This window comes from Pseudomonas sp. GW821-FHT09A09 (assembly GCF_059418405.1).
Genome location: NZ_JBWKPU010000004.1, coordinates 180,129 through 237,694, shown reverse-complemented (window position 1 = coordinate 237,694; position 57,566 = coordinate 180,129). Strand labels below are relative to the sequence as shown.

Genomic DNA, 57,566 nt, shown 5'->3' with positions numbered 1-57,566 from the left:
GGCACCCCCCCCCCCCCCCCCCCCCCCCCCCCCCCCCCGGGCTCCTACAGGGGAGGTGCTGGCTATGAATGATCAGCACACAGCAAAACGCCCGGTGCACTCCCATACACCGGGCGTTTTGCTATAGCCGTCTTGATCGTTACTGGAACAACGACTCACTCGACAAGCCATTCTTCTCGAGGATCTCACGCAAGCGCTTGAGGCCCTCTACCTGGATCTGACGCACCCGCTCGCGGGTCAGGCCAATCTCCAGGCCTACATCCTCCAGGGTGCTGCTCTCATGGCCGCGCAGACCGAAGCGGCGAATCACCACCTCACGCTGTTTGTCCGTAAGCTCCGACAGCCACTGGTCAATGCTTTGGGAAAGATCATCGTCCTGCAACAGCTCGCAAGGATCTGTAGGGCGATCATCCGTCAGGGTGTCCAGCAGGGTTTTATCCGAATCCGGACCCAGCGAGACATCGACCGAAGACACACGCTCGTTCAGGCCGAGCATGCGCTTGACCTCACCTACCGGTTTCTCCAGCAGGTTGGCGATTTCTTCGGGCGAAGGTTCATGATCGAGTTTTTGGGTAAGCTCACGCGCTGCCCGCAGGTAGACGTTGAGCTCCTTGACCACATGGATCGGCAACCGGATCGTACGGGTCTGATTCATGATCGCCCGTTCGATGGTCTGGCGAATCCACCAGGTGGCATAGGTTGAAAAGCGGAAGCCCCGCTCAGGGTCAAACTTCTCCACCGCCCGGATCAGGCCCAGGTTGCCTTCCTCGATCAGGTCCAACAGGGAGAGCCCACGATTGACATAACGTCGGGCGATTTTCACCACCAGGCGCAGGTTGCTTTCAATCATGCGCTTGCGCCCAGCCGGATCGCCCTTTTGCGACAAGCGCGCAAAATGGACTTCTTCTTCGGGAGTCAGCAGAGGGGAAAAGCCGATTTCATTGAGGTACAGCTGGGTCGCGTCGAGCGCCCGTGTGTAATCAATGTACTTGTGTTGCTTTAACGCGGTGGAGTTCTTGGATTTGGTGCGAACTGAAGGTGCAGCAGCCCCCTCATTATTCGACATCGATTCCGTATCGATGGGTTCTCCCATAAGGAGAAGCTCATCGTCGATGTCAAACTCCGGCGCTTCTTTACTGAGAGCCATTGTTATAGTCCTTTGGTGAGTTCGACCTCAAGCTCAAGCGACGCCTTTATCCTTGGCAACGCTGGAGCCTGTTCCTTCTACGTGAGGGAACAGGCTGTGCAACACATCAACGACGGGGCAGGAATTGCAGCGGATCTACAGGTTTTCCTTGGCGGCGAATCTCAAAGTGCAGTTTCACCCGGTCTGTACCAGTTGACCCCATTTCGGCAATTGTCTGTCCGACTTTGACCTGCTGCCCCTCCCGAACCAACAGCCTACGGTTGTGGCCGTAAGCACTGACGTAGGTATCGCTGTGCTTGATGATGACCAGCTCGCCGTAGCCCCGTAAACCACTCCCGGCGTACACCACTGTCCCATCAGACGCAGCTAAAACAGGCTGTCCCAAATCTCCGGCGATATCAATGCCTTTATTCAAACTACCGTTTGAAGAGAATTTTCCAATCAATACACCGTTCGAAGGCCATCCCCAACCGGTCGGCGCAGGGCCTGGAGGCGGCAACGGCGCGGGTGCCGGCTTGGTCGCAACCGCAGGCGCGGCGGTGCCTGCAGGCCGGGTAATGACGGTGGTTCGGCTCGAAGACGACGGCGAAGATCCGGTGTTTGTCACAACTCGCGTAGGCGTTGAACCCGTGCGCCCGTCAAAGCGAATGACCTGACCTATTTGTATCGTATAGGGCACAGGAATATTGTTACGAGCTGCGAGCGCCTTGTAATCCCAACCGTATCGGAAGGCGATCGAGAACAGCGTGTCCCCCTTTCGTACCACATATTGCCCGGTGGTGACCGTCGGCTTTTGAGGTACGGCACTGGCGTTGTTGCGGTCGACAACCCGCGCGCCGCTGGAGGGAGAGCTGGAGCAGCCCGCCAACAAGGAACTCAAGACAAGGCCAAGCACCAGTCGCTGAAAGCTTGTTTTACTCATACGCTGCGCAAGACCTGTGAGACTCACCCGCCGCTCCCTTTATGGTGGCTGAACATGAATGCCTGTATCAGGCTTGAAATATGACGCAAGTATAACTGGGCATTGGTTTTTTACCGGCACACGACCGAAACGAAAAATTCATCGTGTTTAAAGCCAACAACAGATCATGTTGACTTCATGAACCCCGCTGTAAGACACATCCCCACCAGCAGAATTCACTGCCCGCGCACAAATGATCAGGCCAGCGGGCCATTGAGCAACGGCACAAAGCGCACAGCACCCAGCACATGCCGTGAAAAACCTTCTTCCTCACGGATAATGAGCATCAATTGTTGCACTTCGCCGGAGCCCACGGGGATCACCAGCCGCCCGCCTGGGGCCAGTTGATCGAGCAGTGCCTGGGGAACATCGGTCGCCACGGCGGTGACAATGATGCCGTTGTACGGCGCGAGTGCCGGCCAGCCTTCCCAGCCATCTCCCCAGCGGAACACCACGTTGCGCAGATTCAGCTCCACCAGGCGTTCCTTGGCGCGGTCCTGCAGGACCTTGATGCGCTCCACCGAGAACACCCGCTCCACCAACTGCGAAAGCACGGCGGTCTGGTAACCCGAACCGGTGCCGATCTCCAGCACCTTGTCCAACGGCCCCGCCGCCAGCAGCAACTCGCTCATGCGCGCCACCATATAAGGCTGGGAGATGGTCTGGTTGTGGCCGATCGGCAACGCGGTGTCTTCGTAGGCGCGGTGCGCCAGGGCTTCATCGACAAACAAGTGCCGTGGCGTGCGCCGGATCACTTCCAGCACCTGCGCATTGGACAGGCCTTCTTCATACAGGCGCTGGATCAAACGCTCGCGGGTGCGCTGGGAGGTCATCCCGATGCCACGGCGCAGCAGGTCATCCTGTTCACGAGCCATCAGCGCAGCCTCTCCAGCCAGCCATCGAGACGACTGAAGGCATCACTGAAGGTGCGATCAAGTTGCAGCGGGGTAATCGAAACATAACCTTGCATCACCGCATGAAAGTCCGTGCCGGGGCCACCGTCTTCGGCATCGCCCGCTGCGGCAATCCAATAGCCTTCCTTGCCACGCGGGTCGACCACCTTCAACGGTGCCGCCGCACGGGCACGATGGCCCAGGCGCGTGAGCTGGATACCGCGGATGTGGTCGAGCGGCAGGTTGGGAATATTGACGTTGAGCACAGTACGCGGCGGCAGGTCCAGCGAACCGTGGGCCTCTACCAGCTTGCGCGCGAAATAGGCGGCAGTGGGCAGGTTATCCAGTTGCCGCGAGGCAAAGGAAAAGGCAAACGAGGTCCGGCCAAGAAAGCGCCCTTCAAGGGCCGCCGCCACCGTGCCGGAATACAGCACGTCATCGCCCAGGTTGGCGCCGAGGTTGATCCCCGACACCACCAGGTCCGGCTCACGGTCCAGCAGGCTGTTGATTGCCAGGTGCACACAGTCGGTGGGCGTGCCGTTCACACTGATAAAGCCATTGGCCAGGACTTGCGGGTGCAGCGGACGGTCGAGCGTCAGCGAACTGCTGGCGCCGCTCTTGTCCTGGTCCGGGGCGACCACCACGCACTCGGCGTAATCCTGCAGCGCAGCATAGAGCGCAGCAAGGCCGGGTGCGGTGGCACCGTCATCGTTTGATATCAGAATACGCATGGGTTGTCCGTCTGCCCCACCGGCACCAGATCAACAAGCTCGCGCACCAAGACAGTGGCGAAGCATCCGGCCGGCAGGACGAATTCCAATTGCAGAATGTCCAGCGACGGATAATGCCACGTCAACCCGCCAATGGGCAGTCGCAGAATGCGACGTTCCTGGCTCATGCCCGCCTTCACCAGCCAATCGCGCAAGTCCGCTTCACCGGCGGCGACCGACTGCTCCAGTTCAAAGGTTGCGCCCGTGGCCGGTGAATCACCTTCGCCCCACTGCGGCCCGGTGGGGTGCAGGTCGAGAATCGCCAGGCGCGGGTCGCTGCATTCAGCCTCCCCGGCCGGGAAGAAACTGCGGCTGTCGGTGAACGCCAGCAGATCGCCGACTTGCGCACGCTGCCAGGAGCCATCGGCCACCCGCGCCGCCAACACTTTGTTGAACAAGTAACTGCGCGCCGTGGACAGCAGGCGCGAACGCACATTGCGCTGCTCTGGCAAGGCTTTGCGCGCCGCCCACTCGCGGGCATCCACCACATTGCCACCGTTGTGGCCGAAGCGCTGGGCGCCGAAATAATTGGGAATGCCGTGTTGCGCAATCAGTTGCAACCGCGCATCGATGGCGGCGGTGTCACCGGCCAGCTGGGTCAGGCGCAGGGTGAAACCATTGGCCGAATGCGCGCCGCGTTGCAGCTTGCGTTTGTGACGCACGATTTTCAGGATCTTGAGCGTGTCGTTTTCTGCACCGCTCATGTCCGGGTCGGCCTTGCCGGGCAGCTGCACGCTGAACCACTGGCGGGTCAGCGCCTGGCGATCCTTGAGCCCGGCATAGCTGACCGTGCGCAACGGCACGCCCGCCGCCTTGGCGATACGCCGCGCAGCCTCTTCGGTATTGAGCCCGCGCTTCTCCACCCACAGCCAGAGGTGCTCGCCGTCGCCGGTCAGCGGGATGTCCAGCACTTCGTCGACCTGAAAATCTTCAGCCGTGGCTTTGAGTACCGCGCTGCCCAAGGCCTCGCCATAGGCCCGCGGGCCCAGCAGTTGCAGGTCATTCATGCGCGCAGCAACAAGGCAACGGAGTGCACCGCGATGCCCTCTTCACGACCGGTAAACCCGAGCTTTTCGGTGGTGGTGGCTTTCACGTTCACTTGATCCAGTTCAATTTGCAGGTCTGCGGCGATCAGCGTACGCATCGACTCGATATGCGGCGCCATTTTCGGTGCCTGGGCCACGATGGTGTTGTCGACGTTGCCGACCTTCCAGCCCTTGGCGTGGATCAGGCCGACCACGTGACGCAACAGCACACGGCTGTCCGCGCCCTTGAAGGTCGGGTCGGTGTCCGGAAAATGCTTGCCGATGTCACCCAACGCCGCAGCGCCGAGCAAGGCATCGCTCAAGGCATGCAACACGACATCGCCGTCGGAATGAGCCAGCAACCCATGGTGATGTGCAATGCGCACGCCACCCAAGGTGATGAAATCGCCGTCGGCGAAACGGTGCACATCATAGCCGTGACCAATACGCATAAAAAAACGCCCCGATTTAATTCAGGGCGTGATTCTACCTACTTTTGCCTGACATTAACCGAGCAAAGCACGTCCGTGATGACGCAAATGATCGTCAATGAAGCTGGCGATAAAGAAGTAACTGTGGTCATAGCCGGGTTGCAGGCGCAGTTCCAGCGGATGGTTGGCCGCCTTGGCCGCTTGCTGCAGGGCTTCGGGCTTGAGCTGGACTGCGAGGAAATCGTCACGGTCGCCCTGGTCCACCAGCAGTGGCAGTTTTTCCGAGGCTTCGCTGATCAGCACGCAGGCGTCCCATTCGCGCCACTTGGAGCGCTCTTCGCCCAAATAACGCGAGAAGGCCTTCTGGCCCCACGGGCAATCCATCGGGTTGTTGATCGGCGAGAACGCTGACACCGATTGGTAACGCCCGGGGTTGCGCAGCGCGCACACCAGCGCGCCATGCCCCCCCATGGAATGACCACTGATGCCACGCTTGTCCGAAGCCGGGAAATGCGCTTCAACCAGTGCCGGCAATTCCTGCACCACGTAGTCATGCATCCGATAGTGCTTGGCCCAAGGCGCCTGCGTGGCATTCAGATAGAAGCCCGCACCAAGGCCGAAATCCCAGGCGTTGTCCGGGTCGCCCGGCACACCGGGGCCACGGGGGCTGGTGTCCGGTGCCACGATGATCAACCCCAGTTCGGCCGCCATGCGCTGGGCGCCGGCCTTCTGCATGAAGTTCTCGTCGGTGCAGGTGAGACCGGACAGCCAGTACAACACCGGCAGCTTGCCGCCCTGCTCCGCTTGCGGCGGCAGGTAGACGGCGAAGGTCATGTCACAACCCAACACATCGGAATGATGCTTGTAGCGTTTATGCCAGCCGCCGAAGCTCTTCTGGCACGACAGGTTTTCCAGACTCATGGCCGACCTCAGAAGTGGATGACGGTACGAATGCTCTTGCCTTCATGCATCAGGTCAAACGCTTTGTTGATGTCTTCCAGGCCCATGGTGTGGGTGATGAAGGTGTCCAGCGGGATCTCGCCGGTCTGGGCCATTTCCACGTAGCTTGGCAATTCGCTGCGGCCGCGCACACCGCCGAACGCCGAACCACGCCAGACGCGCCCGGTGACCAATTGGAATGGGCGGGTAGCGATTTCCTGGCCTGCACCGGCCACGCCGATGATCACCGACTCGCCCCAGCCTTTGTGGCAGCACTCTAGGGCGGCGCGCATGAGTTGCACGTTGCCGATGCATTCGAAGGAGAAGTCCACGCCGCCGTCAGTCAGGTCGACGATCACATCCTGAATCGGGCGATCGTAGTCTTTCGGGTTGATGCAATCGGTAGCGCCCAGTTGCTTGGCGATTTCGAACTTGGCTGGGTTGATATCGATGGCAATGATGCGACCAGCCTTGGCCTTCACCGCGCCGATGACCGCCGACAAACCGATACCGCCCAGGCCGAAGATGGCCACGGTGTCACCCGGCTTGACCTTGGCGGTGTTGATCACCGCACCGATGCCGGTGGTGACGCCGCAACCCAGCAGGCAGACCTTTTCCAGCGGCGCTTCTTTAGGAATCTTGGCCACGGAAATTTCCGGTAGCACGGTGTACTCGGAGAAGGTCGAGGTGCCCATGTAGTGGAAAATCGGCTGGCCCTTGTAGGAGAAACGCGTGGTGCCGTCCGGCATCAGGCCCTTGCCCTGGGTGGAGCGAATGGCCTGGCACAGGTTGGTCTTGCCCGACAAGCAGAATTTGCACTTGCCGCATTCCGGGGTGTACAGCGGGATCACGTGGTCGCCCACGGCCACCGAGGTCACGCCCTCGCCGATCGCTTCAACCACCGCCCCGCCTTCGTGACCGAGGATCGACGGGAAGATGCCTTCCGGGTCTGCACCCGACAGGGTGTAGGCGTCGGTATGGCAGACACCGGACGCGACCACGCGCAACAGCACCTCGCCGGCCTTGGGCATGGCCACATCCACTTCAACAATCTCGAGGGGCTTCTTGGCTTCAAAGGCTACGGCGGCGCGGGACTTGATCATCCGGGTTTCTCCAGGGGGTTAAAAACTGAGACGGTGAGTGTAAAACATGGCCTGTTGATTAATAATCCAGCCAAAAGCAAAACTTTATTGCTGTACAGGGATAATCACCATGCTGGAAAACCGCTGGGAAGGCATTGATGAGTTTGTCGCTGTAGCCGAATGCAGCCAATTCACCGCCGCGGCCGAGCGACTTGGGGTGTCTTCGTCACACATCAGCCGGCAAGTGGCACGCCTGGAAGAGCGCCTGCAAACCCGCCTGCTCTATCGCAGTACGCGCAAGGTGACGCTGACCGAAGCGGGACAGACCTTTCTGCAGCATTGCCAGCGCCTGCAGGATGGACGTGAAGAAGCCCTGCGCGCAGTCGGCGACCTCACCAGCGAGCCCAAGGGCATGTTGCGCATGACCTGCGCGGTGGCGTACGGCGAACGCTTTATCGTGCCGCTGGTCACGCGGTTCATGGCCCTCTATCCGCAATTGCGCGTGGACATCGAACTGACCAACCGCCAACTGGACCTGGTGCACGAAGGCCTCGACCTGGCGATCCGCCTGGGCCGCCTGCAGGATTCACGCATGGTTGCCAGCCGCCTGGCGCCCCGGCGCATGTACTTGTGCGCTTCGCCGTCCTACCTGGAGCGGTATGGTCGGCCACATAGTTTGTCGGAATTGAGTCGGCACAATTGCCTGATCGGCAGCTCGGATATCTGGCAACTGGCACAGGACGGGCGGGAATTTTCCCAGCGTGTGCAGGGAAACTGGCGCTGCAACAGTGGGCAGGCGGTGCTGGACGCCGCGCTACAAGGGGTGGGGTTGTGCCAATTGCCGGATTATTACGTGCTGGAGCATTTGCACAGTGGTGCACTGGTGTCGCTGTTGGAAGCGCATCAGCCGCCGAATACGGCGGTGTGGGCGTTGTATCCGCAGCAGCGGCATTTGTCGCCGAAGGTCAGGAAGCTGGTGGACTTTTTGAAGGCTGGTTTAGCCGAACGCCCCGAGTATGAACACCCTCTGTAGGAGCCGGCTTGCCGGCGATGAGGCCAGTTGCATCATCATAAGCCTTGAGGACGCCATCGCCTGCAAGCCGGACTCCTACAAGGGATCCCGGTTAGCCCATCGCAATCTGAGCCACTCCAGATCTTCCGGCCGGGTTACTTTGATATTGTCCGAACGCCCTTCAATCAGGCGCGGTGCCTGGCCGGACCATTCCATGGCCGAGGCTTCATCGGTGATCACCGCATCGGCCACCAGGCTGTCAGCCAGCGCACGATGCAAAGCACCTAGGCGGAACATCTGCGGCGTGTAGGCCTGCCAGATCAAACTGCGGTCGACGGTTTCCACCACCCGACCGTGCTTGTCGACCCGCTTGAGCGTGTCGCGGGCTGGCACCGCCAACAGGCCGCCGACGGGGTCGTCCGCCAGTTCAGCCAACAGTTTGTCGAGATCGTCGCGACTCAGGTTCGGCCGCGCCGCATCATGCACCAACACCCAGTCGTCATCGCTGGCGCCCAGGGCATTGAGGTGCAGCAAGGCATTGAGTACCGAGCCCGATCGTTCCGAGCCGCCGTCCGCACGCTGAATACGCGGGTCGGCCGCACACGCAAGGCCAGGCCAATAAGGGTCATCAGAAGCAAGACTGACCACCAGGCCCTTGAGGCAAGGATGGTCGAGGAAACAGCCGAGGCTGTGTTCAAGAATAGTGCGCCCGCCCAGTTGCAAGTACTGCTTGGGACGGTCCGCAGCCATACGGGCACCCACGCCCGCGGCAGGAATCACGGCCCAGAAGGCCGGTAAGGAGTTGCTCATTGGGCCAACTGGTAGAGGGTTTCACCCTCCTTGACCATGCCCAACTCATGACGAGCCCGTTCTTCAACGGTCTCCGTGCCTTTTTTCAACTCAAGCACTTCGGCATCGAGGACGCGGTTGCGCTCCAGCAGACGTTCGTTTTCGGCATGCTGGTCGGCAATTTGCTGGGTCAGTTCTTTCACCTGCGCAAAGCTGCCATTACCCACCCAAAGGCGGTATTGCAGGCCAGCCAGCAACAAGAGCAAGACGAGGAACAACCAATTGGGACTGCGCATCGAAATCCGGGTATCCAGTAAAAAAAGACAGCCATGCAAAACTTTTGAAGCAACTGATAGCACGAAGCCTGGAAAAACCAGGCTTGTGCTTGATAGCCATCAGATTAGCGCCGAAATCCACTCCATCGAGTTTTTTCCGACGCAACCCGTCGACTTTTTACCATGCTTTACATCAAGTAGCGATCAGCCGCGGAACTCGCCACGACCGTTGTACTTGGCCTTGCCAGCCAGTTGCTCTTCGATGCGCAGCAATTGGTTGTACTTGGAAACGCGGTCGGAACGGCACAGGGAACCGGTCTTGATCTGACCCGCCGAAGTACCCACGGCCAGGTCGGCAATGGTGGAATCTTCGGTTTCGCCGGAGCGGTGGGAGATCACGGCGGTGTAGCCCGCAGCCTTGGCCATCTGGATGGCTTCCAGGGTTTCGGTCAGGGTGCCGATCTGGTTGAACTTGATCAGGATCGAGTTGGCGATCGACTTGTCGATGCCTTCTTTCAGGATCTTGGTGTTGGTCACAAACAGGTCGTCGCCCACCAATTGGATCTTCTCGCCGATTTTGTCGGTGAGGACTTTCCAGCCAGCCCAGTCAGACTCATCCAGGCCGTCTTCGATCGAGATGATCGGGTAGCGCTCGGTCAGGCCTTTGAGGTAGTCAGCGAAACCTTCGGAGGTGAACACGTGGCCTTCGCCGGACAGGTTGTATTTACCGTCCTCGTAGAACTCGCTGGCCGCGCAGTCCAGGGCCAGGGTCACGTCGGTGCCCAGCTTGTAGCCAGCGTTGGCCACGGCTTCGGAGATCACTTTCAGCGCATCTTCGTTGGACGCCAGGTTTGGTGCGAAACCACCTTCGTCACCCACCGCAGTGCTCAGGCCACGGGCCTTCAGCACAGCCTTGAGGTGGTGGAAAATCTCGGTGCCCATGCGCAGGCCTTCGGAGAAGGTCTTGGCGCCAACCGGCTGCACCATGAATTCCTGGATGTCGACGTTGTTATCGGCGTGCTCGCCACCGTTGATGATGTTCATCATCGGAACGGGCATCGAGTACACACCCGGGGTGCCGTTCAGGTTGGCGATGTGAGCGTACAGCGGCAGGTCCTGGTCCTGGGCAGCAGCCTTGGCAGCGGCCAGGGACACAGCGAGGATGGCATTGGCGCCCAGGCTGCCTTTGTTCTCGGTGCCGTCGAGCTTGATCATCGCCAGATCGAGGGCTTTCTGGTCAACAGGGTCTTTGCCCAGCAGCAGGTCGCGGATCGGGCCGTTGATGTTGGCGACGGCCTTGAGCACGCCCTTGCCCAGGTAACGGCTCTTGTCGCCATCACGCAGTTCCAGCGCTTCGCGCGAACCGGTAGACGCACCGGACGGCGCGCAAGCGCTGCCGATGATGCCGTTATCGAGAAGCACGTCGGCTTCGACGGTGGGGTTGCCACGGGAGTCGAGAACTTCACGACCTTTGATGTCGACGATTTTTGCCATTGTTGTAAACACTCCAAAGTTGACGAAAACGCTCTATACCGCTCGATTTAACTTGTGGTGCAAATTGCTTCTTTGTAGGAGCCGGCTTGCCGGCGACGGGGCCCGTTAGATCGCCACAAGGCTTGAAGGCGCCATCGCCGGCAAGCCGGATCCTACACAGGGATCGTGATGTTACGCGGTTTCGACGGCAGGGAAACGCTTGACCAGTTCGTCCAACTGCTTGAGCTGGGTCAGGAACGGCTCCAGCTTGTCCAGGCGCAGGGCGCAAGGGCCATCGCACTTGGCGTTGTCCGGGTCCGGGTGGGCTTCCAGGAACAGGCCCGCCAGCGACTGGCTGATGCCCGCCTTGGCCAGGTCCAGCACCTGGGCACGGCGCCCGCCCGCGGAGTCGGCGCGACCACCGGGCATTTGCAGCGCGTGGGTCACGTCGAAGAACACCGGGTATTCGAACTGTTTCATGATGCCGAAACCGAGCATGTCCACCACGAGGTTGTTGTAGCCGAAGCTCGAACCCCGCTCGCAGAGGATCAACTGGTCGTTACCCGCTTCCACGCACTTGTTCAGGATGTGTTTCATCTCCTGGGGCGCAAGGAACTGGGCTTTCTTGATATTGATCACAGCGCCGGTCTTGGCCATCGCGACGACCAGGTCGGTCTGGCGCGACAGGAAGGCCGGCAACTGGATGATGTCGCACACCTCGGCGACCACGGCAGCCTGCTCAGGCTCGTGGACGTCGGTGATGATCGGCACGCCGAAGGCTTGCTTGATGTCCTGGAAGATCCGCATGCCTTCTTCAAGGCCCGGGCCGCGATAGGAGGTCACGGACGAACGGTTGGCCTTGTCGAAGCTGGCCTTGAATACGTAAGGAATACCGAGTTTCTCGGCAACCTTGACGTACTCTTCGCAGACCTGCATCGCCATGTCGCGGCTTTCCAGCACGTTCATGCCGCCAAACAGCACCATGGGCTTGTCGTTGGCAATCTCGATGTCGCCGACGCGAATGATCTTCTGGGCCATCAGGGTTACGCCTTCTTCTGGTGTTGCGTCAGTGCAGCCTTGACGAAACCGCTGAACAGCGGGTGACCGTCACGCGGCGTCGAAGTGAACTCAGGGTGGAACTGGCACGCCACGAACCATGGATGATCCGGTGCTTCAACCACTTCAACCAGCGCGCCATCACCGGAGCGACCGGAGATTTTCAGGCCGGCTTCTTTGATCTGCGGCAGCAGGTTGTTGTTCACTTCGTAGCGGTGACGGTGACGCTCGACGATCACATCCTTGCCGTAGCAGTCGTGAACCAGCGAGCCCGGCTCCAGCAGGCAGTCTTGCGCGCCTAGGCGCATGGTGCCGCCCAGGTCGGACGCTTCGGTACGGACTTCAACGGCACCGGTGGCATCTTCCCACTCGGTGATCAGGCCCACGACCGGGTGGCCGCTCTTGCTGTCGAACTCGGTGGAGTTGGCGTCTTTCCAGCCCAGCACGTTACGAGCGAACTCGATGACGGCCACTTGCATGCCCAGGCAGATACCCAGGTACGGCACCTTGTTCTCACGAGCGTACTGCACCGCAGTGATCTTGCCTTCCACGCCACGCAGGCCGAAACCGCCCGGGACGAGGATCGCGTCGACACCTTCGAGCAGCGCAGTGCCCTGGTTCTCGATGTCTTCAGAGTCGATGTAGCGCAGGTTGACCTTGGTACGGTTGCTGATACCGGCGTGGCTCATCGCTTCGATCAGCGATTTGTACGCGTCCAGCAGCTCCATGTACTTGCCGACCATGGCGATGGTGACTTCGTGCTCAGGGTTGAGCTTGGCGTCAACCACGGCGTCCCACTCGGACAGGTCCGCACCACCGCATTGCAGGCCGAAACGCTCGACCACAAAATCGTCCAGGCCTTGCGAGTGCAGGATGCCCGGGATCTTGTAGATGGTATCGGCGTCTTCCAGCGCGATCACCGCGCGTTCTTCAACGTTGGTGAACTGCGCGATCTTGCGACGCGAGGAAATGTCGATCGGGTGATCGGAGCGGCACACCAGCACGTCCGGCTGCAGGCCGATGGAACGCAGTTCCTTGACCGAGTGCTGGGTGGGCTTGGTTTTGGTCTCGCCGGCGGTGGCGATGTACGGCACCAGGGTGAGGTGCATCAGCATCGCGCGCTTGGCACCGACTTCGAAACGCAACTGGCGGATGGCTTCGAGGAACGGTTGGGATTCGATGTCACCCACGGTGCCACCGATCTCGACCATCGCCACGTCGGCGTCGCCTGCACCCTTGATGATGCGGCGCTTGATTTCGTCGGTGATGTGCGGGATCACCTGGATGGTTGCACCCAGGTAGTCACCACGGCGCTCTTTGCGCAGCACGTGCTCGTAAACACGGCCAGTGGTGAAGTTGTTGTTCTGGGTCATGGTCGTGCGGATGAACCGCTCGTAGTGGCCCAGGTCCAGATCGGTCTCGGCGCCGTCATGAGTGACGAACACTTCACCGTGCTGGAACGGGCTCATGGTGCCCGGGTCAACGTTGATGTACGGGTCCAGCTTGAGCATGGTGACCTTAAGTCCCCGCGCCTCCAGGATGGCCGCCAATGAAGCGGAGGCAATGCCTTTCCCCAATGAAGAAACAACACCGCCCGTGACGAATATGTAGCGCGTCATGAAAAACCCTAGAAGTCTGCGTTAAAGCGGTCCGAGCCGCCGGGGAAAGCGAAGGAAGGCCGAAGCCCCCGATCACCTGCATTAATCACAGTGCACCTTTCAAAAAAACCGCCGCGTTGTGACAGACCAGCAGTGAAACACCGGTACGTTGATCGCTACACATTTTTTGGAATCGCCCAGCAAAGACTGCTTGGTAATCGGCAACTGCTGCGATTCAGGAGAATCCACAGAAGTTGTATCAAGAAGGGAGCGTAGTCTACCGGAAAGGCTCTATCAGCTCAAACCTCTATCGCAGCTCTGTGGCGTCCAATGCAATTGCCAGTCGGTTGCCGGGCCGCGCCACAGCCCGGCAAGGGTTGGGGCAGCCAGCAATTGCTCACCCTCATACAGCAGCGGCAATCTGCCACGGATGAAGCCCGGCACCCCGCATTCATTAAGCAGGCGCTTCAAGTCACGCCGCCCGCGACCTGGCACTTCCACGATTTCACCGCCCTGGCGATAGCGAACTTCAAAGGCCCCCTCAGGCACCCTGCCGGCAAATTCCAGCTGGCCATTGCCCGGTAACGCCAGTGGGTTTTGTGAATGACTCCAACGCACTGCGTCGCCCGAAAAATCCGACCAAGTGACAGGCAACCACCAGATGCGCTCGCCACAACGGTGCAATTCACCGTCCGCCAGGCGCCATAGGGGTTGTGCATCACCCTTGGCGTCGCGCAAGGCGTTCCAGCCTGCCCAGTGGTCGCTGTCGGGCAAACGGGTCAGAGGGTTCAACCAATGACGCAAGGCATTTCTTTGACGGGCGTCAGAAAGCTCGCGCAATGGCGCAAGAGCCAGAGATGGTAAAGGCAGCCAGGGAAAGGGTGAGGGTTGATCGGCAGCGTGCAGATCCATCCGAGCCAGCTCATCCAACAGGCCCTGGGCTTCACTCAGATGCTCAGCAGTACGCGCCAGGCTCGAGACGGCCTGGGGCCAGCGCTCAGTGAGCACGGGAAACACACGATGACGCAGGTAGTTGCGGGAAAAACGCGGGTCGGCATTGGACGGGTCTTCGATCCATTTGAGCTGATGCGCGTGGGCGTAAGCTTCCAGTGCTTCACGCGAGACATCCAGCAGAGGCCGCACCAGGTAACCATCCGCCAATGGGCGCTGCACCGGCATGGCCGCCAACCCGCGCACGCCTGCCCCGCGTAGCAAGCGGAAGAGCAGGGTTTCAACCTGGTCATCGCGATGCTGGCCCGTCAGCAGCACGTGCCCTGCCCCGGTCACCTCGGCAAAGGCCTGGTAGCGTGCGTCACGGGCAGCACGCTCAAGGCTGGCACCGGGCTGGACCTGCACACGCATGATCCGCAGCGGCACGCCCAACTTGTCGCATACCGACTGACAATGCTCCGGCCACAGGTCAGCAGCCGCTTGCAGGCCATGGTGCACATGCACAGCACTGAGGTGTGGCAGGGTTTCGGTGTTTGCCAGGGAGGCCAGGAGGTGCAGCAGGACGGTGGAATCAAGGCCACCCGAGAATGCGATGTGCCAGGCTGGGGCGTTGCGCCAGGGGGCCAGGGTTTGCAGGAGTTTGGCGATTAAGGTGGGCTTCATAGCAAGGTACCGCCATCAATCCGGAATGCAATAGCCCAGCATACACAAAGCAAATGTGGGAGCGGGCTTGTGTAAGAGCGTGGCTTGCCCGCGATGCAGACGCCTCGGTTTTGCAGTTGCACCGAGGTGATGCTATCGCAGGCAAGCCAGCTCCCACACAAGCCGGCTCCCACATTGGGTATTGCGTGGGTCTTAGAGACCGTAGCTCATCAGGCGCTCGTAGCGACGGGCCAGCAGCGCTTCGTTATCCAGCTTCTTGAGCATCGCCAATTGCGAAGCCAGCTCAGCACGGATGGTGGCAGACGCGGCAGCCGGGTCGCGGTGGGCGCCGCCCAATGGCTCGGCGATCACTTTGTCCACGATACCCAGGCCTTTGAGGCGATCAGCGGTGATGCCCATGGCTTCCGCAGCGTCCGGTGCCTTTTCTGCGGTTTTCCACAGGATCGAGGCGCAACCTTCCGGCGAGATCACCGCGTAGGTCGAGTATTGCAGCATGTTCAGCTGGTCGCACACGCCAATGGCCAGTGCACCACCGGAACCACCTTCACCAATCACGGTGGCGATGATCGGGGTTTTCAGGCGGGCCATGACGCGCAGGTTCCAGGCGATGGCTTCGCTCTGGTTGCGTTCTTCGGCGTCGATACCTGGGTAAGCACCCGGGGTGTCGATGAAGGTCAGGATCGGCATCTTGAAACGTTCAGCCATTTCCATCAGGCGGCAGGCTTTACGGTAACCTTCCGGACGCGGCATACCGAAGTTGCGGCGCACTTTCTCACGCACTTCACGGCCTTTCTGGTGACCGATCACCATCACCGGCTGGTCGTCCAGGCGAGCGATACCGCCCACGATGGCCGCGTCGTCAGAGAAGTGACGGTCGCCGTGCAGTTCATCGAACTCGGTGAAAATGTGCTGGATGTAGTCCAGGGTGTACGGACGGCGCGGGTGGCGGGCCAAGCGCGCGATCTGCCAGCTGGTCAGCTTGCCGAAGATGTCTTCGGTGAGCGTCTTGCTCTTGTCTTGCAGGCGGGAGATTTCATCGCCGATATTCAGCGAATTGTCATTGCCGACCAGGCGCAGCTCTTCGATCTTGGCTTGCAGGTCAGCGATCGGCTGTTCGAAATCAAGAAAATTCGGGTTCATAAGCGTCCGTCTTGGGTCGACGGCCAGGGAGTGCCTGGCCAGCCGGTTGTCTATTCGCGCCCTACCTTAAGGGAGAGGCGCGTTTAGGTCGAGATTAAATGTTCAGTCGAGATCAGGTGCCCTGACCGTCAACGGTATTGGAGGAAGACGTTGTCTCGCCCGAACTGGTCACGCAAAGCTTGAATCAAGCCATCGGCGGGATCAATTCGCCAGGTCTCGCCAAACTGCAACATGGCCTTGGCGTCGTTGCCGGTGTACTCCATGGTCACCGGGCACGCGCCACGGTGGCGTTTGAGCAGGTCACCCAACCAGCGTAGCTGATCGCCCTTGAGCGCTTCGGTTTTCACCTTCAAGCGCAGGCTTTCAGCCAGGTTGGTGCGGGCATCTTCCATGCTCATCACCCGCTTGATCCGCAGGCGCAGGCCGCCGGAGAAGTCATCGTTGCTGACCTCCCCTTCCACCACCACCATGGCGTCGGTCTGCAGCAGCGACTGGGCGGAGTGGAACGCGTCGGCAAACAGCGAGGCTTCGATACGGCCCGAGCGGTCGTCAAGGGTGATGAAGCCCATCTTGTCGCCCTTTTTGTTCTTCATTACCCGCAGGGCGATGATCATGCCGGCAACGGTCTGGGTATCCCGTGCAGGCTTGAGGTCGATGATGCGTTGACGGGCGAAGCGGCGGATCTCGCCTTCGTACTCGTCAATCGGGTGACCGGTGAGGTACAGGCCCAAGGTGTCTTTTTCACCCTTGAGGCGCTCCTTGAGGGTCAGCTCCTTGGCCTTGCGGTGGTTACCGTACACATCGGCATCTTCCTCGACGAACAGCCCGCCAAACAGGTCGGCGTGACCACTGTCGTGGGTGCGCGCGGTTTGCTCGGCGGCCTTGATCGCTTCTTCCATGGCGGTCAACAGCACCGCGCGGTTACGGTCGATGTTCGCCTGGTAGGCCTTGGGCTCATCATGGAAATACGGGCCAAGACGGTCGAGTGCACCGCTGCGGATCAGGCCATCGAGGGTTCGCTTGTTGATGCGCTTGAGGTCAACCCGCGCACAGAAGTCGAACAGGTCCTTGAACGGCCCGTCCTGACGCGCCTCGGTGATCGCTTCCACCGGACCTTCACCCACACCCTTGATCGCGCCCAGGCCATAGATGATGCGGCCTTCGTCGTTCACCGTGAACTTGAACTCCGAGGCGTTCACGTCCGGCGCGTCGAGGCGCAGCTTCATGGTGCGCACTTCCTCGATCAAGGTCACGACCTTGTCGGTGTTGTGCATATCCGCCGAGAGTACCGCGGCCATGAACGGCGCCGGGTAGTGAGCTTTCAGCCAGGCGGTCTGGTACGACACCAGGCCGTAGGCGGCGGAGTGGGATTTGTTGAAGCCGTAGCCGGCGAATTTCTCTACCAGATCGAAGATGTTACCGGCCAGGTCCGCGTCAATATTGTTGGTGGCGCAACCCTCAATGAAACCGCCACGCTGCTTGGCCATTTCCTCGGGTTTTTTCTTACCCATGGCTCGACGCAACATGTCCGCGCCGCCGAGTGTGTAACCGGCCATCACCTGGGCGATCTGCATCACCTGTTCCTGGTACAGGATGATGCCGTAGGTCGGTGCCAATACAGGCTTGAGGCCTTCGTACTGGTAGTCGGAGTGCGGGTACGCCAGCTCGGCGCGGCCGTGCTTACGGTTGATGAAGTCATCCACCATGCCCGATTGCAGCGGGCCCGGACGGAACAGGGCCACCAGTGCGATCAAGTCTTCCAGGCAGTCGGGCTTGAGCTTCTTGATCAGCTCCTTCATGCCGCGGGATTCAAGCTGGAACACCGCCGTGGTTTCAGCTTTTTGCAGCAGGGTGTAGGTCGGCTTGTCGTCCAGCGGGATGAACGCGATGTCCAGCGGCTCCTCGCCCACCTTGGCGCGGTCGCGGTTGATGGTCTTGAGCGCCCAGTCGATGATCGTCAGGGTTCGCAGGCCGAGGAAGTCGAACTTCACCAGGCCGGCCGCCTCCACGTCATCCTTGTCGAACTGGGTTACAAGGCCGTCGCCTTCTTCGTCGCAATAGATCGGCGAAAAGTCTGTGAGCTTGGTCGGGGCGATAACCACACCACCGGCGTGCTTGCCAACGTTACGCACCACGCCTTCGAGCTTGCGGGCCATATCCCAGATTTCGGCGGCTTCTTCATCGACCTTGATGAAGTCACGCAGGATCTCTTCCTGCTCAAAGGCCTTTTCCAGGGTCATGCCGACTTCGAACGGGATCATCTTCGACAGGCGATCCGCCAGGCCGTAGGACTTGCCCTGCACCCGCGCCACGTCACGGATTACCGCCTTGGCCGCCATGGAGCCGAAGGTGATGATCTGGCTGACCGCGTTGCGACCGTATTTCTCGGCCACGTATTCGATGACGCGGTCACGACCGTCCATGCAGAAGTCGACGTCGAAGTCGGGCATGGAAACCCGCTCCGGGTTCAGGAACCGTTCGAACAGCAGGTCATATTCCAGCGGGTCAAGGTCGGTGATCTTCTGCACATAGGCCACCAGCGAGCCAGCACCTGACCCCCGGCCAGGCCCCACAGGCACGCCGTTATTCTTGGCCCACTGGATAAAGTCCATCACGATCAGGAAGTAACCGGGGAACCCCATCTGGATAATGATATCCAGCTCGAAATTCAGCCGGTCGACATACACCTGGCGCTTGGCGTCGTAATCTTCGGTGGTGTCCTTGGGCAGGAGGACCGCGAGCCGCTCTTCCAGACCGTCAAACGACACTTTGCGGAAATACTCATCGATGGTCATGCCATCGGGAATCGGGAAGTTGGGCAGGAAGTGCTTGCCCAGCTTCACTTCGATATTGCAGCGTTTGGCGATTTCGACGGAGTTTTCCAGCGCCTCGGGCAGGTCGCTGAACAGCTCGGCCATTTCATCGGCGCTTTTGAGGTACTGCTCTTCGCTGTAGTTCTTCGAACGACGCGGGTCATCCAGGGCCCGGCCTTCGCCGATACACACGCGAGTTTCGTGGGCCTCGAAGTCTTCCTTCTTGATAAAGCGCACGTCGTTGGTGGCCACCAGTGGCGCGCCCAGCTTGTCGGCCAGGGCCACGGCTGCGTGCAGGTGCTCTTCATCGTTGGGGCGGTTGGTGCGCTGGACTTCCAGGTAGAAACGGTCGGGGAAGACCTGCATCCACTCGCTGGCCAGCACTTCGGCTTCCTGGGGATTGCCGCCCAGCAGCGCGATACCGATCTCACCCTCTTTAGCGGCCGATAGCATGATCAGGCCTTCGCTGGCCTCGGCGACCCACTCGCGCTCGATGATGATCGAGCCGTTGCGCTGGCCGTCGATAAAACCACGGGAAATCAGTTCGGTGAGGTTGCGATAACCGACGCCATTCATCGCCAGCAGGCTGATGCGGCTCAGGGGGTTATCCGGGTCTTTGTTGGAGAGCCACAAGTCGGCGCCGCAGATCGGCTTGATGCCAGCGCCCATGGCGTTCTTGTAGAACTTGACCAGGGAACACATGTTGTTCTGATCGGTCACCGCGACCGCAGGCATGTTCATGCCCACCAGGGTTTTGACCAGCGGTTTGATCCGTACCAGGCCGTCGACCAGGGAGTATTCAGTGTGCAGGCGTAGGTGAACGAATGAAGCCGGCATAGTGATCTCTTATACGTGGAAAACAACAAGGCCCGGATTGTACCGGGCCTTGGCAAAAACATCAGCCTCGCGACTAAACCTCGCTGAGGCTCTCCCGCGCCTCGTAAGCCTGGCGCACCGGGGCGAACGAGCGGCGGTGGATCGGCGTGGGGCCCAGGCGAGCCAGGGCTTCCAGATGAACGGGCGTCGGGTAGCCTTTATGACCACCGATACCGTAGCCGGGGTAGATCAACTCAAAAGCCGCCATTTCACGGTCACGGCTGACCTTGGCCAGGATCGAGGCGGCGGCAATGGCTGGCACCTTACTGTCCCCCTTCACCACCGCTTCAGCTGGCATGGCCAGCTTGGGGCAACGGTTGCCGTCGATCATCGCCAGTTTTGGCGTGACGTGCAGGCCTTCCACCGCGCGCTGCATCGCGAGCATGGTGGCATGGAGGATGTTCAACTCGTCGATTTCCTCGACTTCGGCTCGGGCGATATGCCAGCTCAGGGCTTTCTCGCAGATCTCGTCGAAAAGCTTTTCGCGGCGGGCCTCAGTGAGCTTTTTCGAGTCGTTGAGACCGAGGATCGGGCGGTTCGGATCAAGAATCACCGCGGCCGTGACGACAGCACCGCACAACGGGCCGCGCCCTACTTCGTCAACGCCGGCCACCAATTCATGGGCTTCGGCAACCAGACTGAAATCCAGACCCATTTGCGTCGTCATAGGGCTTCCTGTTTGTGGCCGATCAAGGTCAGCACGGCATCCGCCGCCTGGTTCGACGCATCACGGCGAAGGGTGCGGTGAATCTCGTCAAAGCCACGGGTTTGCTCTTCGCCACCCTCGATCAGCGGGAAGAGCGTTTGTGCCAGGGCTTGCGGCGTCGCATCGTCCTGCAACAACTCCGGCACCAGCAGGCGCTGGGCCAGCAGGTTGGGCAAGGAGATGTAAGGGCTTTTGACCATGCGCTTGAGAATCCAGAAGGTCAGCGGCGCCAGACGATAGGCCACGACCATCGGGCGCTTGTACAGCAAGGCTTCCAGGGTGGCGGTACCGGAGGCGATCAACACCGCATCGCAGGCCGCCAACGCCAGGTGCGACTGACCGTCGAGCAAGGTCAACGGCAGGTTGCGGCCTTCCAGCAGTGTTTCGATCTGTGCCCGGCGTTGCGGGCTGGCGCACGGCAGCACAAAACGTACCCCGGGCTTCAAGGCCATCAAACGCTCGGCAGCATCAAAAAACAGCGCCCCCAGCCGACCGACTTCACCGCCGCGACTGCCCGGCATCAATGCGACCAACGGGCCGTCAGGCAAACCCAACTCGGCACGGGCAGCCGCGCGGTCGGCTTGCAGCGGAATGGCGTCGGCCAGGGTGTGGCCAACAAACCGCACCGGTACGCCCTTTTCTTCGTAGAACCTGGCCTCAAACGGCAGCAGGGTCAGCATCAGGTCGCAGCCTTCACGGATCTTCAGCACGCGCTTCTGCCGCCACGCCCACACTGACGGACTGACGTAATGCACGGTCTTGATCCCGGCCTGACGCAACTTGAGTTCGATATTAAGGGTGAAGTCCGGCGCGTCGATTCCGATAAAGACGTCGGGCTTTTCTTCGATGAGCGTCTGGATCAGCAGCTTGCGGCGGGCGAGCAGCTCACGCAGCCGGCCCAGCACTTCCACCAACCCCATGACCGACAAACGCTCCATGGGAAAGTAGGAAGTGAGGCCTTCGGCCTCCATCAGCGGGCCACCCACGCCAATGAACTCCACCGCAGGATGCTGGGCCTTGAGGGCCCGCATCAAACCTGCACCCAGAATATCGCCGGAAGCTTCTCCGGCCACCAACGCGATACGCAGATTGGCCATGATCAGCGGGTGATGCCGCGAGTCGACGCCTGGATCGAGTCGCGGAACACGGCGACTTCCGGGAACTGTGCTGCCGGCTCGGCCAGTTCGGCCAACGCCTGGTCAACGGTCAGCCCCTGGCGGTAGACCACCTTGTAGGCACGACGCAGGGCGTGAATCGCATCTTCGCTGAAACCACGACGGCGCATGCCTTCGAAGTTCATGCTGCGCGCTTCAGCCGGGTTGCCGAATACCGTGACAAACGCCGGTACATCCTTGCCGATGGCGGTGCCCATGCCGGAAAAGCTGTGGGCGCCGATATGGCAGTACTGATGCACCAGGGTGAAACCGGACAGGATCGCCCAATCATCAACGTGCACATGGCCCGCCAGGGCGGTGTTGTTGACCAGGATGCAGTGGTTGCCGATCACGCTGTCGTGGCCGATGTGCGCATAGGCCATGACCAGGTTGTGGTCGCCCAGCGTGGTCTCGGCACGATCCTGCACGGTGCCACGGTGAATGGTCACGCCTTCACGGATGATGTTGTGATCACCGATTACCAGGCGCGTTTCTTCACCCTTGTACTTCATGTCCGGGGTGTCTTCGCCTACCGAGGAGAACTGGTAGATGCGATTGTGTTTGCCAATGCGGGTCGGACCTTTGAGGATCACGTGCGGCCCGATGACTGTCCCCTCGCCGATTTCCACACCTGCGCCGATGATCGACCAAGGGCCGACCTCAACGTCGGCGGCCAGTACGGCCGACGGATCGATGATTGCGCGAGGGTCAATCAAACTCATAGTTTGCGTTCCGCGCAGATGATCTCAGCGGAGCACACTGGCTTGCCGTCTACCGAGGCCTGGCACTCGAACTTCCAGATCTGGCGCTTGCAGCTGATGAACTTGGCTTCCAGGATCAACTGGTCACCTGGCGTGACCGGGTTGCGGAAGCGCAGCTTGTCGGAGCCCACGAAATAGTAAAGCGTGCCGTCGGCAGGCTTGAGGTCGAGCATTTTGAAACCAAGGATACCGGCAGCCTGGGCCATCGCTTCGATGATCAGCACGCCTGGCATGATTGGATGCGCAGGAAAGTGACCATTGAAGAACGGTTCGTTGATGCTGACATTCTTGTAGGCACGAATGCGCTTTTCCTCGACATTGAGGTCCACTACGCGGTCCACCAGCAGGAACGGGTAACGGTGAGGCAGGTATTCGCGAATCTCGTTGATGTCCATCATTTCGGGGGGAAGCCTGTAATAAAGATTGGGGGCGGGCGAACTAAAGCACGCCCCGCTAGCAAATCAAGGAGGCAGTCTAGCGGCTGTGCACACTTGATATGGAAATGGTATCAGCCTTCTGATGAAGCATTACCGCCAGGGGTCACGTCTCCAACACGCTTTTCCAGCTGCTTGAGACGTCGAGCCATGTCGTCGAGCTGCCTCAAGCGCGCTGCACTCTTGCGCCATTCAGCGGCGGGCTGCATGGCGGTTCCGGATGAGTAGGCCCCGGGCTCGGTAATCGAGTGGGTGACCATGGTCATGCCGGTAATGAAAACGTTGTCGCACACTTCGATATGCCCCACCAGCCCAACGCCACCGGCGAGCATGCAATGCTTGCCGATCTTGGTGCTGCCGGAAATACCTACGCACGCAGCCATGGCGGTGTGATCGCCGACCTGTACGTTGTGGGCGATCTGAATCTGGTTGTCGAGCTTCACGCCATTGCCCAGCACGGTATCGGCCAGGGCCCCGCGATCGACAGCGGTGTTGACGCCGATTTCCACATCATCGCCGATCAATACACCGCCCACCTGGGCGATCTTGTTCCAGATGCCTTTCGAATTGGCGAAGCCGAAGCCCTCGCCACCGATCACGGCACCCGACTGGATGACCACGCGCTCACCGATACGTACATCGTGATACAGGGTCACACGGGGCGCCAACCAGCCATCGGCACCAATGGTGCAGCGGGCGCCGATAAAGCAGTGCGCACCCACCGTTACCCCGGCCGCAATGCGCGCGCCACTTTCGATCACCGCAAAGGCGCCAATGCTTGCCGCAGGATCAACCTGGGCATCATCGGCGATCACCGCAGACGGATGAATCCCGGCTGCGGCCTTGGGTTTTGGATCGAACAGGTGCGACGCCCGTGCATAAGCCAGGTACGGGTCAGCTACCACCAATGCATCCCCCGTAAACCCTTCGGCGTCGGCGGCCTTCAGCAACACGGCTGCGGCTTGGCTATCAACCAGGTATTTACGGTATTGAGGATTTGCGAGGAAGCTCAACTGAGCTGGGCCAGCCTCCTGCAAGGTGGCTAGCCCAGTGATTTCTTTCTCCTTGGAGCCACGCAAGGTGGCCCCCAGGAACTCGGCCAACTCGCCGAGCTTGATAGTCGCGGTCATGGCTTACTTCAGCTGGTTCATGCGCTCGATCACCTGACGGGTGATGTCGTATTGAGGCTTGACGTCGATCACAGCGCCACGCTCGAACACCAGGTCAAAGGCACCTTTCTTGATGACTTCTTCCACAGCGCTGTCGAGTTTCGGCTTCAGCTGTTTCAGCATTTCACGGTCGGCAACAGCCTTGGCTTCGTTCAGTTCTTTGGACTGGAACTGGTAGTCACGGGCCTTTTGCTTGAATTCAAGCTCCAGGCGCTCGCGCTCGCCTTGCTGCATTTTGTCACCACCGGCAACCAGACGATCCTGGATACCCTTGGCGCTGCTTTCCAGCGTCTTGAGCTTGGTCAGTTGCGGACCGAACTTTTTCTCGGCATCCACGGCGTATTTCTTGGCCGCGTCCGACTCCAGCAGAGCCATCTGATAGTTCAGGACGGCGATTTTCATTTCGGCGAAGGCCGGGGTGGTTACCAGCACAGTTGCCAGCAGAACCAATTGAGTCAACTTACGCACGATGTACTCCTACAGAATCCGTTGTCGTTATCTTGGGTCAGACGCTTAGAACGTCTGGCCGAGGGAGAATTGGAAAATCTGGGTTTCAGCGTTATCCGGTTTCTTGATCGGCATGGCCAGAGCAAAGCTCAACGGGCCGAGCGCAGTCACCCACGTCACACCCACACCCACGGAACTGGCGAGGTTACTCAGACTGATATCGTTGCACTGAGTCTGAGACTTCACGCCACTCGGGTTGGTGATCTGGTCGCACTTGGAGTCGAACACGTTACCCACGTCCCAGAATACCGAGGTCCGCAGCGAACGCTGATCCTTGACGAATGGCAGCGGGAACAGAATTTCCGCACCACCCTGGATCAACACGTTGCCACCGAACGGCAGCGGGTCGTTGTCCGAGTCAGCCACTGTGCCATTGTTGCCGGTTACGCCAACACCACGGCTCGGAGTACCACGCGGGCCGAGGGTGCTGTCCTTGAAACCACGTACAGAGTTGAAGCCACCTGCGTAGTAGTTCTCGTAGAACGGTAGACCATGAGTCGAACCATAACCATCGCCATAACCCAATTCGGTGTGCAGGCGCATGGTGTAGTTATCGCTCAGTGGCTGGAACAACTGGCCACGGTAGTCGAGCTTGAAGAACGACAGGTCGCTGCCCGGCGTGGTTGCTTCCAAAGTCAGGCTCTGGGAGTGGCCACGGGTCGCCAGTACGCCTTTGTTCAGGGTCGACTCGGACCAACCGGCCGATGCCTTGAAGTTCAGGAACTTGTCACCTTCGGTACGCACGAAGTTGAAGATCTCGTCCACGGTGTACACACCGGTCTTGATCTCATCCTGTTGCGCGGTCAGGCCGAACGTCAGACGCGAGGTTTCGCTGATCGGGTAACCGATGTTGACACCGGCACCGAGGCTGTCGATCGCATAGCTTGCAACGTCAACGTCGAGGTCTTTGTAGTCGGTGGTGCGGTAGAAGGCGTTGTAGCCCAGGCTCACACCGTCGGCAGTCCAGTAGGGGTCGACATAACCGAAGTTATAGCGGCTCTGGTATTCGCTTCGGGTCAGGCCGATGGAAACCTTGTTACCGGTACCGAGGAAGTTGTTCTGGGTAATCGAACCACCGAGGATCAGGCCGGCACTCTGTGCAAAGCCGACGCTGGCGGTGATCGAACCCGACGCTTGCTCTTCTACGGCGTAGTTCACGTCAACCTGGTCATCCACACCCGGTACAGCCGGGGTCTCAACGTTGACTTCCTTGAAGAAGCCCAGCCGCTCAAGACGGGTCTTGGACTGGTCGATCAGGTAAGTTGACGCCCAGCCACCTTCCATCTGGCGCATTTCACGGCGCAGCACTTCGTCCGCAGACTTTGTGTTGCCACGGAAGTTGATGCGGTTCACGTAGGCACGCTTGCCTGGATCGACAACGAAGGTGATGTCCACGGTGTGGTCATCATCATGCGGGGTCGGTACGCCGTTGACGTTGGCGAAGGTGTAGCCTTCGTTACCCAGGCGACGGGTGATCAGCTCGGAAGTGGTGGTCATCAGCTTGCGCGAGAACACTTGGTTCTTCTGCACCAGCAGCAGGGCCTTGACCTGGTCTTCAGGGACTTTCAGGTCGCCGCTGAGCTTCACGTCACGAACGGTGTACTTCTCGCCTTCGTTGACGTTGACAGTGATGTAGACATGCTTCTTGTCAGGGGTGATGGACACCTGGGTCGAAGCGATATCCATGTTGATATAGCCACGGTCCAGGTAGTAGGAACGCAGGCGCTCCAGGTCACCGGACAGCTTTTCACGGGCGTACTTGTCATCGTTCTTGAAGAACGACAACCAGTTGGTGGTCTTGAGTTCGAACAGGTCGATCAGGTCGTCATCAGAGAACTTGGTGTTGCCCACCACGTTGATGTGCTGAATGGCGGCCACGGTGCCTTCGTTGATGTTGACCTTCAGGCCGACACGGTTACGAGGCTGCGGGATCACTTCCGTTTCCACGGTCGCGGAATAGCGGCCCTGGGCAACGTACTGGCGTTGCAGTTCGTTACGCACACCCTCGAGTGTGGCGCGCTGGAAGATCTCGCCTTCGGCCAGGCCGGATTGCTTGAGGCCCTTCATCAGGTCTTCAGTAGAGATCGCCTTGTTACCCTCGATCTCGATACTAGCGACGGAAGGTCGCTCGACCACGGTGATGACCAGGACGTTGCCTTCGCGACCCAGTTGGATATCTTGAAAGAACCCGGTTTTGAACAGCGCACGAGTGGATTCCACCAGGCGACGGTCATCAGCCTGTTCCCCGACGTTCAACGGCAAGGCACCAAAGACGCTACCTGCGGAAACCCGCTGGAGGCCGTTGACGCGAATATCGGAGATAGTGAAGGACTCGGCGTGAACTTCGGCGATCATCAATACGGTGAGAACCGCAGTTAGCAGCAGACGTTTCATGAAGTCCTTTCTTATTCCAACTGGCAATAAACAAACTGCCGCAAAATGCGGCAGATTCGCAATTCAGCGAAGCGTTACAGTCGTCCCAGATCGTTGACCAGAGCTAACAACATCACCCCGACCACCAAACTGATACCGATCTGTATCCCCCAACCCTGCACCCGATCCGACAAGGGGCGACCACGCACCCACTCGACCAGATAAAACAACAGATGCCCCCCATCCAATACTGGAATGGGCAGCAAATTCAAAACCCCCAGGCTAATACTCAGATAAGCCAGGAAATTCAGGAAATCTGCGACACCCGACTGGGCAGAAGCGCCCGCCACTTTAGCAATGGTTATCGGTCCACTCAAGTTTTTTACCGAGAGCTCGCCGAACAACATTTTCTTGAGGGATTCGAGGGTCAGCACACTCATGGTCCAAGTGCGTTTCGCACCCTCGCCAATCGCTGCCAAAGGCCCGAAGCTGACCTCGCGCACCATCGACGGCGGCCACTCTACGCCCTTGACTCCAGCACCCAGGTAGCCCCCGGCCGCCTTGGCTTCGCCCCGCACCGACAAGGTCACAGGGACGTCGATTTGAGCACCATCGCGCTCAACTTTCAGCACAATTTTGGTATCAGGGCGTACACGCACCAGATCGACCACTTGTTGCCAGTCGCCCAGCGACTGACCATCGAGCGCCAGCAGTCGATCGCCGGTTTTCAAGCCGGCAGCCTGGGCCGGACCTTTCGGGTCCAGCTCCGCAAGGACCGGCGGCAGCGCAGGGCGCCATGGGCGAATACCCAGGGATTTGATCGGGTCCGGCTCATCGGCGCCTTTAAGCCAATGATCCAGGGCCAACTCACGTGGCGTCTCAGTGGTGGAGTCTTGTTCGCGCACCACCACATTGACGGTGCCGCTTTCGCCCAAGCGACGAACCAACTGCAGATTGACCGCGCCCCAGCCAGTGGTGGGTTCGCCATCAATGGAAACAATTTCTTGCCCAGCAACCAGGCCGGCCTTGGCCGCCATGCTATCTGCCTCGACCGCACCGATAACCGGACGCACTTGCTGACTACCCAGCATCGCCAAGACCCAGAAAAACACCATCGCCAACAGGAAGTTGGCAATCGGGCCCGCGGCAACAATGGCAATGCGCTGACGAACGGTCTTGCGGTTGAAGGACTGGTCCAGTTGATCGGCCGGCACTTCGCCTTCACGCTCATCGAGCATCTTGACGTAGCCGCCCAGCGGAATGGCCGCAATCACGAACTCGGTGCCATGGCGGTCGTGCCAGCGTACCAGCGGCATGCCGAAACCGACGGAAAAGCGCAATACCTTGACGCCGCAACGACGCGCCACCCAAAAGTGGCCGAATTCGTGGAAGGTAACCAACACACCCAGAGCAACCAGGGTGCCGACAATCATGTAGAGCGCACTCATCTAATTTCTCCGCATTCCAATCCAGTGCCCGAAGGCCTACTGCGCCGACAGACTAACGCGCATTGCGGTTCAGCCATTGCCCGGCCAGCGCTCGAGCCTTTGCATCCGCCTCGAACACCGCGCCCAGGTCATTCACCGCGACCACAGGCTCAAGGCTCAGCACGTCCTCGATGATACTCGCGATCTGCGGAAAGCGGATGCGCCCATCAAGAAACGCCGCCACCGCCACTTCGTTAGCCGCATTGAGCATGGCCGGCGCACTGTTGCCGGCCTCGGCCGCTTGTCGCGCCAGGCGCAGACAAGGGAAGCGCTGCTCGTCCGGTGCCTCGAAGTCCAGGCGGGCGATGGCAAACAGATCCAGAGGCGCGACCCCGGAATCGATCCGCTCAGGCCACGCCAGGGCATTGGCGATCGGTGTGCGCATGTCGGGGTTGCCCAACTGCGCCAATACCGAACCGTCCACATAGTCGACCAGGGAATGAATCACACTTTGTGGGTGAATCACCACCTCAACCTGATCCGGCCGGGCATCGAACAGCCAGCAGGCTTCGATCAACTCCAGGCCCTTGTTCATCATGCTGGCTGAGTCTACGGAGATTTTGCGCCCCATAGACCAGTTCGGATGAGCACAAGCCTGGTCAGGAGAGACATGCTCCAGCTCCGCCGACGGCGTCTGACGGAACGGGCCACCCGAAGCGGTCAGCAGAATGCGACGCACGCCGACCTGGCTCAGACCACGGGAAAAATCCCCCGGCATGCACTGGAAGATCGCATTGTGCTCACTGTCGAGAGGCAGCAATACGGCGCCGCTCTTGCGCACCGCCTGCATGAAGAGTGCGCCGGACATCACCAGCGCTTCTTTATTGGCCAGCAGGATCTTCTTGCCCGCATCAACAGCCGCGAGCGTCGGACGTAGGCCCGCAGCACCAACGATGGCTGCCACGACGGTATCGACCTCGGCATCTGCCGAAACCTGGCAAAGCCCCTCCTCGCCCACCAACACTTGAGTGGCAAGACCGGCTGCCCGCAGATCTTCCTGCAAGCCACGGGCTGCTGCCGCCTCAGGCACTACAGCAAAACGCGGCGCGTGGCGCACGCACAAGGCCAGCAGCTCACTCAGGCGGGTAAACCCGGTCAGGGCGAAAACTTGATAACGGTCCGGGTGACGCGCGATCACATCCAGGGTGCTCAACCCTACCGAGCCGGTTGCACCCAGCACGGTCACTTGCTGCAGGCGGCTCACGAAGCGGTCATCCACAACAGTACGGCGAAGATAGGAATCGCAGCAGTCAGGCTGTCGATACGGTCCAGCACACCACCGTGACCTGGCAGCAGGTTGCTGCTGTCCTTGATCCCGGCCTGGCGCTTGAACATGCTTTCAGTGAGGTCACCGACTACGGAGATAAACACGACGACAGCGGTACCCAACAGCGCCAGGAAGATCTCCTTGGCTGACCAATCGCGTACAACACCGACCACCAGCGTGATGACCAGGGTCAATGCCAGACCGCCGTACACCCCCTCCCAGCTCTTGCCCGGGCTGACAGCCGGCGCCAGCTTGCGCTTGCCGAAGGCCCGACCTGAGAAGTACGCGCCGATATCAGCGCCCCACACCAAGACCATTACCGCCATGATCAGCCAGTTGCCCATGGGCGAATTCTTGATTTCCACCAACCCTTGCCAGGCCGGCAGCAGAATCAACAAACCAATCACCAGCTTGCTGGCAACGCTGGACCAGTGACCGCTGGTGCGCGGAAACGTCAACACCAGGAAAGTCGCAAGCGCCCACCACAACACAGCCGCCCCCAACACCCAAGGCACGACGATGCTCGACAGGGTATGCATCAGAAACAGCAGCACCGCGACCACGGCGGCGTACACCACGCGCGGCAATTGCGCATTGAAACCCGCCAGGCGCGCCCATTCCCAGGCGCCCAGGGTCACGACTAGGCCGATAAACAGCGCAAAGCCGGAACCATCGAGCAGGAAGAACCCGCACAAGGCGATCGGCAGCAGGATCAGTGCAGTGATGATTCGTTGTTTAAGCATTTAAACCCGGGCTCCAGCTTCGATCTGCTCGCTCGTTTTACCGAAGCGACGCTGACGGGAAGCGAAATCGGCCAGCGCATTGCGCATGGCATCGTGTTTGAAGTCCGGCCAGAACAGGTCGGAGAAGTACAGCTCGGTGTAAGCCAGCTGCCACAGCAGGAAGTTGCTGATGCGGTGCTCACCACCGGTACGGATGCACAGGTCCGGCAACGGCAGGTCACCGGTGACCAGGCAGGTTTGCAGCAGTTCGGGCGTAATGTCGTCCGGCCGCAGATGACCGGCCTGCACTTCGCGGGCAAGGCGTTGCGCCGCTTGCGCGATATCCCACTGACCGCCGTAGTTGGCGGCAATCTGCAGCACAAAACGGTTGGCGCCGGCCGTGATAGCTTCCGCCTCGCGCATGGCTGCCTGCAGCTCCGGGTGAAACCGCGAGCGATCACCAATGATGCGCAGGCTGATGTTGTTGTCGTTGAGACGTTTGGCCTCACGACGCAGGGCCTTGAAGAACAGGTCCATCAAGGCACTGACTTCTTCGGCAGGGCGCTGCCAGTTTTCACTGGAGAAGGCGAACAAGGTCAGCACTTCGACCTTGGCTTCGGCGCACACCTCAATCACAGCCCGCACCGCATCGACACCCGCTTTATGCCCGGCTACACCCGGCATAAAGCGTTTCTTCGCCCAGCGATTATTCCCATCCATGATGATCGCGACATGGCGCGGCACCACAGAGGGTACAGTCTGCTTGGTCTTTTCCATGAAGGCGTCCTGACCCCTTATACGGCCATCAGGTCCTTTTCTTTTTCTTCCGTGGCCTTGGTGATCTGGGCCTCGGCATCTTTGGTCAGCTTGTCGATATCGGCAACGGCACGACGCTCTTCGTCTTCGCTGATTTCCTTGTCCTTGACCAGCTTCTTCAGGTCACCCAGGGCATCGCGACGGATGTTGCGCACGGCAACACGGGCATCTTCTGCTGCGCTGCGCGCCTGCTTGGTGAAGCCCTTGCGGGTTTCTTCGGTCAGGGCTGGCATGGAGATCAGCAGCAACTCACCCAGGTTGGTCGGGTTGAGGTTCAGGCCGGCGCTCTGGATTGCCTTGTCGACCGCGGCGAGCATGTTGCGCTCGAATGCCACGACCTGCAGGGTACGCGAGTCTTTCACGGTGACGTTGGCCACGCCGCTCAGCGGGGTGTCAGCGCCGTAGTAAGGCACCATCACGCTGCCCAGGATGCTCGGGTGCGCCTTGCCGGTACGAATCTGGCCGAATGCGTGGCTCAGAGACTCCAGGGATTTCTGCATACGCGCTTGGGCGTCTTTCTTGATTTCGTTGATCATTGTTGGCCTTCCTCGATCAGAGTCCCTTCCGCGCCGCCGTGTACGATATTCAGCAGGGCGCCGGGCTTGTTCATGTTAAATACGCGCAGCGGCATCTTGTGGTCGCGGCACAGGCAAATAGCCGTCAGGTCCATCACGCCCAGCTTGCGATCCAGTACTTCATCGTAGGTCAGATGATCGAACTTCTCGGCATGCGGGTCTTTGAATGGGTCTGCGGTGTACACACCATCCACCTTGGTGGCCTTGAGCACCACATCGGCATCGATCTCGATGGCACGCAGGCAGGCAGCCGAATCGGTGGTGAAGAACGGGTTACCCGTGCCGGCGGCAAAGATCACCACTTCCTTGGAGTTCAGGTGGCGCATGGCTTTACGACGATCATAGTGATCGGTCACGCCGACCATGGAAATAGCCGACATCACGATGGCCGAGATATTGGCGCGCTCCAGGGCGTCGCGCATAGCCAGGGCGTTCATCACAGTGGCCAGCATGCCCATGTGGTCGCCCGTGACCCGATCCATGCCGGCTGCACTCAGCGCCGCGCCGCGGAACAGGTTGCCGCCACCGATCACCAGGCCGACTTGTACGCCGATACCGACCAATTGGCCGACCTCCAGCGCCATGCGGTCGAGCACCTTGGGATCGATCCCGAACTCTTCCGAGCCCATCAGGGCCTCGCCGCTAAGCTTGAGTAGAATGCGTTTATAGCGAGCCTGATAACCACTGCCCTGCTGAGCCATTGCGAATCTCTCCTGCGGCGTATTTTTTAAAAATTCTTGGCGAGCCGTTTACGGCTTGCGTTCACTCTAGCTGGACGCTATCACAGCGCCATCGGAACACGGCTTTGTAAGCCAGTTCCGAGGGGAAGCCAAATAAAATCGGCCTTCCCATTTGAAAAGAGGCTGCGCGCGTGAGCGGGCAGCCTCTTTCGGGCGACAGTTTAAAACTGTCTTATTGCTTGGCGGCAGCCAGCTGGGCAGCAACTTCTTCAGCGAAGTTGTCGACCGGCTTCTCGATGCCTTCGCCTACTTTGAAGTAGGTGAAGGAAACGATTTCAGCACCGGCTTTCTTGGCCAGGTCGCCAACCTTGATTTCAGGGTTCTTGACGAACGCCTGCTCAACCAGGCTTGCTTCAGCCAGGAACTTGCTGATACGGCCTTTGACCATGTTCTCAACAATGTTTTCTGGCTTGCCTTTGATTTTTTCTTCGTTCAGCTGCAGGAATACAGCTTTTTCACGCTCGATCGCTTCGGCCGAAACTTCCGAAGGCAGCAGGAACTCAGGGTTGCTTGCAGCAACGTGCATAGCGATGTCTTTGGCCAGCTCTACGTCGCCGCCTTTCAGAACAACCGCTACACCGATCTTGTTGCCGTGCAGGTAGCCACCAACCACGTCACCTTCAACGCGGGCCAGGCGACGGATGTTGACGTTTTCGCCAACCTTGCCGACCAGTACCAGGCGAGCAGCTTCTTGAGCTTCGATCAGAGGCTCAACGGTGGTCAGCTTGTCAGCGAATGCTTTTTCAACGCTGGCAGCCACGAATGCCTTGAAGTCGTCCTGCAGAGCCAGGAAGTCGGTCTGCGAGTTCACTTCCAGCAGAACAGCGGACTTACCGTCTTCTTTCAGAGCGATAGCGCCTTCAGCAGCGACGTTGCCGGCTTTCTTGGCGGCCTTGATGGCGCCCGAAGCACGCATGTCGTCGATGGCTTTTTCGATGTCGCCGCCGGCCTTGGTCAAGGCCTTTTTGCAATCCATCATACCTTCGCCGGTACGCTCACGCAGTTCTTTAACCAACGCTGCAGTAATCTCTGCCATTTCAAAATCCTCTTGGATAGGTTTTCAACCATTCCACCCGATCAAACGGGCGATCAATTCTTCCCGAACCACCCTTGTAGGCCGCTGCACGTTACAAATGATGTAGCTGCGCTGCCGACAAATGGTTTTCGAGGTGGCAAAAAGGGGGCCAAGCCCCCTTTTTGCTTACTGAGTCAACGCCAGGGCGCTATTACTCAGCGGCAGCTACCGGAGCTTCTTCAACGAACTGCTCGGTACCACCTGCAACGTGGTTGCGACCACGGATTACAGCGTCAGCCATCGAACCCATGTACAGCTGGATAGCGCGGATTGCGTCATCGTTGCCTGGGATGATGTAGTCAACGCCTTCCGGGCTGCTGTTGGTATCGACTACGCCGATAACAGGGATGCCCAGCTTGTTGGCTTCGGTGATCGCGATGCGCTCGTGATCAACGTCGATAACGAACAGTGCGTCAGGCAGACCGCCCATGTCCTTGATACCACCCAGGGAACGATCGAGCTTTTCCAGGTCACGGGAGCGCATCAGCGCTTCTTTCTTGGTCAGCTTGGCGAAAGTACCGTCTTCGGCTTGTACTTCAAGGTCACGCAGACGCTTGATGGAAGCACGGATGGTTTTGAAGTTGGTCAGCATGCCGCCCAACCAGCGGTGATCGACGTACGGCGAACCGCAACGTGCTGCTTCTTCAGCAACGATCTTGCCAGCGGAACGCTTGGTGCCGACGAACAGAATCTTGTTTTTGCCCTGTGCCAGACGCTCTACGAAAGTCAGAGCTTCGTTGAACATTGGCAGGGTTTTTTCAAGGTTGATGATGTGGATCTTGTTACGCGCGCCGAAAATGTATTTACCCATTTTCGGGTTCCAGTAACGGGTCTGGTGACCGAAGTGCACACCGGCCTTCAGCATATCGCGCATGTTGACTTGGGACATGATAGTTCCTTAATAAGTCGGGTTTGGCCTCCACGTATCCCAATGACCAACCAGCGGCATCAAGGCCTCCGGCACCCAGGTCATCGTGTCGACACGTGTGTGGATTTAAGCTTTGCGGGGTATCCCCGGAAAGCGGCGCATTTTATACCACAGCATCGACGAAAACGAAACCCGCAATCACATCTGCCGTCGACCGCTTTCACGCAAGCCCTTGAATAGAGCCCACAACCCCCTACCTTATAGAGAGAAGCGATTATCAGAGGCTCATGATTTGACGCCATCGTCTGTTAGAATCGCGTTTTTTGTGGCTTGTGCGAATTCTGTAACCTTTTGTCGCACGCCCGTAAACCGTATTGATTTCAGCGCGTCGCGCTAGAGAGAGCCTGTATGACCGTAAGTTTGAAAACCGCCGAAGACATCGCCGGCATGCGCATCGCCGGCAAACTGGCTGCCGACGTGCTGGAAATGATCGCCGAACACGTCAAGCCCGGCGTCACCACCGACACCCTGAACCAGATCTGCCACGACTATATAGTCAATGTGCAAAAGGCCATCCCTGCCCCGCTGAACTACAAGGGTTTCCCCAAGTCGATCTGCACCTCGGTCAACCACGTGGTCTGCCACGGGATCCCGGGCGACAAGCCTTTGAAAGACGGCGACACCCTGAACATCGACGTCACCGTGATCAAGGACCGCTACTTCGGCGACACCAGCCGCATGTTCCATGTCGGCACTGTGCCGGTCTGGGCCGAGCGCCTGTCCCAGGTGACCCAGGAATGCATGTACAAGGCCATCGAAATCGTCAAACCCGGCTGCCGCCTGGGCGACATCGGTGAAGTGATCCAGAAGCACGCGGAAAAGAACGGCTTCTCGGTGGTGCGCGAGTTCTGCGGCCACGGCATCGGCACCGTGTTCCACGAAGAGCCACAGATCCTGCACTACGGCCGCGCCGGCACCGGCATGGAGCTGAAAGCAGGCATGACCTTCACCATCGAGCCCATGATCAACCAGGGCAAGGCCGACACCAAGGTGCTGGGCGACGGCTGGACCGCCATCACCAAGGACCGCAAGCTCTCGGCCCAATGGGAACACACCCTGCTGGTCACCGAAACCGGCTACGAAATCTTCACCCTGCGCGCCGACGACACGATCCCGCGCACGTCGGGTGCGGCTTCGGCGTAAAGCTTGCTTAGGTTTTCCCCCACTGTGTTGTGACTGACTGATAGATAGAAAGGAAAACCGATCGATGCCCCAGGTGGATCCCGAACTCTTCGACCGTGGCCAGTTCCAGGCCGAACTGGCGTTGAAGGCAAGCCCCATCGCCGCCTTCAAGAAGGCTATCCGCCAGGCCCGCGAGGTGCTCGATGAGCGCTTTCGCAGTGGCCGGGACATCCGCAGGCTGATCGAGGACCGCGCCTGGTTCGTCGATAACATCCTGCAAAAGGCTTGGGAGCACTTCAGCTGGAGCGAAGACGCCGACATCGCTCTGGTGGCGGTCGGCGGCTACGGGCGCGGCGAACTGCACCCCTACTCCGACATCGACCTGCTGATCCTGCTGGACAGCGCCGACCATGAGATCTTTCGCGATTCCATCGAGCGTTTTCTCACGTTGCTGTGGGACATCGGCCTGGAAGTTGGCCAGAGCGTGCGCTCGGTGGACGAATGCGCCGAAGAGGCCCGCGCCGACCTGACCGTCATCACCAACCTGATGGAAAGCCGCACCATCGCCGGCCCCGAACGCCTGCGCCAGCGCATGCTCGAAGTCACCAGCACCGCGCACATGTGGCCAAGCAAAGACTTCTTCCTCGCCAAACGCGCCGAGCAGAAGGCCCGGCACCACAAATACAACGACACCGAATACAACCTGGAACCCAACGTCAAGGGCTCGCCCGGTGGCCTGCGGGATATCCAGACGATTTTGTGGGTTGCCCGTCGCCAGTACGGCACCCTGAACCTGCGTGCCCTGGCGGGCGAAGGCTTCCTGGTGGAAAGCGAAAACGCCCTGCTGGCCGCCTCCCAGGAGTTTCTGTGGAAAGTGCGCTACGCCTTGCACATGCTCGCCGGGCGCTCCGAAGACCGCCTGCTGTTCGACCACCAACGCTCCATCGCCACCCTGTTGGGGTTTGAAGGCGAAGACGCGAAGACCAGCATCGAAAGCTTCATGCAGCAGTACTACCGGGTGGTCATGAGCATTGCCCAGCTCAGCGACCTGATCATCCAGCACTTCGAAGAAGTGATCCTCGCTCCTGAGGACGAAGCACCACCTCAGCCGATCAACTCACGCTTCCAATTGCACGACGGCTATATCGAGGCGCGCAACGACAACGTCTTCAAACGCACCCCGTTCGCCATGCTGGAAATCTTCGTGCTGATGGCCCAGCAGCCGGAAATCAAGGGCGTGCGCGCCGACACCATCCGTTTGCTGCGGGAAAACCGTCACCTGATCGACGATGACTTTCGCAACGATATCCGCAACACCAGCCTGTTCATCGAGCTGTTCAAGTGCAAGATCGGCATCCACCGCAACCTGCGGCGCATGAACCGCTACGGCATCCTCGGGCGCTACCTGCCGGAGTTCGGCTTTATCGTCGGGCAGATGCAGCACGACCTGTTCCACATCTACACCGTGGACGCCCACACCCTGAACCTGATCAAGCACCTGCGTAAGCTGCAGTACACCCAGGTGTCAGAGAAATTCCCGCTGGCCAGCAAACTCATGGCCAAGCTACCCAAGCCCGAGCTGATCTACCTCGCCGGCCTGTACCACGACATCGGCAAGGGCCGCCATGGCGATCATTCCGAAGTCGGCGCCGTCGACGCAGAGGCGTTCTGCCAGCGCCACCAGTTGCCGCTGTGGGACAGCCGCCTGATCGTCTGGCTGGTGCAGAACCACCTGGTGATGTCAACCACCGCCCAGCGCAAGGACTTGTCCGACCCGCAGGTGATCCACGACTTCGCTGGCATCGTTGGCGATGAAACCCGCCTCGACTACCTGTATGTGCTGACGGTCTCCGACATCAACGCCACCAACCCCACGCTGTGGAACTCCTGGCGCGCCAGCCTGCTGCGCCAGCTCTACACCGAGACCAAGCGCGCCCTGCGCCGTGGCCTGGAAAACCCAGTGGACCGCGAAGAGCAGATCCGCCGCACCCAAAGCGCAGCCCTGGACATCCTGGTGCGTGGCGGCAACGACCCGGACGATGTCGAGCAACTCTGGTCGCAACTGGGCGACGACTACTTTCTGCGCCACACCGCCGGCGATGTGGCCTGGCACAGTGACGCGATCCTGCAGCAGCCGGCCGATGGCGGGCCTTTGGTGCTGATCAAGGAAACCACCCAGCGCGAATTCGAAGGCGGCACGCAGATTTTCATCTATGCGCCGGACCAGCACGACTTCTTCGCCGTGACCGTGGCCGCCATGGACCAGCTCAACCTGAACATTCATGACGCACGGGTCATCACCTCCAGCAGTCAGTTCACCCTCGACACCTACATTGTGCTCGACACCGACGGCGACTCGATCGGTGACAACCCGGTGCGGGTGAAAAAGATCCGCGAAGGCCTTACCGAGGCCCTGCGCAACCCTGACGACTACCCGACCATCATCCAGCGCCGGGTACCGCGCCAGCTCAAGCACTTTGCGTTTGCGCCCCAGGTGACCATTTCCAACGACGCCCAGCGGCCGGTGACCGTGCTGGAACTCAGCGCACCGGATCGCCCGGGGTTGCTGGCACGCATCGGCGGGATCTTCCTGGAGTTCGACCTGTCGTTGCAGAACGCCAAGATTGCGACCCTCGGCGAGCGCGTGGAAGACGTGTTCTTCATCACCGACGCCGATAACCAGCCGCTGTCCGATCCGGAGCTGTGCCTGCGCTTGCAGGAAGCCATCGTGCAACAGCTGAGCGTGACCCAGGAACCCGGCGTCGAGCTCACGCGCCTGACCCTTTGAATTTTCAACTTTGTGAACACACCCTTTTGTAGGAGCCGGCTTGCCGGCGATACGGCCACCTCGGTGCCTCAGGTGTACCGAGGCGATGCCATCGCTGGCAAGCCAGCTCCTACAGGGTCTGTGTTTACCGTAATAGAGGCTTACATGAACAACGCCCTGAACCAGCTCCAGCCCTACCCGTTCGAAAAACTGCGCGCCCTGCTCGGCAGCGTCACGCCCAACCCGGACAAGCGCCCGATCGCGCTGTCCATCGGCGAACCCAAGCACACGTCCCCGGAGTTCGTCGCCAAGGCCTTGGCCGACAACCTCGACCAGATGGCGGTGTACCCGACCACCCTGGGCATCCCGGCCTTGCGCGAGGCCATTGGCGCCTGGTGCGAACGCCGTTTCAACGTGCCCAAGGGCTGGCTGGACCCTGCGCGCAACATCCTGCCGGTGAACGGCACCCGCGAGGCGCTGTTCGCTTTCACCCAGACCGTGGTCAATCGCGGTGACGACGCCCTGGTGGTGAGCCCGAACCCGTTCTACCAGATCTACGAAGGCGCGGCGTTCCTGGCCGGTGCCAAGCCACACTACCTGCCTTGCCTGGATGCCAACGGCTTCAACCCGGATTTCGATGCCGTGACGCCGGACATCTGGAAACGCTGCCAGATCCTGTTCCTGTGCTCCCCGGGTAACCCGACCGGCGCGCTGATCCCGGTCGATACCCTGAAAAAACTCATCGCCCTGGCCGACGAACATGACTTCGTCATCGCCGCCGACGAGTGCTACAGCGAACTGTACTTCGACGAACAAACCCCACCACCGGGCCTGTTGAGCGCCTGCGTCGAGCTGGGCCGCCAGGACTTCAAGCGCTGCGTGGTATTCCATAGCCTGTCCAAGCGCTCCAACCTGCCAGGCCTGCGCTCCGGTTTTGTGGCCGGCGACGCCGACATCCTCAAGGCGTTCCTGCTGTACCGCACCTATCACGGCTGCGCGATGCCGGTGCAGACGCAACTGGCCAGCATTGCAGCCTGGCAGGATGAAGCCCACGTGCTCGACAATCGTGACTTGTATCGCGAAAAATTCGACGCTGTGTTGGCGATTCTCAAGCCGGTGCTGGACGTAGAGAGCCCGGATGGCGGCTTCTATTTGTGGCCGAATGTGAAGGGCGACGACACCGCGTTCTGTCGCGACCTGTTCGTGGAAGAACACGTGACCGTGGTACCGGGCTCGTACCTGTCTCGCGAGGTGGACGGCTTTAACCCAGGCGCCGGTCGTGTACGTCTGGCACTGGTCGCGCCGTTGGCGGAGTGCGTGGAAGCAGCGGAGCGGATTCGCGACTTTATTCAACGCAGACGATGAAAGGCCGAGCCCACGCGCTCCACACATACATGGGCTTACACTCTCACACAGCATGATCAGGAACGTTCTTGTGGTCTGGACGAATAAACCAATACCTTCGTCCTACCTGACCACAGGAACAACCATGATCAGTGCAGCCGCTCATCCAGCTACTCGCTACTCACCAGCCACCACTCAAAGCGCTGACCCCACCACCGACGCGCCCGCTCTTTCAAGGCATCGGCGCAACATTGGTGAGCCTCGCAAGTACTGGCCGCAGAACAGCACGATCAAAATCGCCCTATTCGAACACGCCCCGGACAGTGAATATGCGAAGGCGGTCAAAGCAGCCGCGAGCGAGTGGTTGCCCCATATCAATCTCAAATTCGAATTCGTGGCAGGCAACAAAGGCGATGTTCGAATTGAAGCCGTCAGAAACAGCGCCGGCCACTCAGTCATCGGCAAAACGTCGAATCGCATGGGCCAGGCGATCCCGTCCATGACACTACCGACAGACCACAAGCACCCCAGGTTCCCATACGTTGTCATGCATGAGTTTGGACATATGCTGGGGGCTCATCACGCCCACCAACATCCAGACTCGAACATTCCGTGGAACAGAGATAAGACCTACGAGTACTACAAGAAAACCCACAACATGGGTAAGTCTGAAGTAGACAACAATGTCCTCCCCTTGCCCAAACGGCCGAAATACGACCTGCTTCCCTATGACGGAGACTCTATCATGCACTATGAAATCAAGCCGGACGTTACGGATGGGAGCTGGGGCCAGTCCGAAACCTGGTCGTTGAGTGACGGCGATATTGCCTGGGCGAAAAAAGCCTACCCCAAAGAACAGCCAACTGAGTCGCCAGTCACCTGATCTTGCCCAGGTTCGCCTCACTCATATCCAGATCCGCCAGCACCTCACGTAGCACGTCATCACCAATCTGGTGATGACGACTCAGACTGTACAACTCCAACCGCTGCGCCCGCAGGGCCTTGAGCCGCAATTTTCGCTCCAACAGGTCCATCTGCTGTGCCAGCGCCTGGGCTTCGGCGGAGTCGTTGAACACGTCCAATTGATGACGATATTCCGACATCAGCCGTGCCTTGAGCTCAGTGGCAAGCGCGGCTTGGGCGGCGTCCTGAGTTTCGGCGTCTGCGGGCTCTTCTGCCTCAAGCGCATGGATTGCCGCGACGGCAGTCTTCTTCCAGGCTTCGCGCACTTCCTTGTGGCGTTTTTCGTCCGGGCTCTTCTCAATGCCTCGCAGCAACAATGGCAAAGCGATACAGGCGGCAATCAGCGACAACAGAATCACCCCGGCCGCGATGAAAATCAGCAAGTCACGTTCAGGAAAAACCTGTCCAGGCGCCAGCAACAACGGCACCGACATCACACCCGCCAACGTCACCGCACCGCGCACGCCGCCGACCGTCAACAGCCAGCAGGAACAGGCGGTCGGTACCAGCGTCAATTCACTTTTCCCACGCAACCTGCGCAGTAAACCCGACAGCCGCCAGATGCTCTGCACCCAGATAAAACGCAGCACCACCAGCACCAGGAAGATCGCGACCACATCCAGGCAGCGATAAAACAGAGTTGGCCACAGTGTCGGCTCATGGCTGACCACCGCCTTGATAATGTCCGGCAACTGCAGGCCCAGCAGCAGGAAGATCAAGCCGTTGAAAGCAAACTCCAACAACGACCAGACGCTGCGGTTGAGCAAACGCGTGCTCGTCTGGCGCGGCAGCAGGTCGAGCCAGCTTTGCATCATGCCCGCTGCTACCGCCGACAAAATCCCCGACGCGCCCAAACGCTCAGCCAACACATAAGCGGCAAACGGCAGCAGCAACATGAACACCACGTGGGTCGCCGGGTCATCCCAACCCCGGGCAATCATCCACGCACGCAAACGGCCCACCAGCCAGCTCAGCGCAACCCCCACGGCCAGGCCACCGACGGCCACCAAGACAAACGTGAGGCTGGCATCGGCCAGGGAAAACACCCCGGTCAACGCCGCCGCCAGGGCGAACTTGAAGGTCACCAGGCCCGACGCATCATTCATCAATGCCTCGCCCTGCAACATGTGCATCAGCGGAGTAGGCAAACGGTTCTGGGAAATGGCGGACACGGCCACAGCATCCGTCGGCGACAAAACCGCCGCCAGGGCGAAGGCCACCGGCAGCGGGATCGTAGGCAATATCCAGTGAATGAAGTAACCGGCACCGACCACCGTGAACAGCACCAGCCCCACTGCCAGCGTCAGGATCGGCCCGCGCAGCCGCCACAGCTCGCGCTTGGGCATGCGCCAGCCATCGGAGAACAACAACGGAGGCAGGAACAGAAACAGGAACAGTTCCGGGTCCAGCGCTACGTGCAACCCTAGCGTGGGCCACGCCAGCAAGGCACCGGCGGCAATTTGCACCAGGGGTAACGGCAGAGGAATCACACGCCCGACCAGACGCGAAACGCTGACCAGCATCAGCAGGATAAGAACGGTGTAGGCGGTTTGCATAACGCGGTTTTCCCGGACAATCGACGTGCAACGACACACATACGGCAACAACTCGCCGTTGAAGTGCCATATAACCCAGCTATGTTACCCACCTGGCTGCAGCCTGACATTTGCACATAAGTCGCACGCCGGCATGACGAGCGGCACCCAAACCCGCTGGTCGTGGCATAATCCGTGACCTTCCGTTTTCACACGCTCAAAGGGGGCAATTCCTTGACCGCTTCAAGCAAAACGTTGCACCTTTTCGGCATCAAAGCCTGCGACACCATGAAAAAGGCCCGCACCTGGCTCGATGAGCACGCTGTGAGCTATGAGTTCCACGACTACAAAACAGCCGGTATCGACCGCGAACACTTGACCCAATGGTGCAACGAGCACGGTTGGCAGGTGGTTTTGAACCGTGCGGGCACCACCTTTCGCAAACTCGAAGACGAACGCAAAGCCGATCTCGATCAGTCGAAAGCCATTGAATTGATGCTCGCGCAACCTTCGATGATCAAGCGCCCGGTGCTTGATCTCGGTGACAGAACCCTGATTGGCTTCAAGCCAGATAGTTATTCGGCGGCCCTCAAGTAGGCCAGCCCTTTCCATTTTGTAGAGGTAACAGCATGTCCAATTCCCTGTTCAGCCTGGGCTTCGGCGTCGGCACTCAGAACCGCCAAGGTGCTTGGCTGGAAGTGTTTTACGCACAACCGCTGCTCAACCCATCGGCCGAGATCATCGCCGCCATTGCACCGATCCTCGGTTACACCCAAGGCAACCAGGCGATCACCTTCACCATCAGCCAAGCACTGCAACTGGCTGATGCGCTCAAGAATGTCGATGCGACCCAATCCGCGCTGCTCAATCGCCTGGCTGAAAGCCACACGCCACTGGTCGCCACCCTGCTGGCCGAAGACGCCGCACTGACCTCCACGCCGGAGGCCTACCTCAAGCTGCACCTGCTGTCCCATCGCCTGGTCAAGCCCCACGGCCTGAGCCTGGCCGGTGTGTTCCCGCAACTGCCGAATGTGGCCTGGACCAGCCAGGGCGCCATCGACATCAGCGAACTGGCCGAACGCCAACTGGAAGCGCGCCTGCGTGGCGAGCTGCTGGAAGTGTTCTCGGTGGACAAGTTCCCGAAAATGACCGACTACGTGGTTCCGGCCGGCGTGCGTATCGCTGACGCAGCGCGTCTGCGCCTGGGCGCCTACGTGGGCGAAGGCACCACCGTGATGCACGAAGGTTTCGTCAACTTCAACGCCGGCACTGAAGGCCCGGGCATGATCGAAGGCCGTGTATCGGCTGGCGTGTTCGTCGGCAAGGGCTCGGATCTGGGCGGCGGTTGCTCCACCATGGGCACCCTGTCGGGTGGCGGCAACATCGTGATCAAGGTGGGCGAAGGCTGTCTGATCGGCGCCAACGCCGGTATCGGTATCCCGTTGGGCGACCGCAACACCGTGGAATCGGGCCTGTACGTCACCGCTGGCACCAAGGTTGCGCTGCTGGACGAGCAGAACCAACTGGTCAAGGTGGTCAAGGCACGCGAACTGGCCGGCCAGCCGGACCTGCTGTTCCGCCGCAACTCCGAGACCGGTGCCGTGGAGTGCAAAACCCACAAATCGGCCATCGAACTGAACGAAGCGCTGCACGCTCACAACTAAGCAGCCACTCGATGCCACTAGCGGGCCCCTACCCCGGGGCTCGCTTATACGAGTCTTTATCACCATGCTTGTGCCCTCTCCCTGGCGCGCCGACTTTCCGGCCATCGCCACCCTGCAACGGCAAGACCAGACCTACCTGGACAACGCCGCCACCACACAAAAACCCCAAGCCCTGTTGGATGCCATCAGCCATTACTACGCCAATGGCGCAGCCAATGTGCACCGTGCCCAGCATTTGCCAGGGGCTCACGCGACTCAGGCGTTTGAAGACAGCCGCAGCAAGGTCGCGCAGTGGTTGAATGCAGGTGACAGCGGGCAAATCGTGTTCACCCACGGCGCGACGTCGTCGCTGAACCTCTTGGCCTATGGCCTTGAGCACTTATTCAATGCGGGCGATGAGATTGTCATCAGCGCCCTGGAACACCACGCCAACCTGCTGCCCTGGCAGCAACTGGCCAAACGCCGCGCGCTGAACCTGGTGGTATTGCCCCTGGGTGACGACGGCGTGATTGACCTTGCCGCCGCCGCCGAACTGATCGGCCCGCGCACGCGCCTGCTGGCGGTGAGCCAGTTGTCCAACGTGCTCGGCGCCTGGCAGCCACTCGACGCCTTGCTGGCACTGGCCCAGCCACATGGCGCACTGACCGTCGTCGACGGTGCCCAGGGCATCGTCCATGGCCGTCACGACGTACAGGCCCTGGGGTGCGACTTCTATGTCTTCTCCAGCCACAAACTCTACGGGCCGGACGGCGTCGGCGTGCTGTTTGGTCGCAACGAAGCCCTGCATCACCTGCGCCACTGGCAGTTCGGGGGCGAGATGGTGCAACAGGCCGACTACCACAGCGCCAGCTTTCGCCCGGCGCCCCTGGGTTTCGAAGCCGGCACGCCGCCGATCGCCAGCGTAATCGGCCTGGGGGCCAGCCTGGACTACCTGGGTTCGCTGGACCAAAACGCAGTGATCACCCACGAAGCCGCCTTGCACGACTATTTGTTGCGCGGGCTCAAAGCGCGCAATGGCGTGCAGGTACTCGGAGCGCCACAGGTGGCCTTGGTCAGTTTTGTGGTCGAGGGCGTGCACAACGCTGATCTCGCCCACCTGCTGACTGAGCAAGGCATTGCCGTGCGGGCCGGTCATCATTGTGCGATGCCGTTGCTCAAGGCGATGCAGCTGTCGGGGGCGATTCGTGTGTCCCTGGCGCTGTACAACGACTCCGACGATCTGGAGCGTTTCTTTGAAGCGCTGGATCAAGCGCTGGATATGCTGCGATGAGTTTGCCGGTGGATGCAGTGGCAGCGCTTGAAGCCTTCCAGGCTGTCGGCAGTTGGGAACAGCGCGCGCGGATGCTGATGCAATGGGGCGAACGTCTGCCGGCCCTGGCCGACGGGGATAAAGTCGACGCCAACCTGGTGCAGGGCTGTGAAAGCCTGGTCTGGTTGGTGGGGCACTTGCAGGATGGCCGTTGGCAGTTTGCTGCCGCCAGCGATGCACGGATGATTCGCGGGTTGGTGGCGCTGTTGCTGGCGCGGGTCAATGGGTTGACGGCCGCTGAGTTGCAGGCTGTTGATCTGCCGGACTGGTTCAACCAGCTGGGGCTTTCCCGCCAACTGTCGCCGTCCCGCAGCAATGGCCTTAACGCGGTCCTGCAGCGCATGCGAGCGTTGGGCCATACATAAAAACAAATGTGGGAGCTGGCTTGCCTGCGATAGCGGTGGATCAGTCAACATTTTCAGTGACTGACATACTGCAATCGCAGGCAAGCCAGCTCCCACATTTTGAATATGTGCAGGGCAGCGAAATCTAAGCGGGTTTGGTTCGCTCCGACGGCCGGCGCACCCCGGCAACGATCTTGTCCACCGCCTTGGTCGCCGCGACCATGCCAAACGTCGCCGTCACCATCATCACCGCGCCAAACCCACCCGCGCAGTCCAGCTTCACCCCATCCCCGACAAAACTCTTCTGCAAGCAGATGCTGCCATCCGGCTTGGGATAGCGCAGTTGCTCGGTGGAAAACACACACGGCACGCTGTAATGGCGGGTCACGGTGCGCGAGAAGCCGTAGTCGCGGCGCAGGGTTGAGCGCACTTTGGAAGCCAACGGATCGTTGAAGGTACGGTTGAGGTCACACACCTGGATCAACGTCGGGTCGATCTGCCCGCCGGCGCCCCCGGTGGTGATGATCTGGATCTTGCGGCGCTTGCACCAGGCAATCAGCGCCGCCTTGGCGTTGACCGCGTCGATGCAGTCGATCACGCAGTCGATGTCTGGCGTGACGTATTCGGCCATGGTGTCGCGGGTCACGAAGTCCGCGACCGCGTGCACCGTGCAATCCGGGTTGATGCCGCGCAGGCGCTCAGCCATCACCTCGACCTTGGGTTTGCCCACGGTGCTGTCCAGGGCATGCAACTGGCGGTTGCTGTTGCTGACGCAGACGTCGTCCAGGTCAAACAGCGAAATCTCGCCCACCCCGCAACGGGCCATGGCTTCCGCCGCCCAGGAACCCACGCCGCCGATGCCGACGATCGCCACATGGGCCGCTTTCAAGCGTTCCAGGCCTTCAATGCCATACAAGCGGGCGACGCCTGCAAACCGTGGATCTTCTGTACTCATGACCATTACCCCAAAAACCGGCGCGCATTATGGACTACAGAGCGACAAGTTCGAAGCGACAAGCTACAAGTAAAGAACTTAGATGGCCTTTCGCTGACTAATGTCCGGTTTTTCTCTGCTTGCTGTACGGTCAGGGAAGGGCCGGTGTAGGATGCGCGCCGTTCGGCGCAGGCCGACACCTCTTTTCGTTCCACACCCTTTGGAACCCGAAATAGCCATGGCATCGCGTAAATTTGGACTCAACCTGGTGATCGTGCTGGCAATCGCCGCGCTGTTCACCGGCTTCTGGGCGCTGATCAACCGCCCGGTCACCACCCCCAACTGGCCTGAACAGATCTCCGGGTTTTCGTACTCGCCGTTCCAACAAGGCCAGTTCCCACAGAAAGACCAATACCCGACCGACGATCAGATGCGCCAGGACCTGGCGATCATGAGCAAGCTGACGGACAACATCCGTACCTACTCGGTTGACGGCACCCTGGGGGACATCCCCAAGCTGGCGGAAGAATTCGGCCTGCGAGTGACCCTGGGGATCTGGATCAGCCCGGACCTGGAACGCAACGAACGTGAGATCCAGCGCGCCATCGAAATCGCCAACAGCTCGCGCAGCGTGGTGCGGGTGGTGGTCGGCAACGAAGCGTTGTTCCGCGAAGAGATCACCCCCGAAGCGCTGATCGTGCTGCTCGACCGGGTGCGCGCCGCCGTGAAAGTGCCGGTGACCACCTCCGAGCAATGGCACATCTGGGAAAAGAACCCGCAACTGGCCAAGCACGTCGACCTGATCGCCGCGCACATCCTGCCGTTCTGGGAATACATCCCGATGGACAAGGCCGGCCAATACGTACTCGACCGTGCCCGAGACCTGAAAAAACTGTTCCCGAAAAAGCCCTTGCTGCTGTCGGAAGTGGGCTGGCCGAGCAACGGCCGCATGCGCGGTGGTAACGAGACATCGCCTGCCGACCAGGCCATATACCTGCGCACGCTGGTGAACAAGCTCAACCGCCAGGGCTACAACTACTTCGTGATCGAGGCGTTCGACCAGCCGTGGAAAGTCAGTGACGAAGGCTCCGCCGGCGCCTACTGGGGTGTGTACAACGCCGCGCGCCAGCAGAAATTCAACTTTGAAGGCCCGGTGGTTGCGATCCCGCAATGGCGCGTACTGGCCATCGGCTCGGTGGTACTGGCACTGCTGTCGCTGACCCTGCTGATGATCGACGGCTCGGCCCTGCGCCAGCGTGGCCGTACCTTCCTGACCTTTATCGCGTTCCTGTGCGGTTCGGTGCTGGTGTGGATCGGCTACGACTACAGCCAGCAATACAGCACCTGGTTCAGCGTGACCGTGGGTATCTTGCTGGCACTCGGCGCCCTCGGCGTGTTTATCGTGCTGTTGACCGAAGCCCATGAACTGGCTGAGGCGGTGTGGACCCACAAGCGCCGGCGTGAATTCCTGCCGGTTGAAGGGGATTCGGATTACCGCCCGAAAGTGTCGATCCACGTGCCGTGCTACAACGAGCCGCCGGAGATGGTCAAACAGACCCTCGACGCCCTGGCAGCACTCGATTACCCGGACTACGAAGTCCTGATCATCGACAACAACACCAAGGACCCGGCTGTTTGGGAACCCGTGCGTGATTACTGCGAAACCCTCGGCCCGCGCTTCAAGTTCTTCCACGTCTCGCCCCTGACCGGTTTCAAGGGCGGCGCGCTGAACTACCTGATCCCGCACACCGCCAAGGATGCCGAAGTGATCGCGGTGATCGACTCGGACTACTGCGTGTCGCCGAACTGGCTCAAGCACATGGTGCCGCACTTCGCCGACCCGAAAATCGCCGTGGTGCAGTCGCCGCAGGACTACCGCGACCAGAACGAAAGTACCTTCAAGAAGCTCTGCTACGCCGAATACAAGGGTTTCTTCCATATCGGCATGGTCACCCGCAACGACCGGGACGCGATCATCCAGCACGGCACCATGACCATGACCCGTCGCTCGGTGCTCGAGGAACTGGGCTGGGCCGACTGGTGTATCTGCGAAGACGCCGAACTGGGCCTGCGCGTGTTCGAGAAAGGCCTGTCGGCGGCGTACTACCACGACAGCTACGGCAAAGGCCTGATGCCGGATACCTTTATCGACTTCAAGAAACAGCGGTTCCGCTGGGCCTATGGCGCGATCCAGATCATCAAGCGCCACACCGCCAGCCTGCTGCGCGGCAAGGACACCGAGCTGACCCGTGGCCAGCGCTACCACTTCCTCGCGGGCTGGCTGCCGTGGGTGGCGGACGGCATGAACATCTTCTTCACCGTGGGCGCCCTGTTGTGGTCGGCGGCGATGATCATCGTGCCAACGCGGGTCGACCCGCCGCTGCTGATTTTCGCGATTCCGCCCTTGGCGTTGTTCGTGTTCAAGGTGGGCAAGATCATCTTCCTGTACCGCCGCGCCGTTGGCGTGAACCTCAAGGATGCGTTCTGCGCGGCCCTCGCTGGCCTGGCGTTGTCCCACACCATCGCCAAGGCGGTGCTGTACGGCTTCTTCACCAGCAGCATTCCGTTCTTCCGTACACCCAAGAACGCCGATAACCACGGCTTCTGGGTCGCGATTTCCGAAGCCCGGGAAGAGATGTTCATCATGCTGCTGCTGTGGGGCGCGGCGCTGGGGATCTACCTGGTGCAGGGCCTGCCCAGCAACGACATCCGCTTCTGGGTGGTGATGCTGCTGGTGCAGTCGCTGCCGTACGTGGCGGCGCTGATCATGGCGTTCCTTTCGTCGCTGCCCAAACCTGCAGCGGCGCCGGCGCCTGAACCGGCCGTGTAAAAACTTGCGCAATGCACTAAACGGCGGCCTCTGGCCGCCGTTTTGCTATAAGATAACGGCCGTTTTGTGAGTCTTAGCCGAGCGCTGCTCTCTGTGGGAGCTGGCTTGCCTGCGATGCAGACGCCGCGGTTTGGCAGGTAGACCGTGGCGATGCTATCGCAGGCAAGCCAGCTCCCACATTGGATCTGCGTTGTTTCAAGCCCACATTCGTCCTGCGCCCATTACACGCTTCCGGAGCTTTCCATGACGGCCCATTCCGACCTTTCGCCGACCCTTCAACTTGCCATCGACCTGATCCGTCGCCCCTCGGTCACGCCGATCGATGCCGATTGCCAGAAGCTGATGATGCAGCGCCTGGGCGACGCCGGTTTTGCGCTCGAGCCGATGCGCATTGAAGACGTGGACAACTTCTGGGCCACCCACGGCAAGCACGAAGGCCCGGTGCTGTGCTTTGCCGGTCACACCGACGTGGTGCCCACCGGCCCGGTCAAGGCCTGGCAGAACGACCCGTTCGACGCACTGATCGATGAAAACGGCATGCTCTGCGGGCGTGGCGCGGCAGACATGAAGGGCAGCCTGGCGGCCATGCTCGTGGCGTCGGAGCGTTTCGTCACCGACTACCCGGACCACCGCGGTTCGGTCGCGTTCCTGATCACCAGCGATGAAGAAGGCCCGGCGCACCATGGCACCAAAGCCGTGATCGAACGCCTGGCAGCCCGCAAGGAGCGCCTGGACTGGTGCATCGTCGGCGAGCCATCGAGCACCACACTGGTGGGCGATGTGGTCAAGAACGGCCGTCGCGGCTCCCTCGGCGCTACCCTGACCGTACGCGGTGTGCAGGGCCACGTGGCCTATCCGCACCTGGCGAAGAACCCGATCCACCTGGCTGCACCGGCCCTGGCTGAACTGGCGGCCGAGCACTGGGATGACGGCAATGCCTTCTTCCCGCCAACCAGTTTTCAGATCTCCAACCTCAATTCCGGCACCGGCGCGACCAACGTGATCCCGGGCGATCTGACGGCGGTGTTCAACTTCCGTTTTTCCACCGAGTCCACCGTCGAAGGCCTGCAGCAACGCGTTGCGGCGATTCTCGACAAGCACAACCTGGACTGGCACGTGGAGTGGGCGCTGTCGGGCCTGCCGTTCCTCACCGAACCCGGTGCCCTGCTGGACGCCGTTTCGGCCAGCATCAAGGCGGTCACCGGCCGTGAAACCAAGGCGTCCACCAGTGGTGGCACCTCCGACGGGCGTTTTATCGCCACCCTCGGCACCCAAGTGGTCGAGCTGGGCCCGGTCAACGCGACGATCCACCAGGTCAACGAACGCATCCTGGCCAGCGACCTCGATGTGCTGACCGAAATCTACTACCAGACCCTGATCAAGTTGCTCGCCTGATGCTCGCCTGCCCCCTTTGCAACGCCCCGCTCAACGCGGTGGACAACGGTGTGGCCTGCCCGGCCGGGCACCGTTTCGACCGCGCGCGCCAGGGCTACCTGAACCTGTTGCCGGTGCAGCACAAGAACAGTCGCGACCCGGGTGACAACCTGGCGATGGTGGAGGCGCGCCGCGACTTCCTCAACGCCGGGCACTACGCCCCGGTGGCCCAACGCCTGGCGGAACTGGCCGCCGAGCGCGCACCGCAGCGATGGGTCGATATCGGTTGTGGCGAGGGTTACTACACCGCCCAGATCGCCGACGCCCTGCCCCAGGCCGATGGCTACGCGCTGGACATCTCCAAGGAAGCGGTCAAGCGGGCCTGCAAGCGCAACCCGGCGCTGACCTGGTTGATTGCAAGCATGGCCCGCGTGCCGTTGGCGTCAGGCAGTTGCCAGTTTCTGGCCAGCGTGTTCAGCCCGTTGGATTGGGAAGAGGCCAAACGCCTGCTCAGCCCTGGCGGTGGTTTGATGAAGGTCGGCCCGACCAGTGGCCACCTGATGGAACTGCGCGAGCGTTTGTACGACGAAGTGCGCGAGTACACCGACGACAAGCACCTGGCCCTGGTCCCGGAGGGCATGAGCCTGGCTCACAGCGAGACGCTAGAGTTCACCCTGAGCCTGGCCGAGCCTGCAGACCGCGCCAACCTGCTGGCCATGACGCCCCACGGCTGGCGGGCCAGCGCCGAGCGCCGCAACGAAGTGATCGAGGCCGCCGAACCACTGAAGGTCACGGTGTCGATGCGCTACGATTATTTCGTGCTTCAATAACCGACTTTTCCGCGAATGGATTTTCGAATCCCGCAACGAGGAACATCCATGCGCCAACCTGATATCGAGATTTACCTGAAGGACGCCGACGTCGACCACAAGGCCATCGCCGCCTGGCTGGGCGCCGCCCTGGGTCCGTGCTCCGACTGGGTCCAGAAGGGCCAGACCTACAAGTGCAAGGCCGGCAGCGTGCCCGTCACCTGGCTGCCGAAAGCGGTAGGCAAATGGAACAGCCTGTACCTGGAAAGCGACCAGACGCCGTGGGACGACGACATCGCCTGCGCCCGCGCCGCGTTTGCTGCGCTGAACGTTGAAGTGCGTTGCGCGCCGGGGACCTGGGTCGAGGAAGAAGGTGAAGAAAGCGCCGACACCTGGGTTCGCATCAGCGCCGACGGTGAAGAGCAAATCACCTGGAAAACCGCCTGACCTGACACCACAAAGCCGATCAATGTGGGAGCCGGGCTTGCCCGCGATGCAAGCACCTCGGTCTGTCAGGCAGACCAGCGTGATGCTATCGCAGGCAAGCCAGCTCCCACACAAGCCGGCTCCTACAGTTTGATTGGGTTACCACAGTAGAATTTGGTTAGCCTTACAGCCCCACCACATCCTCAGCCTGCAAGCCCTTCTCGCCGGTCACCACGGCGTACTCCACCTGCTGGCCTTCAGCCAGGGAACGGTGGCCCTCACCGCGAATGGCGCGGTAGTGCACGAACACATCCTTGCCATCCTCGCGCTGAATAAAGCCATAGCCCTTTGCATCGTTGAACCACTTCACATTGCCGGTTTCGCGCGTTGCCATCTGTTTTGCTCCCACATGCTTTTTATTGTTGAGTCAGTCGCATTGAACTGCCGAGTATATGACAGGCTCAAAAAGCTTCAACTCAAGTTTATTTAGCCGCTTTTTTGCCGATTTTCGGCGAATACGGCACACTACCCGCCCGAGCATCTGCTCGGTTTTTTCCACTTGAAGCAGCACGCCTATGACCCGCTCCCCGTTCCGCCGTCTGGTGTTTGGCACCTTGCGCCGACTGTTGTACCTCTGGGTTCGCTCGGAGACGATCAACCAGTCGTCCCTAACCCTTAACCTGGACCGCAGCCGGCCGGTGTTCTACGTCCTGCAATCGCCCTCCCTCACCGAACTGGCGGTGGTCGATGCCGAGTGCACCAAGGCCGCCCTGCCGCGCCCGGTGTTGCCGGTGTCAGTCGGCCCGTTGATGGAACCGGCGGCGTTCTTCTACCTCACGCCGGAGCCCGACTGGCTCGGCCGCCAGGACAAACGCGGCGCACCGCCCACCCTGACCCGGCTGGTCAACACCCTGACCGAACACGCCGAAGAGAATGCACAAATCATTCCGGTCAGCGTGTTCTGGGGCCAGTCACCCGAAAGCGAGTCCAGCCCGTGGAAGCTGCTGTTTGCCGACAGTTGGGCGGTCACCGGGCGTCTGCGCCGCTTGTTGAGCATCCTGATTCTGGGTCGCAAGACCCGCGTGCAATTCTCTGCGCCTATCAACCTGCGTGAATTGATCGAGCACAATAAAGGCCACGAACGCACCGTGCGCATGGCCCAGCGCATCCTGCGCGTGCACTTTCGTAACCTGAAAACCGCCGTAATCGGTCCCGATTTGTCCCACCGTCGCAACCTGGTGAAAGGCTTGGTCAACATGCCACTGGTGCGCCAGGCCATTGCCGACGAGGCCGAGCGAGAAAAAATCAGCCCGGAAAAGGCCAAGGCCCAGGCCCTGCGCTACGGCAACGAGATCGCCTCGGACTACACCTACACCGCGATCCGCTTCCTGGAAGTGGTGCTGAGCTGGTTCTGGAACAAGATCTACGACGGCATCAAGGTCAATAACATCGAAGGTGTGCAAAAGGTTGCCCAGGGTTACGAGGTCATCTACGTGCCTTGCCACCGCAGTCACATCGACTACCTGTTGCTGTCCTATTTGCTGTTCAAGAACGGCCTGACCCCGCCGCACATCGCCGCCGGGATCAACCTGAACATGCCCGTCATCGGCAGCCTGCTGCGCCGTGGCGGTGCGTTTTTCATGCGCCGCACCTTCAAGGGCAACCCGCTGTACACCTCGGTGTTCAACGAATACCTGCACACCTTGTTCACCAAGGGCTTTCCGGTGGAATACTTCGTCGAAGGCGGGCGTTCGCGCACCGGGCGCATGCTGCAACCGAAGACCGGCATGCTGGCGATTACCCTGCGCAGTTTCCTGCGTTCCTCGCGCATGCCCATCGTGTTCGTGCCGGTGTATATCGGCTATGAGCGCGTGCTCGAAGGCCGTACCTATCTCGGCGAACTGCGGGGCGCGAGCAAGAAGAAAGAATCGATCTTCGATATCTTCAAAGTGGTCGGCGCCCTCAAGCAGCGGTTTGGCCAGGTTGCGGTCAACTTCGGCGAACCGATCAAGCTGGCAGAGTTCCTCGACGCCGAGCAGCCAGACTGGCGCGCCCAGGAGCTGGGCCCGAACTACAAACCGGCCTGGCTGAATGAAACCACCAACCGCCTCGGCGAACAGGTGGCGCGCCACTTGAACGAAGCCGCGGCGGTGAACCCGGTCAACCTGGTGGCGCTGGCGCTGCTGTCCACCACCCGCCTGGCCCTGGACGAACAGGCCATGGCGCGCCAGCTTGACCTGTACCTGGCCCTGCTGCGCCGTGTGCCCTATTCGCCCCATACCACCTTGCCCGAAGGCGATGGCCTGGCGCTGATCAAGCATGTGAAGGACATGGACCTGCTGTCGGAGCAAAGTGATGCTCTGGGCAAGATCCTGTACCTGGACGAACAAAACGCCGTCCTGATGACCTACTACCGCAACAACGTGCTGCACATCTTTGCCCTGCCGGCGTTGCTGGCGAGCTTCTTCCAGAGCAGCTCGCGCATGAGTCGCGAACAGATTCTGCGTTACACCCACGCGTTGTACCCGTACCTGCAATCGGAGCTGTTCATCCGCTGGTCGCTGGACGAGTTGGACACAGTGATCGACCAATGGCTGGAAGCCTTTGTCGAGCAAGGTCTGCTCCGTTTCGAAAACAACGTGTACCTGCGCCCGGCGCCCAGTTCGCGGCACTTTGTGTTGCTGACCCTGCTGTCCAAGAGCATTGCCCAGACCCTGCAACGCTTCTACATGGCGATCTCGTTGCTGCTCAACAGTGGCCAGAACAGCATCAGTGCCGAAGAGCTGGAAGACCTGTGCACGATCATGGCCCAACGCCTGTCGATCCTGCATGGCCTGAACGCGCCGGAATTCTTCGACAAGAGCCTTTTCCGACATTTCATCCAGACCCTGCTGGAGCAAGATGTACTGCGCCGCGATGAAGCCGGCAAGCTGAGCTACCACGACCTGCTCGGCGAACTGGCCGAAGGCGCGGCCAAACGCGTGCTGCCCGCCGAGATTCGCCTGTCGATTCGCCAAGTGGCGTTGCATCGCGTCGACGGTGCTGCCGAAGCGCCGGTGGAGCCCGAAGCGCCCAAACCTGAAGAAAGCCGCTAGATTGAATAAGGCGTCGGGCGGTTTCCGACGCCGTTGACAAGGAGCTGTACCATGAAAAAGATCATTCTCCTCGGCCTCACGGCCCTGCTCGGAGCCTGCCAATCGATGAACCCTGCGCCGAAAGCCAGCCTCGACGGCGAAGTGTTCTACCTGCAACGCATCGCCCTGCCACCCGCGGCCACCCTGAGCGTGAGCCTGCAAGACGTGTCGTTGATGGACGCGCCGGCCGTGACCCTCGCCGAACAGAAAGGCCCGGTCAAAGGCCAGGTGCCGCTGCCGTTTCACTTGAGCTACGACCCTGCCCAGGTCAAGCCAGGCCACAGTTACTCGGTGAGCGCTCGCATCGAGCTGGATGGCAAGCTACTGTTTATCACCACCGAGCGGCACGCTGTGCAGCTCAACGGCCAGGACCCACAACCGCTGCGCCTGCGGGTTGACGCCGTCGCGCACTGACACTTTCCAGTAAACCCGATCAAAAGGAAGCGCCCATGCTCCGTAACTCCCTTCGCCTCACTGCCCTGTGTGCCGGCCTGCTGCTCGGTGCCAACGCCATGGCCCTGGACCTTGGCAGCCTGTCCCAGGGCGACGCCTCTGGCGGCCTCAAGGACGCACTGACTCAAGGCGCGCAGATCGCCGTGAAACAACTGGGTGTGCCCGGTGGTTTCAGCAACAACCCTGAAGTGAAGATCGGCCTGCCAGGCAAGTTGGGCAAAGTGGCCGACAAGCTGAAGATGTTCGGCATGGGTGACCAGGTCACGCAACTGGAAACCAGCATGAACAAGGCGGCTGAATCTGCCGTGACCCAGGCTCAGCCGATCCTGGTCAATGCGGTGAAAAACATGAGCGTGACCGACGCCAAGGGCATCCTCACCGGAGGCCAGGACTCGGCAACCCAATACCTGAACAAGAGCAGCCGCGAAGAGATCCGCGCCAAGTTCCTGCCCATCGTCAAGGCAGCGACCGACAAGGTCGGCGTGGCCCAGCAATACAACGCCCTGGCCGGCAAGGCTGCGGCCTTTGGCGCAGTGGATGCCAAGAGCGCCAACGTCGAGAACTATGTAACCGAACAAGCGCTGGACGGCCTGTTCAAGATGATTGCCCAACAGGAAGAAACCATTCGCAAGAACCCGGCGGCGGCAGCCACCAGCCTGGCGAAAAAGGTGTTTGGCGCGCTATAAGCGCCCTACCCTTTCACTGCGCCCAGATCGCTGACCACGGATCTGGGCGCAGTTGTTTCAGACGATCCGTTTAGCGATTAATCGAAAACAGCGGGTACGAAGGTCGGTGGGGATAGGCCTGCCCGGCATCGGGGTAGGGCTTGCCGTGACCAGGCTTGCAGTGATGGCCGTGACCGTAGCCTGGCTGGGTTGGATGTGGGCGGTGATGATGTCCAGGCCCCCCATACCCAGGCCTCTGTGGGTTAGCAGGCTCAAAGCCCTTGTGTGGCAGGTTGTTCCCAAGCAAGGCCCCGAGAAACGCGCCTTTGATTTCTGCAATCACCTTGAAAATCGTCATGTGATACTCCATACACTCAATGAAATAGGCCGGCTCGCCACTGGCGAGGTCCAGGCCTGTGCCTGTCCATCAGGCGAGTCTGAGTGGAGTGCCACGGGCAAACGTTCCGAACGCCCTGACGCCCGTTTGCATCTGCATGTAAAACCGCACAAAGCGGCTTCAGTGAAAAACCGAGTCGGCCAGCCGGCCCATCATGAGTGTGGCAAAGCAGCAAATCGCCACGGACGTCGCGCGGTTGATCTTCAACGGCGTCAGCCACGCCTTCTGAATACCTTCGAACCGACTGCCCAACAGGATCCAAGCCGTCCCTACCGGTATCACCACCAACGCGAGCGTCAGCATGAAGCCCGCATACCCTTGCAGCGTGGCAAATGCGTTTATCGGTGCGATAAACGAAACAATCAGCAGGCCTTTGGGGTTCATCACTGTCAGCCAGAAAAAGTACAGCCCGCTGAAACGATCCCTTCCAGGATCGCTGTCGCCACTTTTTCGCTGCCATAACTTGAACGAGACATACAGCAAGTAACAGGCCGCGACCAACTGGGTGAGCTTCAACGCCCACGGCGAGTAGGTTGCCAGGTACAGCAGCGCCACGCCCCACACGGAGACCTGGAGCAGGTACGCCAGGCATTCGACAAGCACCAGCCGCCACGACGCCCGATACCCGAACAACACCCCGGCGCGAAACAACAGGGTATTGGTCGGGCCGGGGGCAAGCAGCAACAACAGCAGGGCTGAAACGGTGGCCAGCATGATTACGCGACGTCCTTCCTCACTCGGAACCACGCAGCATACAGGGCTGGCAAGAACAATAGGGTCAACGCCGTCGCCACGATCAAGCCGCCCATGATCGCCACGGCCATCGGGCCGAAGAACACACTGCGTGACAGCGGGATCATCGCCAGCACCGCCGCGAGGGCGGTGAGA

General features: G+C 60.3%; 53 protein-coding genes (1 of these 53 only partly in view). 16 read left to right on the top strand and 37 right to left on the bottom strand.

The window, feature by feature from the left end; genetic code table 11:
* Nucleotides 1–139: 139 nt before the first annotated feature.
* The 8 genes from rpoS to AC07OV_RS05415 form a co-directional block, all read right to left on the bottom strand.
* Nucleotides 140–1,147 (bottom strand): RNA polymerase sigma factor RpoS, encoded by a 1,008-nt coding sequence (gene rpoS, locus AC07OV_RS05450; RefSeq protein WP_176994711.1) that lies wholly within the window; start codon nt 1,145–1,147, stop codon nt 140–142.
* 106 nt (nt 1,148–1,253) lie between these two features.
* Nucleotides 1,254–2,096: a peptidoglycan DD-metalloendopeptidase family protein gene (locus AC07OV_RS05445; protein ID WP_176994710.1), complete on the bottom strand. Its 843-nt coding sequence runs from the start codon at nt 2,094–2,096 to the stop codon at nt 1,254–1,256.
* Between the two features lie 209 nt (nt 2,097–2,305).
* Nucleotides 2,306–2,941 (bottom strand): protein-L-isoaspartate(D-aspartate) O-methyltransferase, encoded by a 636-nt coding sequence (locus AC07OV_RS05440; protein WP_010176736.1) that lies wholly within the window; start codon nt 2,939–2,941, stop codon nt 2,306–2,308.
* A gap of 41 nt (nt 2,942–2,982) precedes the next feature.
* Entirely contained in the window at nt 2,983–3,732 is a 750-nt protein-coding gene (gene surE, locus AC07OV_RS05435; protein WP_494998187.1) for a 5'/3'-nucleotidase SurE, read from the bottom strand.
* A complete protein-coding gene (gene truD / locus AC07OV_RS05430) occupies nt 3,720–4,778 on the bottom strand; it encodes a tRNA pseudouridine(13) synthase TruD (protein ID WP_494998188.1) in 1,059 nt (352 codons plus the stop codon). Before truD ends, surE begins: the two co-directional genes overlap by 13 nt.
* Entirely contained in the window at nt 4,775–5,248 is a 474-nt protein-coding gene (gene ispF / locus AC07OV_RS05425) for a 2-C-methyl-D-erythritol 2,4-cyclodiphosphate synthase (RefSeq protein WP_176994707.1), read from the bottom strand. The genes truD and ispF overlap by 4 nt, the downstream gene beginning before the upstream one ends.
* A 54-nt stretch (nt 5,249–5,302) precedes the next feature.
* Entirely contained in the window at nt 5,303–6,148 is an 846-nt protein-coding gene (gene fghA / locus AC07OV_RS05420) for an S-formylglutathione hydrolase (RefSeq protein WP_495091737.1), read from the bottom strand.
* An 8-nt stretch (nt 6,149–6,156) separates the two neighbouring features.
* On the bottom strand, nt 6,157–7,269 hold the full coding sequence (locus AC07OV_RS05415) for an S-(hydroxymethyl)glutathione dehydrogenase/class III alcohol dehydrogenase (protein WP_010212435.1): 1,113 nt from the start codon (nt 7,267–7,269) through the stop codon (nt 6,157–6,159).
* A 109-nt stretch (nt 7,270–7,378) separates the two neighbouring features.
* On the opposite strand from AC07OV_RS05415, the gene AC07OV_RS05410 reads away from it, so the two are divergent.
* Nucleotides 7,379–8,281: a LysR substrate-binding domain-containing protein gene (locus AC07OV_RS05410; protein WP_176994704.1), complete on the top strand. Its 903-nt coding sequence runs from the start codon at nt 7,379–7,381 to the stop codon at nt 8,279–8,281.
* 75 nt (nt 8,282–8,356) lie between these two features.
* On the opposite strand, the gene ispD is transcribed toward AC07OV_RS05410, so the two are convergent.
* The 23 genes from ispD to rpsB all read right to left on the bottom strand — a co-directional run bounded on the left by ispD (nt 8,357) and on the right by rpsB (nt 34,569).
* The gene (gene ispD, locus AC07OV_RS05405) at nt 8,357–9,070 is read right to left on the bottom strand and encodes a 2-C-methyl-D-erythritol 4-phosphate cytidylyltransferase (protein WP_495091736.1); all 714 of its coding nucleotides are present in this window, start codon (nt 9,068–9,070) and stop codon (nt 8,357–8,359) included.
* Entirely contained in the window at nt 9,067–9,345 is a 279-nt protein-coding gene (gene ftsB, locus AC07OV_RS05400; RefSeq protein ID WP_017137157.1) for a cell division protein FtsB, read from the bottom strand. Before ftsB ends, ispD begins: the two co-directional genes overlap by 4 nt.
* A 183-nt stretch (nt 9,346–9,528) precedes the next feature.
* Nucleotides 9,529–10,818 (bottom strand): phosphopyruvate hydratase, encoded by a 1,290-nt coding sequence (gene eno / locus AC07OV_RS05395; RefSeq protein ID WP_176994702.1) that lies wholly within the window; start codon nt 10,816–10,818, stop codon nt 9,529–9,531.
* A 171-nt stretch (nt 10,819–10,989) separates the two neighbouring features.
* On the bottom strand, nt 10,990–11,835 hold the full coding sequence (kdsA, locus tag AC07OV_RS05390) for a 3-deoxy-8-phosphooctulonate synthase (protein WP_495091735.1): 846 nt from the start codon (nt 11,833–11,835) through the stop codon (nt 10,990–10,992).
* Between the two features lie 5 nt (nt 11,836–11,840).
* Complete coding sequence (gene pyrG / locus AC07OV_RS05385; RefSeq protein ID WP_034096253.1) at nt 11,841–13,472, bottom strand: CTP synthase; 1,632 nt, start codon at nt 13,470–13,472, stop codon at nt 11,841–11,843.
* A 273-nt stretch (nt 13,473–13,745) separates the two neighbouring features.
* Nucleotides 13,746–15,065, bottom strand: a complete 1,320-nt coding sequence (tilS, locus tag AC07OV_RS05380) for a tRNA lysidine(34) synthetase TilS (protein WP_495091734.1) — start codon at nt 15,063–15,065, stop codon at nt 13,746–13,748.
* 192 nt (nt 15,066–15,257) lie between these two features.
* Entirely contained in the window at nt 15,258–16,205 is a 948-nt protein-coding gene (locus tag AC07OV_RS05375; RefSeq protein WP_016974415.1) for an acetyl-CoA carboxylase carboxyltransferase subunit alpha, read from the bottom strand.
* Between the two features lie 128 nt (nt 16,206–16,333).
* Complete coding sequence (dnaE, locus tag AC07OV_RS05370; RefSeq protein ID WP_494998191.1) at nt 16,334–19,855, bottom strand: DNA polymerase III subunit alpha; 3,522 nt, start codon at nt 19,853–19,855, stop codon at nt 16,334–16,336.
* 73 nt (nt 19,856–19,928) lie between these two features.
* The gene (gene rnhB, locus AC07OV_RS05365) at nt 19,929–20,561 is read right to left on the bottom strand and encodes a ribonuclease HII (protein ID WP_178919020.1); all 633 of its coding nucleotides are present in this window, start codon (nt 20,559–20,561) and stop codon (nt 19,929–19,931) included.
* The gene (gene lpxB / locus AC07OV_RS05360) at nt 20,558–21,697 is read right to left on the bottom strand and encodes a lipid-A-disaccharide synthase (protein ID WP_495091733.1); all 1,140 of its coding nucleotides are present in this window, start codon (nt 21,695–21,697) and stop codon (nt 20,558–20,560) included. The genes rnhB and lpxB overlap by 4 nt, the downstream gene beginning before the upstream one ends.
* 2 nt (nt 21,698–21,699) lie before the next feature.
* Nucleotides 21,700–22,476, bottom strand: a complete 777-nt coding sequence (lpxA, locus tag AC07OV_RS05355) for an acyl-ACP--UDP-N-acetylglucosamine O-acyltransferase (protein ID WP_176994696.1) — start codon at nt 22,474–22,476, stop codon at nt 21,700–21,702.
* Nucleotides 22,473–22,913, bottom strand: a complete 441-nt coding sequence (gene fabZ / locus AC07OV_RS05350; protein ID WP_003172281.1) for a 3-hydroxyacyl-ACP dehydratase FabZ — start codon at nt 22,911–22,913, stop codon at nt 22,473–22,475. Before fabZ ends, lpxA begins: the two co-directional genes overlap by 4 nt.
* Nucleotides 22,914–23,023: 110 nt before the next feature.
* Nucleotides 23,024–24,079: a UDP-3-O-(3-hydroxymyristoyl)glucosamine N-acyltransferase gene (lpxD, locus tag AC07OV_RS05345; protein WP_176994695.1), complete on the bottom strand. Its 1,056-nt coding sequence runs from the start codon at nt 24,077–24,079 to the stop codon at nt 23,024–23,026.
* Nucleotides 24,080–24,082: 3 nt separating this feature from the next.
* Nucleotides 24,083–24,586, bottom strand: coding sequence for an OmpH/Skp family outer membrane protein (locus AC07OV_RS05340; RefSeq protein WP_003172279.1), 504 nt, complete (start codon nt 24,584–24,586; stop codon nt 24,083–24,085).
* A 45-nt stretch (nt 24,587–24,631) separates the two neighbouring features.
* Complete coding sequence (bamA, locus tag AC07OV_RS05335) at nt 24,632–27,019, bottom strand: outer membrane protein assembly factor BamA (RefSeq protein WP_176994694.1); 2,388 nt, start codon at nt 27,017–27,019, stop codon at nt 24,632–24,634.
* 74 nt (nt 27,020–27,093) lie between these two features.
* Nucleotides 27,094–28,446 (bottom strand): sigma E protease regulator RseP, encoded by a 1,353-nt coding sequence (rseP, locus tag AC07OV_RS05330; RefSeq protein WP_494998193.1) that lies wholly within the window; start codon nt 28,444–28,446, stop codon nt 27,094–27,096.
* Nucleotides 28,447–28,498: 52 nt separating this feature from the next.
* On the bottom strand, nt 28,499–29,689 hold the full coding sequence (gene ispC, locus AC07OV_RS05325) for a 1-deoxy-D-xylulose-5-phosphate reductoisomerase (protein ID WP_494998194.1): 1,191 nt from the start codon (nt 29,687–29,689) through the stop codon (nt 28,499–28,501).
* Entirely contained in the window at nt 29,686–30,495 is an 810-nt protein-coding gene (locus AC07OV_RS05320; RefSeq protein ID WP_494998195.1) for a phosphatidate cytidylyltransferase, read from the bottom strand. Before AC07OV_RS05320 ends, ispC begins: the two co-directional genes overlap by 4 nt.
* Nucleotides 30,496–31,251, bottom strand: coding sequence for a polyprenyl diphosphate synthase (gene uppS, locus AC07OV_RS05315; RefSeq protein WP_016974405.1), 756 nt, complete (start codon nt 31,249–31,251; stop codon nt 30,496–30,498).
* A 17-nt stretch (nt 31,252–31,268) separates the two neighbouring features.
* Complete coding sequence (gene frr / locus AC07OV_RS05310; RefSeq protein WP_016974404.1) at nt 31,269–31,826, bottom strand: ribosome recycling factor; 558 nt, start codon at nt 31,824–31,826, stop codon at nt 31,269–31,271.
* Entirely contained in the window at nt 31,823–32,566 is a 744-nt protein-coding gene (gene pyrH, locus AC07OV_RS05305; RefSeq protein WP_003189161.1) for a UMP kinase, read from the bottom strand. The genes frr and pyrH overlap by 4 nt, the downstream gene beginning before the upstream one ends.
* A gap of 211 nt (nt 32,567–32,777) precedes the next feature.
* On the bottom strand, nt 32,778–33,641 hold the full coding sequence (gene tsf, locus AC07OV_RS05300; protein WP_016974403.1) for a translation elongation factor Ts: 864 nt from the start codon (nt 33,639–33,641) through the stop codon (nt 32,778–32,780).
* 190 nt (nt 33,642–33,831) lie between these two features.
* On the bottom strand, nt 33,832–34,569 hold the full coding sequence (rpsB, locus tag AC07OV_RS05295; protein WP_003189158.1) for a 30S ribosomal protein S2: 738 nt from the start codon (nt 34,567–34,569) through the stop codon (nt 33,832–33,834).
* A 387-nt stretch (nt 34,570–34,956) separates the two neighbouring features.
* Here rpsB and map point away from each other — a divergent pair, with 387 nt between their 5' ends.
* The 4 genes from map to AC07OV_RS05275 all read left to right on the top strand — a co-directional run bounded on the left by map (nt 34,957) and on the right by AC07OV_RS05275 (nt 40,724).
* Nucleotides 34,957–35,751: a type I methionyl aminopeptidase gene (gene map, locus AC07OV_RS05290; protein ID WP_176994689.1), complete on the top strand. Its 795-nt coding sequence runs from the start codon at nt 34,957–34,959 to the stop codon at nt 35,749–35,751.
* A 64-nt stretch (nt 35,752–35,815) separates the two neighbouring features.
* Entirely contained in the window at nt 35,816–38,518 is a 2,703-nt protein-coding gene (locus AC07OV_RS05285; protein WP_495091732.1) for a [protein-PII] uridylyltransferase, read from the top strand.
* Nucleotides 38,519–38,662: 144 nt separating this feature from the next.
* Nucleotides 38,663–39,862: a succinyldiaminopimelate transaminase gene (gene dapC / locus AC07OV_RS05280; RefSeq protein WP_494998197.1), complete on the top strand. Its 1,200-nt coding sequence runs from the start codon at nt 38,663–38,665 to the stop codon at nt 39,860–39,862.
* A 124-nt stretch (nt 39,863–39,986) separates the two neighbouring features.
* Nucleotides 39,987–40,724: a M12 family metallopeptidase gene (locus AC07OV_RS05275; RefSeq protein ID WP_495091731.1), complete on the top strand. Its 738-nt coding sequence runs from the start codon at nt 39,987–39,989 to the stop codon at nt 40,722–40,724.
* Here AC07OV_RS05275 and AC07OV_RS05270 read toward each other — a convergent pair.
* Nucleotides 40,717–42,360, bottom strand: coding sequence for a Na+/H+ antiporter (locus tag AC07OV_RS05270; protein WP_495091730.1), 1,644 nt, complete (start codon nt 42,358–42,360; stop codon nt 40,717–40,719). The two genes, AC07OV_RS05275 and AC07OV_RS05270, sit on opposite strands and share 8 nt — an antisense overlap.
* 267 nt (nt 42,361–42,627) lie before the next feature.
* Here AC07OV_RS05270 and AC07OV_RS05265 point away from each other — a divergent pair, with 267 nt between their 5' ends.
* The 4 genes from AC07OV_RS05265 to AC07OV_RS05250 all read left to right on the top strand — a co-directional run bounded on the left by AC07OV_RS05265 (nt 42,628) and on the right by AC07OV_RS05250 (nt 45,677).
* On the top strand, nt 42,628–42,936 hold the full coding sequence (locus tag AC07OV_RS05265; RefSeq protein ID WP_231982825.1) for an arsenate reductase: 309 nt from the start codon (nt 42,628–42,630) through the stop codon (nt 42,934–42,936).
* Nucleotides 42,937–42,968: 32 nt separating this feature from the next.
* Nucleotides 42,969–44,003, top strand: coding sequence for a 2,3,4,5-tetrahydropyridine-2,6-dicarboxylate N-succinyltransferase (gene dapD, locus AC07OV_RS05260; RefSeq protein WP_495091729.1), 1,035 nt, complete (start codon nt 42,969–42,971; stop codon nt 44,001–44,003).
* 64 nt (nt 44,004–44,067) lie between these two features.
* On the top strand, nt 44,068–45,273 hold the full coding sequence (locus tag AC07OV_RS05255) for an aminotransferase class V-fold PLP-dependent enzyme (RefSeq protein WP_495091728.1): 1,206 nt from the start codon (nt 44,068–44,070) through the stop codon (nt 45,271–45,273).
* A complete protein-coding gene (locus tag AC07OV_RS05250; protein ID WP_494998202.1) occupies nt 45,270–45,677 on the top strand; it encodes a SufE family protein in 408 nt (135 codons plus the stop codon). The genes AC07OV_RS05255 and AC07OV_RS05250 overlap by 4 nt, the downstream gene beginning before the upstream one ends.
* 124 nt (nt 45,678–45,801) lie before the next feature.
* On the opposite strand, the gene tcdA is transcribed toward AC07OV_RS05250, so the two are convergent.
* Complete coding sequence (gene tcdA, locus AC07OV_RS05245; protein ID WP_495091727.1) at nt 45,802–46,611, bottom strand: tRNA cyclic N6-threonylcarbamoyladenosine(37) synthase TcdA; 810 nt, start codon at nt 46,609–46,611, stop codon at nt 45,802–45,804.
* A gap of 217 nt (nt 46,612–46,828) precedes the next feature.
* Between tcdA and AC07OV_RS05240 the strand changes: the two genes are divergently transcribed.
* The 4 genes from AC07OV_RS05240 to AC07OV_RS05225 all read left to right on the top strand — a co-directional run bounded on the left by AC07OV_RS05240 (nt 46,829) and on the right by AC07OV_RS05225 (nt 52,050).
* Nucleotides 46,829–49,420, top strand: coding sequence for a glycosyltransferase (locus tag AC07OV_RS05240; RefSeq protein WP_495091726.1), 2,592 nt, complete (start codon nt 46,829–46,831; stop codon nt 49,418–49,420).
* 243 nt (nt 49,421–49,663) lie between these two features.
* Complete coding sequence (dapE, locus tag AC07OV_RS05235) at nt 49,664–50,815, top strand: succinyl-diaminopimelate desuccinylase (protein ID WP_495091725.1); 1,152 nt, start codon at nt 49,664–49,666, stop codon at nt 50,813–50,815.
* Complete coding sequence (locus AC07OV_RS05230) at nt 50,815–51,624, top strand: putative RNA methyltransferase (RefSeq protein WP_495091724.1); 810 nt, start codon at nt 50,815–50,817, stop codon at nt 51,622–51,624. Before dapE ends, AC07OV_RS05230 begins: the two co-directional genes overlap by 1 nt.
* A 48-nt stretch (nt 51,625–51,672) precedes the next feature.
* Nucleotides 51,673–52,050, top strand: a complete 378-nt coding sequence (locus AC07OV_RS05225) for a hypothetical protein (RefSeq protein WP_176999388.1) — start codon at nt 51,673–51,675, stop codon at nt 52,048–52,050.
* 163 nt (nt 52,051–52,213) lie between these two features.
* On the opposite strand, the gene AC07OV_RS05220 is transcribed toward AC07OV_RS05225, so the two are convergent.
* The gene (locus AC07OV_RS05220; protein ID WP_003219353.1) at nt 52,214–52,423 is read right to left on the bottom strand and encodes a cold-shock protein; all 210 of its coding nucleotides are present in this window, start codon (nt 52,421–52,423) and stop codon (nt 52,214–52,216) included.
* 181 nt (nt 52,424–52,604) lie between these two features.
* On the opposite strand from AC07OV_RS05220, the gene plsB reads away from it, so the two are divergent.
* From plsB to AC07OV_RS05205, 3 genes are read left to right on the top strand one after another with little or no spacing between them, the layout of a single operon-like run.
* Nucleotides 52,605–55,124, top strand: coding sequence for a glycerol-3-phosphate 1-O-acyltransferase PlsB (gene plsB, locus AC07OV_RS05215; RefSeq protein WP_495091723.1), 2,520 nt, complete (start codon nt 52,605–52,607; stop codon nt 55,122–55,124).
* A 51-nt stretch (nt 55,125–55,175) separates the two neighbouring features.
* A complete protein-coding gene (locus tag AC07OV_RS05210; RefSeq protein WP_494998207.1) occupies nt 55,176–55,577 on the top strand; it encodes a YbaY family lipoprotein in 402 nt (133 codons plus the stop codon).
* A gap of 35 nt (nt 55,578–55,612) precedes the next feature.
* Nucleotides 55,613–56,302: a DUF4197 domain-containing protein gene (locus AC07OV_RS05205; RefSeq protein ID WP_176999385.1), complete on the top strand. Its 690-nt coding sequence runs from the start codon at nt 55,613–55,615 to the stop codon at nt 56,300–56,302.
* Between the two features lie 70 nt (nt 56,303–56,372).
* Here the strand turns inward: AC07OV_RS05205 and AC07OV_RS05200 are convergent, their stop codons facing one another.
* From AC07OV_RS05200 to AC07OV_RS05190, 3 genes are all read right to left on the bottom strand, one after another.
* Nucleotides 56,373–56,639: a hypothetical protein gene (locus AC07OV_RS05200; protein WP_495091722.1), complete on the bottom strand. Its 267-nt coding sequence runs from the start codon at nt 56,637–56,639 to the stop codon at nt 56,373–56,375.
* A 159-nt stretch (nt 56,640–56,798) separates the two neighbouring features.
* Complete coding sequence (locus AC07OV_RS05195) at nt 56,799–57,392, bottom strand: LysE family translocator (protein ID WP_494998209.1); 594 nt, start codon at nt 57,390–57,392, stop codon at nt 56,799–56,801.
* Between the two features lie 2 nt (nt 57,393–57,394).
* Nucleotides 57,395–57,566, bottom strand: partial view of an efflux RND transporter permease subunit gene (locus AC07OV_RS05190; protein WP_495091721.1) — the final stretch only. The gene runs 2,894 nt beyond the window's last position; only the last 172 of its 3,066 coding nucleotides appear in the window; its start codon lies beyond the right edge, outside the window — the gene reads right to left on this strand; the stop codon is at nt 57,395–57,397.

Coding starts and splice junctions, on each gene's coding strand:
- rpoS (WP_176994711.1), bottom strand. CDS start 1,147: ATGGCTCTCAGTAAAGAAGCGCCGGAGTTTGACATCGACGATGAGCTT.
- AC07OV_RS05440 (WP_010176736.1), bottom strand. CDS start 2,941: ATGACCTCCCAGCGCACCCGCGAGCGTTTGATCCAGCGCCTGTATGAA.
- surE (WP_494998187.1), bottom strand. CDS start 3,732: ATGCGTATTCTGATATCAAACGATGACGGTGCCACCGCACCCGGCCTT.
- truD (WP_494998188.1), bottom strand. CDS start 4,778: ATGAATGACCTGCAACTGCTGGGCCCGCGGGCCTATGGCGAGGCCTTG.
- ispF (WP_176994707.1), bottom strand. CDS start 5,248: ATGCGTATTGGTCACGGCTATGATGTGCACCGTTTCGCCGACGGCGAT.
- fghA (WP_495091737.1), bottom strand. CDS start 6,148: ATGAGTCTGGAAAACCTGTCGTGCCAGAAGAGCTTCGGCGGCTGGCAT.
- AC07OV_RS05415 (WP_010212435.1), bottom strand. CDS start 7,269: ATGATCAAGTCCCGCGCCGCCGTAGCCTTTGAAGCCAAGAAGCCCCTC.
- AC07OV_RS05410 (WP_176994704.1), top strand. CDS start 7,379: ATGCTGGAAAACCGCTGGGAAGGCATTGATGAGTTTGTCGCTGTAGCC.
- ispD (WP_495091736.1), bottom strand. CDS start 9,070: ATGAGCAACTCCTTACCGGCCTTCTGGGCCGTGATTCCTGCCGCGGGC.
- ftsB (WP_017137157.1), bottom strand. CDS start 9,345: ATGCGCAGTCCCAATTGGTTGTTCCTCGTCTTGCTCTTGTTGCTGGCT.
- eno (WP_176994702.1), bottom strand. CDS start 10,818: ATGGCAAAAATCGTCGACATCAAAGGTCGTGAAGTTCTCGACTCCCGT.
- kdsA (WP_495091735.1), bottom strand. CDS start 11,835: ATGGCCCAGAAGATCATTCGCGTCGGCGACATCGAGATTGCCAACGAC.
- pyrG (WP_034096253.1), bottom strand. CDS start 13,472: ATGACGCGCTACATATTCGTCACGGGCGGTGTTGTTTCTTCATTGGGG.
- tilS (WP_495091734.1), bottom strand. CDS start 15,065: ATGAAGCCCACCTTAATCGCCAAACTCCTGCAAACCCTGGCCCCCTGG.
- AC07OV_RS05375 (WP_016974415.1), bottom strand. CDS start 16,205: ATGAACCCGAATTTTCTTGATTTCGAACAGCCGATCGCTGACCTGCAA.
- dnaE (WP_494998191.1), bottom strand. CDS start 19,855: ATGCCGGCTTCATTCGTTCACCTACGCCTGCACACTGAATACTCCCTG.
- rnhB (WP_178919020.1), bottom strand. CDS start 20,561: ATGACGACGCAAATGGGTCTGGATTTCAGTCTGGTTGCCGAAGCCCAT.
- lpxB (WP_495091733.1), bottom strand. CDS start 21,697: ATGGCCAATCTGCGTATCGCGTTGGTGGCCGGAGAAGCTTCCGGCGAT.
- lpxA (WP_176994696.1), bottom strand. CDS start 22,476: ATGAGTTTGATTGACCCTCGCGCAATCATCGATCCGTCGGCCGTACTG.
- fabZ (WP_003172281.1), bottom strand. CDS start 22,913: ATGATGGACATCAACGAGATTCGCGAATACCTGCCTCACCGTTACCCG.
- lpxD (WP_176994695.1), bottom strand. CDS start 24,079: ATGACCGCGACTATCAAGCTCGGCGAGTTGGCCGAGTTCCTGGGGGCC.
- bamA (WP_176994694.1), bottom strand. CDS start 27,019: ATGAAACGTCTGCTGCTAACTGCGGTTCTCACCGTATTGATGATCGCC.
- rseP (WP_494998193.1), bottom strand. CDS start 28,446: ATGAGTGCGCTCTACATGATTGTCGGCACCCTGGTTGCTCTGGGTGTG.
- AC07OV_RS05320 (WP_494998195.1), bottom strand. CDS start 30,495: ATGCTTAAACAACGAATCATCACTGCACTGATCCTGCTGCCGATCGCC.
- uppS (WP_016974405.1), bottom strand. CDS start 31,251: ATGGAAAAGACCAAGCAGACTGTACCCTCTGTGGTGCCGCGCCATGTC.
- frr (WP_016974404.1), bottom strand. CDS start 31,826: ATGATCAACGAAATCAAGAAAGACGCCCAAGCGCGTATGCAGAAATCC.
- pyrH (WP_003189161.1), bottom strand. CDS start 32,566: ATGGCTCAGCAGGGCAGTGGTTATCAGGCTCGCTATAAACGCATTCTA.
- tsf (WP_016974403.1), bottom strand. CDS start 33,641: ATGGCAGAGATTACTGCAGCGTTGGTTAAAGAACTGCGTGAGCGTACC.
- rpsB (WP_003189158.1), bottom strand. CDS start 34,569: ATGTCCCAAGTCAACATGCGCGATATGCTGAAGGCCGGTGTGCACTTC.
- map (WP_176994689.1), top strand. CDS start 34,957: ATGACCGTAAGTTTGAAAACCGCCGAAGACATCGCCGGCATGCGCATC.
- AC07OV_RS05285 (WP_495091732.1), top strand. CDS start 35,816: ATGCCCCAGGTGGATCCCGAACTCTTCGACCGTGGCCAGTTCCAGGCC.
- dapC (WP_494998197.1), top strand. CDS start 38,663: ATGAACAACGCCCTGAACCAGCTCCAGCCCTACCCGTTCGAAAAACTG.
- AC07OV_RS05275 (WP_495091731.1), top strand. CDS start 39,987: ATGATCAGTGCAGCCGCTCATCCAGCTACTCGCTACTCACCAGCCACC.
- AC07OV_RS05270 (WP_495091730.1), bottom strand. CDS start 42,360: ATGCAAACCGCCTACACCGTTCTTATCCTGCTGATGCTGGTCAGCGTT.
- AC07OV_RS05265 (WP_231982825.1), top strand. CDS start 42,628: ATGAAAAAGGCCCGCACCTGGCTCGATGAGCACGCTGTGAGCTATGAG.
- dapD (WP_495091729.1), top strand. CDS start 42,969: ATGTCCAATTCCCTGTTCAGCCTGGGCTTCGGCGTCGGCACTCAGAAC.
- AC07OV_RS05255 (WP_495091728.1), top strand. CDS start 44,068: ATGCTTGTGCCCTCTCCCTGGCGCGCCGACTTTCCGGCCATCGCCACC.
- AC07OV_RS05250 (WP_494998202.1), top strand. CDS start 45,270: ATGAGTTTGCCGGTGGATGCAGTGGCAGCGCTTGAAGCCTTCCAGGCT.
- tcdA (WP_495091727.1), bottom strand. CDS start 46,611: ATGAGTACAGAAGATCCACGGTTTGCAGGCGTCGCCCGCTTGTATGGC.
- AC07OV_RS05240 (WP_495091726.1), top strand. CDS start 46,829: ATGGCATCGCGTAAATTTGGACTCAACCTGGTGATCGTGCTGGCAATC.
- dapE (WP_495091725.1), top strand. CDS start 49,664: ATGACGGCCCATTCCGACCTTTCGCCGACCCTTCAACTTGCCATCGAC.
- AC07OV_RS05230 (WP_495091724.1), top strand. CDS start 50,815: ATGCTCGCCTGCCCCCTTTGCAACGCCCCGCTCAACGCGGTGGACAAC.
- AC07OV_RS05225 (WP_176999388.1), top strand. CDS start 51,673: ATGCGCCAACCTGATATCGAGATTTACCTGAAGGACGCCGACGTCGAC.
- AC07OV_RS05220 (WP_003219353.1), bottom strand. CDS start 52,423: ATGGCAACGCGCGAAACCGGCAATGTGAAGTGGTTCAACGATGCAAAG.
- plsB (WP_495091723.1), top strand. CDS start 52,605: ATGACCCGCTCCCCGTTCCGCCGTCTGGTGTTTGGCACCTTGCGCCGA.
- AC07OV_RS05210 (WP_494998207.1), top strand. CDS start 55,176: ATGAAAAAGATCATTCTCCTCGGCCTCACGGCCCTGCTCGGAGCCTGC.
- AC07OV_RS05205 (WP_176999385.1), top strand. CDS start 55,613: ATGCTCCGTAACTCCCTTCGCCTCACTGCCCTGTGTGCCGGCCTGCTG.
- AC07OV_RS05200 (WP_495091722.1), bottom strand. CDS start 56,639: ATGACGATTTTCAAGGTGATTGCAGAAATCAAAGGCGCGTTTCTCGGG.
- AC07OV_RS05195 (WP_494998209.1), bottom strand. CDS start 57,392: ATGCTGGCCACCGTTTCAGCCCTGCTGTTGTTGCTGCTTGCCCCCGGC.